A 42,839-nucleotide genomic window follows, 5' to 3' on the forward strand; every position below is an offset into this window, starting at 1 on the left:
GAATCGCCAGAAATATCCTTCAGGCCGCAGATGCCGACAAAGTTCCAATCAGCCACCGCATCAAAAAATGCGCCTGGAATGACGCCTATCTCATCCAGGCGATAACTCATATGCGATAGCCCTGCCCACGAGGGGGAGATTGGCAGCTTCACCCCTTTGCCCCGAACCGCAGCCCGTCCATCAACAGCTTCACCAGCCGCCCCGACCGCTCGCGCCAGTCGGACGTGTTGGGCGCCGAGTAGATGCCGCCCAGCGCGTGCATGACATCGGAGGCGTCGACATCGGCGCGGATCTTTCCCGAGGCGGCGGCAGCCTCGACCAGGCTTCGCATGGCGCCCGAGACGCGGCCGGAGGTGTCGGAGAACAGCGTCGAGTTGGTGGTGAGCAACAAGCGCAGGCTGGTCGCCAGGCCGCGCTTGGTGGCGATGTAGTCGACGAAGCGCTGCATCCAGAGTTCGAGCGCGACATCGGCCGGATGCTCTTGGGCGAGCTCCCCGGCAGCGTGGCAGAGCCCCTCCACCTCGCGGCGGTAGACCACCTCGACCAGATGCTCGCGCGTCGGGAAATGCCGGTAGAGCGTGCCGATGCCGACCCCTGCCCGCTTGGCGATGTCCTCCAGCGAGGCGTCGACGCCGTCGGTGGCGAAAGCCTGCGCCGCGACCTCGACCAGCCTGTCGCGGTTGCGCTGCGCATCAGCACGCAGCGGCTTTGGCGCTGGCGCGTCGCGCATCGCTCCGGCGGTCGTCTCCTGGTCAGGCACTTTTTTCTCCACTGAACGTAATATGGGGGCTTGAACCATGGCTGGCCAGACCCCAGTTAAATAAACGGAGGCACCTCCGATTTAGTGGAGTGCTTTCATCATATAACCAGGGGAAGCAGTATGTCACGTGTCGAAGGACGGAAAGCTTTCCCTGCCCGCTGGAGCGGGGCGGCGGCGGTGACACTGCCAATCTCCCACCTTGCGGGGGAGATGTCCGGCAGGACAGAGGGGGGTGCTGTCCTGCCGACGTATCGGCAAGTGACGGGCGCTTCCTTCCGACAGTTTTCGCTCCGCGGACCTAGATCGCAAACCCCGCGTTCCTTCACACCCCCTCTGCCCTGCCGGGCATCTCCCCCGCAAGGGGGGAGATCAGGCTCTTTGCCGCCGTCACCTCACTTCCCCAGTTACCCTTGCCCCTCTCCTCCCAAGCCCCATTTCCATCCCCCTAGCGTCCAGCAACCGGAGCCCGACGCCCCATGAATGACCAAGTCACCATCAGTCCAACCACGCTTTCCATCCACCTCACCATCAACGGCCGCGACCACGCGCTCGACATCGAGCCGCGCGTGACGCTGCTCGATGCGCTGCGCGACCGGCTGCATCTCACCGGCACCAAGAAAGGCTGCGACCAGGGCCAGTGCGGCGCCTGCACCGTGCATGTCGACGGCGAGCGCGTGCTGGCCTGCCTGACGCTGGCCGCCCAGGTCGAAGGACGCTCGATCACCACCATCGAGGGACTGGCCGACGCGGACGGCACGCTCAACGCCGTGCAGGCAGCCTTCCTCGAACAGGACGCCTTCCAGTGCGGCTATTGCACGCCCGGACAGATCATGTCGGCGGTGGCCTGCATCCGCGAAGGCCATGCCGGCTCCGACGAGGAAATCCGCGAATACATGGCCGGCAATCTGTGCCGCTGCGGCGCCTATCCGCACATCGTCGCCGCCGTCCGCCAGGCAGCACAGGAGCTGCGCTCATGAGAGATTTTGCTTACCTCCGCGCCGACAATATCGAGGCCGCGCGCAATGCCTCGGCGCTGCCCGGCGCCATGCTGCTTGCCGGCGGCACGACGCTGGTCGACCTCGCCAAATGCGGTGTCGCCGAGCCATCGACCGTCATCGACATCAGCCATATCGAAGGGCTGAGCACCATCGACATAACCGCCGATCGCGCTCTGATCGGCGCGCTGGCCAGGATGAGCCATGTCGCTGACAACGCCGAGGTGAAGACCTTGTTTCCGGCCGTCTCGGAGGCGCTTTGGCAGGCGGCTTCGGCGCAGCTGCGCAACATGGCGACCATCGGCGGCAATCTGATGCAGCGCACGCGCTGCCCCTATTTCCGCGACCCGCAGAACTTCCCCGCCTGCAACAAACGCGCGCCGGGCAGCGGCTGCTCGGCGATCGACGGCGTGACGCGCGGCCATGCCGTGCTCGGCACCAGCGAGGCCTGCATCGCCACCTATCCGGGTGACCTGGCGGTGGCGCTCGTCGCCTTCGACGCCGAGGTCGATCTCGGCGAGCGCAAGCTGAACGTCGAGGACTTCTTCCTCGCGCCCGGCGCGACGGCCGAGCGCGAGCACGACATCCGCCCCGGCGAGGTGATCACGGCGATCGAGATTCCAGGCTCGGCCGCGGCGCGGCGCTCGACATACCTCAAGGTGCGCGACCGCCAGTCCTATGAGTTCGCGGCCGCAAGTGCGGCGGTGGGGCTGGAGCTCGAAGCCGACGGCCGCACCATCCACGACATCCGCGTCGCGCTCGGCGGCGTCGCGACGAAGCCGTGGCGGGCGCGCGCGGTCGAAGAGGCGCTGAAGGGCAAGCCGCTCGACGAAGCCACGGTCCGCAAGGCGAGCGAGCTCGCCATGGAGGGCGCCGTCGACCATGGCGCCAACCACTACAAGATTGCGCTGGCACCGCGCGTGATCACGCGCGCCATCCTCAAATTGGGAGAGACGGCATGACCGTTCATGACATGAAACACGCCGCGTCCGACAGCGCGCGCCTCGAAGCGGTTGGCGGCAGGCTGTCGCGCGTCGACGGGCCGGCCAAGATCACCGGCGCGGCAAAGTATGCCTTCGAACAACAGCTCGACGGGCTGACGCATGCGGTGCTGGTCGGCGCGACAATTCCCGCCGGCAAGGTGACCGCCATCGACACCCGCGCGGCCGAGACGGCACCCGGCGTGCTCGCCGTGCTGACGCCCGACACCATCATGGAATTGAAGGGCGCGTCGGACTGGCTCGGCAATCCGCCATCGCAGCCGACCTACTGTCCCCTCGCCCGCGAGATCACCTTTTCCGGCCAGCATGTGGCGGCGGTGGTGGCCGAGACCTTCGAGCAGGCGGTCGCGGCGGCCGCGCTGGTCAAGGTGACCTATGAGGAGACGCCGGCGATCGTCGACTTGAGCGACGGCAAGGCCGGCGACGGCATCCCGATCGACGCCATGACCAAGGAATGGGGCGACGCGCAGGCTGCCTTCGCCGCCGCCCCGGTGCGCGTCTGCGTGGCCTACAACACGCCGCGCGAATTCCAGGCGGCGATGGAGCCGCACGGGCTGATCGCGCGCTGGCAAGGCGACGAGCTCACCATCTGGGAGCCGAGCCAATGGCTGGACGGCATGGCGCGCACCTATGCCGAATGGTTTTCCGTGCCGTTCGAGAATGTGCGGCTGGTCTCGCCCTATATCGGCGGCGGCTTCGGCTCGAAGGCGCTGGCGCTGGCGCACAGCGCGGTGGCGGCCGCGGCGGCAAAGATGCTGGGACGTCCAGTGAAGCTGGTGCTCAACCGGCCGCAGAATTTTACGTCCTATGGCGGCCGCGCCGCGACCCGCCAGACGGTGGCGATCGGCGCCGACAGGCAAGGCAAGATCCAGTCGATCGTGCATCGCGGCGTCAATGAGACGGCGGTCGACGGCATGTGGGTCGAGCCGCTCGGCTCGGTCACCTCGATCATGTACGCCACGCCGAACTTCTCCTCGAAGCAGAATGTGGTGCGGGTGAATACGGTGGTGCCAGGAGCAAAGCGCGCGCCGGGCGAGAACCCGAGCGCGTTCGGCATCGAATGCGCCATAGACGAGCTCGCCTATGAACTCGGGATCGATCCGCTGGAGATGCGGCTGATCAACTATGCCGAACAGGATCCGCACGCGAAGAAGGCCTGGTCGACCAGGCAGTTGCGCGAAGCCTTCGCCGTCGGCGCCGAAACCTTCGGCTGGGCCAAGCGCTCACCCGCGCCGCGCTCGATGCGTGACGGCCACCAGCTTATCGGCTGGGGAGTGGCGGCCGGCACCTATCCGGTGCGGCGCGCCTATGGCGAGGCGGTGGTGAAGATTATGGCCGACGGTTCGGTCGAGGTCGAAAGCTCCTCCATCGACATGGGCCAGGGCACCTACACGATCCTGGCACAGACCGCCGCCGAAACGCTTGGCGTGCCGGTCGAGCATGTGTCGGTGAAGCTGGGGGATTCCCACTTCGCCCGCGCGGGCGTCACCGGCGGCTCGCGGCTGGCCGGCGTCATGACCGGCGCTGTCCACAAGGCGGCCGGCCAGGCGCTGGACGAGATGATCGGGCTGGCGCTCTCCGACCCGCGCTCGCCTTTCCAGAAGCTGCAGGCGAACACGCTGCAAGTGCGAGACGGCCGCATTGCCTCGCCGCGCGGCGAAGGGCCGGAGCTGTCGATCGCCGAGCTGATGGCTGCTGTCGGCCGCGATCTTATCGAGGCCAAGGGCGACACCTTACCGGCAAATACGACGCCGGAAGATCGCTACAAGAACTACACCACCATCGCCATGGCGCTGCCGCATACCGAGGGCGACTATTCGCGCTATTCCTGGTGCGCGCATTTCGTCGAAGTCAGGGTCGACGAGGATTTCGGCACGGTGCGCGTGTCGCGCGTGGTGTCGGCGATGGATTGCGGCCGGCTCTACAACCCGAAGCTGGCGGAGAGCCAGTGGAAAGGCGGCATCATCATGGGCATCGGCCAGGCGCTGCTCGAAGAAGGCATCGTCGACCGCCGCCACGGCCGCATCGTCAACGGCAATTTCGCCGACTACATGCTGCCGACCAACGCCGACATTCCCGACATCCAGACGATCTCGGTCGGTATCCCCGACCCGCACTCCTCCGCCCTCGGCGGCAAGGGCGTGGGCGAAGTCGGCATCGTCGGCGTGGCGCCGGCGATCGCCAATGCGGTGTTCCACGCGACGGGGAAGCGCGTGCGGGATCTGCCGATCACGCTGGAGAAGCTGATCTGAGTTGAGCGAGGCACCCCCCTCTGCCCTGCCGGGCATCTCCCCCTCGAGGGTCCCTCATGGGGGGAGATCGGCAGCTTTGGCGCTCTGCCTACCACTCCAACCCGAACACCAATTTGCCGAAGTGCAGGCCGCCGGCGGCCATCTGGGTGTAAGCTTCGGTCGCCTCGTTCTGTGAAAACACCTTGTCGACAACCGGCTCCGTCCTGGCTGCGCCGATGGCGCGGGCGGCGTCGCGAAGGTCGGATACCGATCCGGTGTTGTTGCCGATCACCTTCAGCGCCTTGATGATGATCGGCAGCAGATTGACCGTGGCCTCGGCGCCGGTGACGAAGCCGATGGTGAACAGCGTGCCACCGGGCGCGGTGGCGTTGACGGCGCGGGCGAAGGTGGCGGTGCCGCCGGTCTCGACGACGAGGTCGGCGCCGAGGCCGTCGGTCAGGTCCAGCACCTTGCCGTCCCAGTCGGGCGTTGCGCGGTAGTTGATGAGATGATCGGCGCCGAGTGCCTTCGCCCGCTCCAGCTTCTCGTCCGAGGACGAGGTGATGATGACGGTGGCGCCGGCGGCTTTGGCAAGCTGCAGGGTGAAGATCGAGACGCCGCCGGTGCCAAGCAGCACCACGACCGAGCCCGGCCCGACATCGGCGGCGCGGATGGCGTTCCAGGCGGTGGTGCCGGCGATCGGAAGCGTCGACGCCGCCTCGAAGGAGAGATGCGCCGGGATCGGCACGACGGAATTCGCCGGCAGCGCGACATATTCCGCCAGCGACCCCGGAAGCGAGATGCCGCGCATCTGGGTCATCTCGTAAGGCCGCGGCCGGCCGCCGATCCAGCGCGGCTTGGCATGGGCGACGACGCGGTCGCCCGCGCTGAACCTCGTCACGCCCTCGCCCAGCGCAACGATCTCGCCGGCGCCGTCGGCGACCGGGATGAGCGGAAAGCTCGGTCCGGGGTAATTGCCGCTCGCCACCGCGACATCGACGAAATTCAGGCTCGCCGCACGCTGGCGGATCAGCACTTCGCCGCGCTGCGGTTCGGGAGTTGCAACGGTGGCGGCGCGGAAGGCGTCCAGCCTGGGTTGGCTCAGTTCGATGGCTTTCATGGTTCACTCCTGGGTTGCCGTTTGGCGGGTTGAGTAAACCTATCTGCTGCGCTATTCCTCGATAATCCTCGGTCTTTGCATTTGAGTATTGCGTAGCATGCAGCAATCCCATGAACCGGCGGCGCTTGCCGAAATGGCGGCCTTCGCGGCAGTCGCCGAGGCGCGCTCCTTCACCAGGGCGGCAGCGCATGTCGGACGCGACGCCACCGTCCTGTCGCGCCGCCTGCAGTCGCTGGAGGCGCGGCTGGGCGTCAGGCTGCTCCATCGCACGACGCGCAGCGTGTCGCTGACCGAAGCCGGTGCCGAATTCCTGGTGCGCGTGCGCGCCATCCTCGCCTCCGTCGACGAAGCCGAGGCCGCCGCCTCCGCGCATGCTGCCGGAGGCCCGCGCGGCCTGCTCAGGCTGGCGCTACCCGGCACATTCGGGCGCATGTGGATTGGCCCGCTGCTGCCTCAATTCCTTGCCGAATTTCCCGATATCCGCATCGAGGCCGAGTTCTCCAATCGCTTCGCCGATCTCGTCGCCGAGAATTTCGACGTTGCCGTGCGATTGGGCAGCTTGGAGGATTCGCGCCTGGTGGCGCGCAAGGTGGCGACGCGGCGCCGGCTGCTCTGCGCCGCGCCCTGCTACCTTGCCCGAAAGGGCAGGCCGGAAACGCCGGAGGCGCTGCTTCAACATTCCTGCCTCGGCTTCACCGGCTTCCAGACCTTTCCGGCCTGGGAGATGACCGACCGCGAGGGCCGGCGCGCGCGCGTCGAGGTTTCGGGGCCGCTGGTCAGCGACGATGCCGAGGTGCTGGTCGAGGCAGCAGTGCAGGGCGTCGGCCTGATGATGAGCACAGACTGGCTGGTCGGACGCGAGCTCGCCGACGGGCGGCTGGTGCCGATCCTGGAGGACTGGACGCTGGCCGACGAGGGCGCGGTCTATGTCGTCATGCCATCGGCCAAGGGCCAGGCCGCCAAGACCCGCGCCTTCGCCGACTGGATCGGCAAGCGCTTCGCGCCGGAGCCGCCGTGGCGGCGGTGAGGACGAAGACGGATGGTCTCCTCCCTCCAACGGGAGGTCACCTCGCCGCGCAAGCAAACCCCGGCGGGAGCGCCGGGGCTTGCTCGGTCCGCCGTATCAGAACTTGTAGTTCAGGCCGGCCCGTACATCGTGCGTCTTGAGATCGACGTTCGCGACCGTGCCAGGGCCAAAAAGCGGTATCGAGATATCCTTCCTGCCGAAGTCGGAATAGCGATATTCGACGCGAGCGATCCACTTGTCGGTGAAGGCGTGCTCAACGCCAGCCCCAACCGTCCAGCCGAGATGGGTTTCGTCGTGGATTGGTATTGTGCCGCTGGTGCCAATCACGCTCACCTCATACTTGGCCGCGGCCACGCCTGCCGTGAGGTAAGGCAAGGTCCGATCGAAAGCATAGCCAGCCCGCAACCGCGCCGATCCCGACCACTTGAGCTCGCCCTTGAGCAGCGCGCCGGCACCGGTGAACGTGCCCAACCCATCCGCATTGCTGTACGCAAGGTCAGCCTCGGCACCGAGCACGAAGCGGTTCGCCAATTCCTGGTCGACGCCGATATGGACGCCGCCAATAAAACCGCTCGGATCGAGGGGAACGTTGACATCGGTGCCCCCGGCGCCGGCGCCGGCGATGAAGAAATTGGATTTTCCGGCTACGTAACCGAAATGAACGCCGGCATAGAGGCCGGACCAGTCGTAAGCGGTGGCACCGGGCGAGGTTTCATTGATGTCCGCCGCGGACGCCATGCCGACAGGCGCGAGAATGAAGGCTGTGGCGAGAAGAACCGTTTTCACTGTTTGCTACCCCAAAGATGTTGCATCCCCCGGCCGCGGAAATGCTCAGTGGCGATCCGGGTGTCGCCGAGGTGTCGCATTGTTCGTCGGCGGGGTCTTGGGCTGGGCCGCACTGGAATTGGCGTGGAAAGCGCTTCGGCCGCTTGCGTGATAAGTGTGGCCGATCGGCATCAGCCGATTGCGAGCCTGCATGGTGCAGGACCAGTTGGGGTGTGGGTCTCCCTGGCGCCGCGCCGCGCTGTCGACGAGGATTTCGGCATGGTCACCTCGGGGCGAGCGGCAGCTTCAGCCCAATTGAGCCGCCAGCGGCGTGCCGATGTCCGAAACGAGTTTGACGAGATCGGCCTGGCGCCTCGTGCCGGTCTTGGCGAAGATACGGTTGAGGTGTGTCTTCAGGGTGTTTTCGCCGATGCCGAGCGACAACGCGCTCTTCGACGTGGACAATCCGCTGCCTATGCGCAGCAGGACCCGCGCCTCCGCGGGCGTAAGGTCGAACAAAGTGGTGAGAACGGCTTCCGGCAGCGGGGAAGCAGATGTCGTGGTCGAGACGAAGACGGCGGCACATGCGGGCCGGAAAACCGCTCGAGCGGTTCCTTCGGTCAACGGCAGTACATAGGCGACGGCGGGCGGTAGGCCCGGGGCCGAAATGGGCAGGCCTATGCCGCGGGCGCCAAGCGAGGCGTCCGCGCTCGCGGCAGTGGCGATCGTGTCCAGCAGGGCGCGGGCGACCGCCGGGTTTTGCACCTGGAGCAGGCCTTTCCTGGAAAGAATGGGACCTTGCGCCGAAAACATCCGCTCGGCAGCCCCGTTCGCGTGGAGGATCGCGCCATTGGCACCGGTCAGAACAACAGGCACCGCCAGATGGTCGAGCGCCTGGCGATAGAGATTGGCGGTAACGCGGGTCTGATCGAGCAGATCTCCAATCAGCGACGCACGGCGCAGATGCGGCGACAGCAATGCCAGGAAACGCTGATCCTCGGCGGATATGACCGCCCTCGTGGCCCGTGTGGTGCAACCCATGAGTCCGATCCGGTCCGATGTATGAACGAATTTGGTGATGCAGCCTTCACGCAGCCCCTGCGGTTTGGCCCAATTCTGAAAAAATGGCGTCTGCTGGAGTTCGGCCTCGTTCATCTGCGACAGCGTGGCGACAGGGGTGTCGACGTCGCCGACGACCGCGGCCTTCAGCCCCGGAATTGTGTCGAAGTCATAATCGTCCTGGAGCGCGCGCATCCGCTCCGGATCCCAGGGCGATTGGGCCGCGAAGCGGCCATGATTGCCGTCGGTGCTGGCAAGCGCGATGGTGGTATAGGCCGCGTCGACGGCCTCTGTGATCCGAGTCATCACGCCGGCCCAACCGTCGGGGTTCAAAACGCAATCATAGATATCGCCGATTATCGAACTAAGGACTTCGGTGCTTGATCTTTCCATCACGCCTCCAGGCATGCCCCGATCCCGCCGCTGGCGGATCTCGCGGCGTCATACTTTCGGGTGACGCCAGGCGCGGTAGCTTTCGATTAAAGGTTCAATCGGATCAATTGAACGCCACGCAGCCACTGTTGCCGGTTATTCTCACAATGGAAAGCATCGCGTTCGATTTTTTTGAAACAGGGCACTCTGTCGGGGTTTTGCATTGTCGCGAAAGACGGTGTTTTCATCGGTTCAATTGCCATCACATCTTGACGAACGCGAACGATTTTCCCTCTGGCAGGACATTCATGTCGCGGAAATATGGTCGGTCGAGTACGGCATATCGCAAGACCTGCCGTTCGAAGCCGCGATCGAAGCCACGGCCGTCGGGCCGCTCGTTCTTGGCCAGATGTCTGGAACCATCAAGCATGCTACGAGGAAGGCGAGCAACATCGCCGAGGACGACAATGACGGCTATCTGCTGCTGATCAACAAGGCCGACACCGTGTTGTCCGGAGCCCAGGTCGGCCGCGAATATGGCATCGGTCGGGGCGAAGCCGTGCTGGTCACAGCGTCTGAAGCGCTGAAGATGGGCGGTGCGGACAGGAATGTATGGGCGAATGTGGTGGTCCCGCGCGCCATCCTCGCCCAGGCCTTCCCGCAGATCGATGACAGGCTGGCGTTGAAGATCGGCGCTGAAAACGAAGCTCTCGATCTTCTGAAGCGATATTGCCTGCTTCTTGAAACCGGCCGCCCGCTCGCCTCACCCGATCTCATAGCCCACGCGACGGAGACGATCGTCGATTTGATCGGCCTGGTGACCGGCGCGAAAGGCGAGGCAGTCGAACTGGCCGGCCTTCGCGGCCTGCGAGCGGCCAGGCTGCAGGCGATCCTGGCGAAGATCGCCGACAATTTCGCCGACCCCGCCATCTCCGCCCAAGGTGTCGCACAAGAACTCGGCCTGTCGGCGCGCTACGTCCACGATCTCCTTCAGGAGACGGGCATCAGCTTCACCGAGCACGTTCTCGAACTGCGCTTGCAGCGAGCCCGCAAGATGCTCTCGCAGAGACACAACGACGACATGCGGGTCAGCGACATCGCCATGATAAGCGGGTTCAGCGATGTGTCGTACTTCAACCGCTGCTTCCGTCGCCGGTTCGGCCATACGCCGTCGCGCGCCAGATAGAACCGGGACACTTCCTGAAACCCGGCCACGGCGACGCGATTTCCGTTTTGTCGTTGACGAGATGCCTCGCGCCCGCAAGTAGAGCGGGACGGGATGGGGCATGCCGCACCAGCTTTTGTTTAGCCGCATTTCTGCGACGCCGCTTGGCTGCAAAAGCTCGGCGGTGCCAAATCGTCACAGCGCGCAGAAAAGGCGCCGCACCTCTCTCCAGTCCAATTCCAGTGCGGCGCTGCCCAAGACAAGGCCGGGCTCCAATGCCATGCCAGCCTCAGGGTGAAGCGACTGTCATTTCAGGGGTTTAAATGCCGCAGAATAGATTTGGAGGCCGCAAGGCTACGGGGTTGAAGTATCTGTTGCTGACTTCGACCGCGCTGGTCGGTCTTGGCCAACCAATCGCCGCCACGGCAGCCGAGACCTGGACCGGCGCTGTCTCCACGGACTGGTTTGCCGCCGGAAACTGGAACCCCGGATCGCTGCCGACCGCGGCCGATAATGTCACTATCAACACAGTCGTTATAAACCCGACCGTCATCAACGCCGGAAATGCTTTTGCCGCCGGTCTCACCATAGCCGATGGCTTTTCTTCAACCGGCAATCTGACCATTTCGAATGCCGGCACTCTCACCAGCCAAGACGGTACCCTGGCGTATTCAGCAACAGCCAATGCATCGGCAACGGTCACGGGTGCCGGCTCCTCATGGAGTACTTTCGCCAATCTCATAGTTGGATATGGCGGCACCGGTACGCTGAACGTTGCCAGCGGCGGCGTTGTGAATGATCTCAATAGTTATGTCGGCTACGTTTCCGGCTCCTCGGGTACGGCCACGGTTGATGGCGCCGGGTCGCAATGGAGCAGCACGGGCAATCTCTATGTCGGTCTGGGCGGCACCGGCTCGGTGACGGTTTCAAATGGCGGCCTGTTGTCGGACGATCTTGCCAATATCGGCGGGGGTTTCTCAGCATCCGGCACCGTTGTGGTGACAGGTGCGGGATCGACGTGGACGAACAGTTCCCAGGTGACCGTCGGCGATCAGGGCACCGGCTTTCTCGACATATTCGCCGGTGCCAAAGTGACGGATGTGACGGGGCTCGTCGCCGCGAATGCCGGCTCCCATGGCACGGTAAATGTCTCCGGCACGGGATCGACATGGACGAATAGCGGCGATTTGACGCTCGGACTGAGCGGCACGGGCGCGATGTTCGTTTCCGCTGGCGGCAAGGTGACCGACAGCCTGGGCACAATTGCCAAAAATTCAGCCTCCACTGGTACAGTGACGGTCGATGGCGCGGGTTCGGCCTGGACGAATTCTTCCCACCTGTTCGTCGGCGATCAGGGCGCCGGTGCGCTGAATATCTCGAACGGCGGCAAGGTCAGCAATCTGAGCGGCATTGTGGGCAACCTGGCGGGCTCCACCGGTATAGTAACGGTAGATGGTGCAAGCTCGACCTGGGCCAACGCAGCCCTCGCCGTCGGGAATGCGGGCTTCGGCGCGCTGACGATCACGAATGGCGGTAAGGTCACCAGTTCCGTGGGTTATGCGGCCTACGACGTAGGTTCCGCCGGCACGGTGATAGTCGACGGTGCGGGCTCGAGCTGGACAAACAGTTCCGATCTGTTCGTCGGCGATCGGGGCAACGGTACGCTGGCGGTCTCGAATGGCGGCGCAGTCAAAAATGCCTTGGGCTACGTTGGCGACAATGCGGGCTCGACCGGCTTCGTGTTCGTCGACGGCGCCGGCTCGACCTGGACGAACGCAGACCTGTTCGTCGGCAATGCCGGCACGGGCACAGTGGCGATCTCGCATGGCGGCACGGTCAGCAGCGGCACCGGCGTTATTGGCTCGCAGGCGGGCTCGACCGGCACGGTGATTGTCGACAACGCCGGCTCGACCTGGACCAACAGCGCGGACCTGTTTGTCGGCGATTACGGCACCGGCACGCTGGCGATCTCGCATGGCGCGGTCAGCAACGGCTCTGCGATCATAGGCGCGAAGGCGGGCTCGACGGGCATGGCGTTCGTTGATGGCGTCGGCGCGACCTGGACAAACAGTTCCAACCTCTATGTCGGCGCAGACGGCGCCGGCACGCTGGCAATCTCGAACGGCGGTACGGTCACCAGCAACGCCGGCTATCTGGCCTTTGATGCCGGGTCCATGGGTACGGCAATGGTCGCCGGCGCGGGCTCAAGCTGGAACAGCAGCAGCCTCCTTTTTGTCGGTCAGCGTGGTTGGGGCTCATTGATCGTCTCGAACGGCGGCAACGTGGCCAACACCGATGGCTATCTGGGCGGTAATGCCGGGTCCGTCGGTCTGGCCAATGTCAGCGGCCCCGGCTCGACGTGGACCAGCAGCGGAAATCTCAATATCGGCATTGGCGGCACTGGCACACTGACGATCGCCAATGGCGGCGCGGTGTCGGCCGGCGGCGCGGTCGACATCGCCGTCCTGGCGGGTTCCGTCGGCACGCTGAACATCGGAGCGGCGAGCGGATCGCCGGCGGCCGCCGCTGGCTCGCTCAATGCGGCGAGCATCCAGTTCGGCGCCGGCGCGGGTGCGATCAACTTCAACCACACCGACACGAACTACGCCTTCGCGTCGGCGATCGGCGGTGTCGGCATAATTAACCAGATCGCCGGCACGACGAACCTGACCGCCGATTCGAGCGGCTTCACCGGTGCGACCAATGTGAGCGGCGGACTGCTGGCCGTGAACGGTTCGCTGGCCAACTCGCTGGTGACGATCTCGGGCGGCACATTGGGCGGCAACGGCACGGTCGGCGGCATCGTCGCACAGTCGGGCGGCATCATCGCACCCGGCAATTCGATCGGCACGCTCAATGTCGCGGGCGATGTCGACCAGGCGGCAGGCTCGGTCTACCAGGCCGAACTGACCTCGACCGGCCAATCCGATCTCATTCACGCGACCGGCACGGCGACGATCGCCGTCGGCGCGGTCCTCGAGGTGGTCAAGACGGATGCCGCGCCTTACGTCGTGGGCACGCACTATACGGTGCTGCAAGCCGACGGTGGCGTCGCCGGAAACTACACGCTCACAGGCGATATCGGCACGGCTTTCCTCGGCCTCGCCGACAGCTATGACGCCAATCATGTCTATCTCGATGTGATCCAAAAAACCTTCGCCCAGGTTGGCCTGACTCCGAACCAGATCGCCACCGGCGGCGGCGCCGAAAGCCTGGGGGCCGGCAATCCGCTCTACGACGCAATCGTGGTGCTGCCGACGGCGGCAGCCGCCCAGGACGCCTTCGACCAGCTCTCAGGCGAGATCCATGCCTCGGCCAAGGGGATGCTGCTGGAAGACAGCCGCTTCGTCCGCGACGCCGCCACGAACCGCATCGCCGCCGCGTTCGGCGACGCAGGCGCGGCGCCGCTGCCGGTCATGGCGTATGGCGAAGGCGGACCGGAAATGGCGGCCGCCGACACCGACCGCTTCGCCGTCTGGGGTCAGGCCTTCGGCGCGTGGGGCAACACCGACAGCGACGGCAATGCCGCCGCCTTCGATCGCTCGACCGGCGGCCTGCTGGTCGGCGCCGACAGGCTGGTCGGCGACTGGCGCGTCGGCCTGATCGGCGGCTACAGCCATTCGTCCTTCCACGCCGATGCCCGCAATTCGAGCGGGAGCAGCGACAACTACCATCTCGGCCTCTATGGCGGCACCAACTGGGGAGCCATAGCCTTCCGCACCGGCGCCGCCTACAGCTGGAACGGCATCTCGACAAAACGCTCGGTCGCCTTCAACGGCTTCGCCGACCAACTGTCGGCCGACCATGACGCCGGCACGGCGCAGGTGTTCGGCGAACTCGCTTACAAGATGGATGCCAATCGGTTCCATTTCGAGCCCTTCGCCGACCTCGCCTATGTCAGCGTGCACACCGACGGCTTCACCGAGCAAGGTGGCGCCGCGGCGCTGGCCAGCGCCGGCTCAACCACCAATGCCACCTTCACCACGCTCGGGCTGCGCGCCTCGACCGACGTCGCGCTCGGCGGCATGAGCGCGACCGCGCGCGGCATGCTGGGCTGGCGCCACGCCTTCGGCGATGTCACGCCGACCTCGACCTTCGCCCTCGCCGGCGGCGATGCCTTCACCATCGCCGGCGTGCCTGTCGCCAGGGATAGCGCGGTGATCGAGGCCGGCTTCGACCTGCAAATGTCGGCCAATGCCACGCTCGGCCTATCCTATGTCGGCCAGTTCGGCGGCCACAGCACCGACAACGGCGCCAAGGCAAACCTCAACGTCAGGTTCTGACAGGATGGTTTGGCGACCCCGATAGCAAGCATTGCAAATGTGGTGGTTGCGGGGACCCGCAACCACCGATACCGACATTCGCCAACCGTCGACGTACGGCGATCAAATACGGATTCGGCAACCATTGCCGTATCCAGGCGGCAACCCCGTTGAATTTCGCCTTGAGCATAGCGGGCGGACGTGCACGAGCATATTGTCGTTAAGGCCTGGGCACATATCGCTGATGCGGGAAGGGCCTATCACGGAGCCCTATTTCGATGGCAACCAAAGGTGAAGTCAGCTCATCAAATGCGCCGGAACACGCTTCGCGTTTCGGCCCTCCGCCATTTGACCTCTGGAACAAATCGCTGGGGGATATAGCTGCCAACATCGGATCGCCGCAGTTTCCGCGGGCCTTGGCCGAAGCGCTCCGACTGCTCGCACCATTCGAAATGATGAATGCCTTCCAATACGCCCCCGATGGAACCGCGCACGACCTCTTCAACGAGGACATTCCCGTTGAACGCGTTGTCATCGTCGACCACTATTTGGCCGGTGCCTATCTGCTTGATCCTTTCTACGACGCCGTACGCCAATCCGGCGACCCGCGGCTCCTAGTGATGCGAAACCTTACGCCAGACGAGTTCCACCAGACCGAGTACTACCGACGCCACTACGCCTCGACCAAGATATCCGACGAGGTGGGATTTGTTCTGCCTCTCGACCGAGGAGTCATCGGCGTATTGTCGCTTAGCCGAATTGGTGGCGGACTTTTCGCCGACGGAAAAATCGAGACAATGGCGCAGGCAGCACCAGTTGTGTGTGCACTGGCAGCTCGCCACTGGCGCGCAGCGTCTGTTGCTTCCGTACCTGCTAGCGGTAGCCGGGCGATCCCAAGAATTGAGCACCAACGCCTGACCAGGCGTGAGAACGAAATCGTCAACCTTCTATTGAAGGGCCACTCTAGCCTGTCGACTGCGCTACAGCTCTCGCTCTCGCCGAACACCATCAAGGTGCATCGCCGACGCATTTACGAGAAACTCAACCTGTCAAGCCAGGCAGAGCTTTTTCTGCTCTTTCTGGCGTGATGGAGGCCGCCGCAGGCTTGGCGTGCGATCACGCAGAGCCGCGTCCAAAGTGATTTTGACGCGATAATCCGGAAGGGTTATTTGCGCCAGCGTATTGCCGTAGCATAGTCTCCGCGAAGCGCATTGGAGGATTGCCATGAGCCGGGTTACAGTGGCACATGTGCGGACATCCGTGATCGCCAATTCGACTCAAGCCGTTAGACAAGGACCACGGCATGCTGCTACCGTTCGCCAGGTTCACTTCAGCGGTGTGAGCGTGGGCTGGCCGGCGTCCGACGCCCGAAATAGAGGCGTGACATTCGGGGCATTCCATCTCCTGCCTGAGCAGAAATTGCTGCTTGAGGCGGGTCGTGAGGTGCGGCTTGGAAGCCGATCGCTAGAGGTGCTGATCGCCCTGATCGAGCACGCCGGCCAAATACTCTCCAAAGCTGAGCTGACCGCTATTGTCTGGCCAAATACCTTCGTGGACGAGGCCAATCTCCGGGTCCATATCGGGGCACTCCGCAAAGCGCTTCGCGATGGGCAAGAGGGCAAGCGGTTCATCGTCAACGTTCCGAGCCGCGGTTACACCTTCGTTGCACCTGTTACCGCGGCTGACGATACAGACCAACGCGCGGCGCTAACGGGCGCACGGAGCCGTTCACGCAACGATTTGCCGTCGCTGCTCACGCGCATAGTCGGCCGGGACGATGCGATCGACACGATCGCGACCCAGATTTCCCGTCATCGCTTCGTGACGATAGTCGGTGTTGGAGGCATGGGAAAAACAACCGTCGCACTGGCGGTCGCCGAACGGGTCGCCCATGAGTATACGGGCGGCGCCTACATTGTGGATCTGTCGGCGCTCGAGGATCGGAACCTTGTCGTCAGCGTAACAGCCTCTGCCATCGGCGTACCGGTCCAGTCCCAGAATCCGCTACCGGGCTTGATCGCGTTCCTGCGTGAACAGAATGCGCTGCTCGTCCTCGACACGTGCGAGCATCTTATCGAGGATTGCGCAGCGCTCGCCGAAGACTTGCTGAAGGGCGCACCCCGCCTGCACGTCCTGGCGACCAGCCGCGAACCATTGCGCGCAGAGGGAGAGCGGGTCTTTCGCCTCCCATCACTGGGCGTGCCGCCGCAGCAGGAGGACATGTCCGCGGAACAAGCACTGCAGTTTTCGTCGGTGGAGTTGTTTGCCGAGCGGGCCACCGCGAACTTCGATGCTTTCGAACTCGATGACGCCATCGCGCCAATCGTTGCCGGGATATGCCGTAGGCTCGACGGTATTCCTTTGGCGATAGAGATGGCCGCAGGCCAGGTCAACATCCTCGGCGTGCGCGGTCTGGCGAAGCACCTGGGCGATGCATTGCTTCTGCTTACGCAAGGGCGGAGAACCGCCCTGCCCCGTCACCAGACACTCGGAGCCACCCTCGACTGGAGCCACGAACTGCTGCCCGATAGCGAGCGCATCGTCTTTCGGAGGTTTGCAGTGTTCGTCGGCGACTTTGCTGCCGAGGCAGCGGTTGTGGTCGCATCGGTGAACGAGATCGCAGAAGCGGATGTGCTCAGCATGATCGCGAGTTTGGTCGCGAAGTCGCTGCTCGTAGCGAGAATCGAAGATGACATCGTGCGTTACCGATTGCTCGACACCACAAGGGCTTACGCGCATCGCAAGCTCGTCGATAGCGGCGAGCTCGGCGCTTGCGCGAGACGACACGCCGAGTTCTATCGCGACTTGTTCGAAAGCGCCGAGATGGAGGTCGAGACGCGCTCGAAGAATGAGTGGCTGGCGCTTTACGGCTGGCTCATTGACAATGTTCGAGCCGCCTTGGACTGGGCCTTTCTGCCTGGGGGCGATCCCCAACTCGGCGTCGCACTGACCGCCGCGTCGATTCCACTCTGGACCTTGCACGGGCTCACCGTGGAGTGTCGCTGGCGTATCCAGCGGGCGATTGCTGCGATCGAAACAGAAACCGATATGAATCCGCGCGACCAGATGAGACTAAATGCAGCGCTCGGCTGGTGCCTCGACCCGACCAAGGGACCTATACCAGAAGCCGCTGCGGCATGGAGGCGCGCTCTCGATGCGGCCGAGCGGCTCGACGATGGCGATTACCAGTTAAGGGTGCTCTGGGGCCTCTGGGTTTACAGCATGGATGTCGGTGAGGCGTTGGAGGCGTATCGGCTCGCCCGGCGCTTTATCGAAGTGGCGACGAGAACGGGCGACGGCGCCGATGTCGCGGTGGGCGATCGCCTCATGAGCATTTCGCTTCATTATGGTGGCGATCAGCCGGCCGCGAGGGAGCATATTGATCGAATGCTGCTCAACTACGTCAAACCCCGCAGCGCGTTGCACAACGTCCGTTTTCACCATGATCAGATGGCCCTGGCGCGCGTCACGCTCGCGCGCATCCTTTGGCTGCAGGGATTCTCCGAGCAGGCCACAAAGGCAATGCGAATTGCCTTGACGGAGGTTCGCAGCCCGGAGCTAGGGCCTTCGCTTTTGCATGTGATTGCGGAGGCGGCTCTATTCATCGGCGATCTGGAAACGGCGGAAGAGTGCGTCCCGACGCTGCTCGATGTTTCGTCGCGCACCGGGCTTCACCGATGGCATGCCCTTGGATGCTGCCTGCAAGCCATATTACACATCAAGCGCGGCGATCCAACGACCGGGGTACCCCTGCTCCGTAGCGCACTCGATACCGTTGTTTCGAGCGGCTTCACGCGGGACTATTCGACGTTTCTGGGCGTGATGGCCGAAGGCCTGGGAAGGATCGATGAAGTCGCGCCGGCGCGCGCGGCGGTTGAGGAAGCGATCCGGCGCTGCGAACAGACCGAGCAACTTTTGTGCTTGCCCGAGTTGCTGCGGATCAGAGGGGAACTCGAGTTGTACGAGGGAACGCCGGAAGCGCTGACCGCAGCGGAAGATTCTTTTCTTCGAGCACTGGATCAGGCGCGGGCGCAGAGCGCCCTGGCTTGGGAACTTCGCGCCGCGACAAGCCTTGCCCGCCTGCGCCACAATCATGGTCGGAACCACGAGGCCTTAGCAGCCTTGGCGCCGGTCTACGCCCGTTTCCGCGAAGGGTTTGACACTGCCGACCTGATACAGGCACACACGTTGCTGACAGCGCTGAAGGCCTCATAGTTGCGGAGATCGAGGCCGTCTCGAATTCGGTAAGGTATGGATCGAAATGGCCGCCCTCAAGCAGGCTTCGTCGTTCATCTTGCCGCCTTGGTGCACGACAAAGAAAAAGAGGACGTCAGTCTCAGGCGCTGATCCGGACGAAGGACGAGAAGCCTACGGGCAGATTCCATGTTGGGAAGTTCTGGATTGAGATCCATTGAAAGCGTTGCGCCCAAACGACGCGGTAATCGACAGCCGACGCCGTTAAGATCATAAAGGACCGCTTGAACCGACAACCTGCAGGAAATTCGCGGAAGCGCCAGCCGGCACGCTGCCACGGAAAAGAATGCCAAATCTGGCAAATGAGCCGGCACCTTCGGAATTGAGCCAAATTGGCTCAATCCAAACCTCGGCGGCAAGCAACGGAGGAAGAGCGATGGCCGAAAGCGTTTACAAAATCATCGAGATCGTGGGAACCAGCACGGAGTCTTGGGAGAGGGCCGCAGCGGCGGCCGTTGAGCGGGCCGGCCAGTCGCTGAGGGATCTCCGAGTTGCAGAAGTTGGACAACTGGATTTGCAAATCAGAGACGGCAAAGTCGAGGCCTACAGGGCGAAACTGAAGGTCTCGTTCAAGTACGAAGCTGACTAGTACCGTCGGAATCACAGCTCCGAAGAAGAGATGGCGTTGGCGCTCTATTTCGCCAACACGCGTGCGTTCGTGCTTGGCGGAACCGGGCATCAAAATTCGGCACCGCCGAAACTTCCCCAGGCACGGCGCCCGCGTTTGGGCCGTCAGTTGAATGCAGGAGCAAGTCGGCGGCATCTGCTGCCCGCCGGCCTCCGTCCACGCCGAGGCAGCTGAGTGCTGGACCGTTAGGTCGAGGCGACAGGGTTGTGTGACCTCTGCCTTGGGAGGGCAATGTACGGCCTACTATGCCGAACTTCGCCGATAGGAAAATAGAACTCTTTCGATAGTGGATCTAGCGATATAGCGATCTACCGACTCGAACCCCCAGAATGAGAACTTCGATCAAGTTTGCACCACTGCGGATCGAGGCACCCAGCGTCCTCATGTGCACGCGCATTTCGACCGGAGGCGCAATGCCAGAAGGTACGAAAACTTCCAAGAACCCCAGTCGGTCTCTGAGGGTGGAACGGTTCGGTGACGGCTTTGGGGCCGACAACAGTCTGACAGCTTCGGTGTCCTAAAGCGCGTCGCGCTGAACCGGATTCAGGCGACGCGCTTTAAGTCTTTGTTTTGATGCATGTCGTTGTCCCAGAACCGCTGCACACTTCCGGGCGACATGCATTAATCTTCAAGAGCAGACATCAGGTTGGGCGGAGGCATGGTCGTAACATGACCACCCCCGGTTTGGGCGGCAACGAATCCGGTCGAGTGCGACAGGCTGGACTTGCCGTCGCAGCCATACGATCTTCGGTGCGGGGTCACTTTCGACGCGACAGCTCGTGGCGGGGACACAAATGCTCGATGCCATCCTTACCTTCGTCGCCACGTTGTTAGTCGCGGTATTCGCGATGATAATGCTGCTGGCCGGCGTCGAGACATGGAACGGTTCGATGATCGAGCCGCTTCTCCTGCGCCGAACGCTCCTGCTTCTCATCCCGATAGTAGGGATCGGCCTGGCGTTTCTTCGGGCTCGCCGCAGCCTGCGTAAGGCTCGAGCGAAACGCCAGGCGGCGGATTCCCGCGAGAATGTCCGCGCGGCCGGGCAGGCTCGCCCTGCCGCGGACCTCACTCGCCAGCGCACCAACGCTGCCGGCGGGGACGTCGCCGCAAAGATGGCGGCGGAGTCCCAGGCACAGGCCAAACGCACCGACGATGCCCACAAGGCGAAGATCCGCGCGCACGTCAAGCGCAAGGCACCGCCCACCAGCGATGCCGACCGCGCGGCGATCGCGCTCGCCTCGCGGGCCTGCCTTGCCATCCGCCACGTCTTCCCGCCGCGCCACCCGCAACGTTCGATGAGCTTTTTCGGCGGCGTGCCGCTGGCGCCTGACGATCTGGACTGGCCGATGATCCACAACCGCAAGGGGCTGCTCGAGCCGCTCACCTTCATGGGCCAAGTCGACCTCGGCGGGCTCCCCGACGGGCCGGCACGCTCGCTGCTCCCTGCGCACGGCTATCTTTATTTCTTCGCGCCGATGTCGGGCAATTTCGACGGCGATGCGAGCCACTTCGTCGTCCGCTACGTCGAAGGCAAGGCCCGCAAGGACTGGGGTCCTCAGCACAATCCCGGATTTCTGGAGCCGATCGACGGCGCCGAGAACGCCCGCTACCGATATCCCTGGCTGACCTGGCACGACAAGCCGGAGAAGGTCTATCCACGCTTCTATCCGCGCATCGAGATCGAGCTCGGCTGGTTGGAGGACGTCGCCGAGGTGGAGGAAAGCGATTCGGATGCCGACGACGGCTTCCCATGGGAGGTCGCCAAGCAGCGCCGCCGCCAGCAGCTCGTCGCGTTTCACGGCGCGCCGGTCTCCTGGAACAACGCGCTCTCCGCGCACGACAAGCCCACGGACCGGCTCTGGATCCCGTTCGAGGGTTTTCCGACCAACCGTCGGACGGCGGAGGTCCTGCTGGGTTACCTGAAGTCATACATCAAGGAGGAGACCATCGGGATCAAGGCTCGGCTCGACACCCTGCCGGTAAGGTTCGAGGACCCGGAGCGGTCGCGGCTCTCCGCCCTGCTCGACCGCTACGCGCAATTCGAAAAGGACCGCTGGCGGATTTTTCAGCTGGCAACGACCGGAGAAGCCCAGCGTGGCAAGGCGCTCGACGAGAACCAGCGGACCGACCTCCTTGCGCTACTCGAGGAATTGCGCGCCGGCGCGCTGCCGGAAGGTGTGCTCGAGCGCCACTATATACACAAGCGCCTGCCCATGGTGCTGAACGACTGGATCGCGAGAGCGGCGGTCGAAGGCGCCGAAAGCGCGCTCGCCGATCCGGACGGGATCGCGCAGGTGCCCGACGCTGTCGTCGAGGCGCTCCGCTACCGGCACAGCGCGCTGCGCGATCCAGACTTCAGCAAGAACGGCTCATACGCACAGCACCAGATGCTGGGCCGCGGCGTCGCCATCCAGGACGCGGCCGAGTTGATGGCGCCCGAGCACATCCTTCTGCTCCAGCTTCGCTGGGACAATGCGCTCGACTGGCACATGGGCGACGCCGGCGCGGCGCAATACTGGATCCGTCCGGCCGACCTAGCGGCGCGGCGCTTCGAGAACACCGTGCTCACCTTCGAGAGCCACTGAAGCGAGGGTGTCTCCCGCGGGCGCTGGTCGGCCTGCTGGACAGCCGGCGATAACGGGTGGGGTTAGATGGCATTCAGCGTAGAATGGATCAGCAAGGGCCTGCGCTTCAGTTCACCGAAGGAAGAGCCGGGTTGGATCGTCGTACCGACCGGTGGATTCATCTACGCAGCCGCCCTGATCGGCGAACCGGCGCGCGGCTGCGATTGCGTGCGAGTCAAACAATAAAGCCGTCTCGATCAGATCGAGACGGCCAGAGATTTATGATGAAATTGGTTGCGGGGACCCGCAACCACCGATACCGACATTCGCTAACCGTCGCGGTTTGAGTAACGTGCGCTCATATACGGATCAGATGAACCGTCGAATGTTACCCGCCGATTCGCTTACTTCGCGGCAGTCTCGATCACGCTGGCGACCGTTGCCGGCTGAGAGATGAAGACAGCGTGGCTTGCGGCCACTTCAGTCACCTTCGCGCCGGAGCGTTGATACATCCAACGCTGCAGCTCCGGGCTCACAACATGATCCTGGGTGGTCAGGATGGCGAAGCTGGGCTTGGTTCGCCATGCGGCCACGGAGACGGGCGTTCCCAGAGCTTTCTCAGCAAGCTGCTGCTGGGAGTCCGCCAGGAACTGAGCGTCCGATGCCGGGACATCCTGGGCATAGGTCGCAGCGAACAGGGCGGGCTGGATGAAGAAATATTTGCCGGTGGAGGCCTTAGGCGCCGGCGTGGCCCGCATGGCATCGTTGGGAGCGGCGAATTTCGTCAGAAGCTGCCCGCTGGCTTCTCCTGCGTCGGGTTGGAGTGCGGCCACATAGACCAGCGCAGTGACTTTTGAATCGGTACCTGCCTCCGTGATCACGGAACCGCCATAGCTATGACCGACCAGCACCACAGGCCCCGTCTGCTGATCGAGAACGCGCTTGGTCGCCTCGACGTCCGCTGCGAGACCGGTGAGCGGCTCCTGCACGACAGTCACATGGAACCCGTCCTTGGACAGGATGTCGTAGACGGCCCTCCAGCCTGAGCCATCCACCAGGGCACCATGGACAATGACGATATCTTTCGCGGCCGGCTTTGATTCAGCATGCGCCATGGTGCCACTCATGGCTATCATGAGGGCAATGGCAAAGTTCTTCCGTAATTTGGACATGTGAGTCTCCTGTGGTGTTCAAGTTGCCCGCCATTTCGCACAGCCATCGTAGTGGCGGGTATGTATCGATCGGTGATGGCCAACCGGGGTCGCTGTTGTTCGACTTCGTCGTGGTGTTTCGAGCCGCCGCCTGGGAAAAGATTGCGGGCTTTGTTCAGGTTGGAGCCTTGCGGTCCGTGCCAAGGAAATCGCCCGCATAGGCATAGAGGCCGGGAATCCCGCCTGTCATGATGAAGAGGACAGCGTCGCCGGCCGCATATCGTCCGGCCGAGATGTCCGCCAACAAGCCGGCGAACGCTTTCCCACCATAGACAGGGTCAAGCAGCAGGCCTTCCCGGCTCGCCATCAACCGAACCGCCTCGACCATGGCGGGTGTTGGAACGCCATAGCCTTGACCCAGCTGGTCTCCCGAAAGGTTGACGTCATTCGAGCTGAGCGACGCCTCAGAGCCCAGCAAGGTCAACGCTGCATTGGCTATCTCCACCGTTGTCGAGACGGCACTGGTGGTGGGGGCAAGCACCGAGTGAGATCTCACCCGCGTGGTATCAAGTCCCAACGCCCGATATCCGGCGACCAATCCAGCCTGCGTTCCTGAACTTCCGTTCGGGACGACGACCTCCGCGAAATCAACGTCGAGATCATTGGACTGCGTCTGGATTTCGAGCACGCAGGCCACGTAGCCCAGGCTTCCGACCGGCGAGGAGCCGCCGAACGTCGCCATGTAAGCGATGTGGCCAGCCAGACGCAGCTCCTCAAACCGCTCCTCCGCAAACCGTGTCGAGTTGACGCCGGCGGGTAGATGATGGATGCGAGCGCCGAAGAGATCGTCGAGCAGAACATTGCCATTTCGATCGTATTCGTCCCCTTCACGTGGCACAAAAGGTGCGAGAACCAGCTCGCAGGCCAGGCCCAGCTTGGCGGCCGCGGCGGCCGTCAGGCGCGTGAAGTTCGATTGCCGGCCGCCTGTGGCGATGATTGTGTCGGCGCCTGCCGCAGTGGCGTCGCCGAGCAGGAACTCAAGCTTCCGCAGCTTGTTGCCGCCACCGCCCAGCGACATGAGATCGTCGCGCTTGGCATAGATTCGAACGCCATTCAATGACGAGCCCAAAGCGTCCTCGATACGGCAGAGGCGCTGAATAGGAGTCGGCCCTTCCAGCAAGGCGCGACGCGGCATGAGACTAAGGGCTTGGGAAAGAGACATGATTACACCTCGGCAATGGGCAACGACACGCTCACCTTGCAAAGCATTGCCTTCGCCTAGGCCGCGATTTCAAAGACGAGCTCGACTTCGACGGGCATGCCGAGGGGCAGGCTGGCGACGCCAAGAACGACGCGGCCCGAGAGCATTTCGGTGCCGAACACCTTGACGAGGAGCTCGGACGCTCCGTCGGCTATTTTCGGGTGACCCCGGAAGTCGCCTTCTGTAGCGATATAGACGCCGAGCTTCGCCACGCCGGTTATCTTGTCGAGCGAGCCGAGATGCTCCTTGGCCGCCGATAAGGCGTTGAGACAAGCAATCTCCGCCGCCTTTCGCCCCTCCTCCGCCGACAGCGCGCCACCGACGCGCCCCACATATTGCGGCTCGCGCCCGATGACTGGCAGCATGCCGCTGAGAAAGAGCAGATTGCCGATCTTCACAGTCTCGACATAGGCGCCGAACGGGGTTGGCGGCGGGGGGAGCGCGATGCTGAGATCGCTCAGCCGCTGTTCGGCGCTGGCTTGAATGCTCATACCGGTCACCATCTTCCCAGATGTGCGCCGCCATCGACGTGCAGCACCTCCCCGGTTATGCGCGGCGCCTCTGTGAGGAAGAGAACCGCATCGGCAATTTCCTGTACGCCGGAGATACTGTGCATCGGCGAGAGCGTCTTCAGAAACTCCTTCGGGTTATCCTTGTGCAGCGGCGTGTCGACAACGCCGGGTGCGACCGTGTTGGCGCGGATCTGCTCCTTGGCATATTCCATCGCAATGTTCTTCGACATGGCTTCGATGCCTCCCTTGGTCAGCATGGCGACCGATGCATTCACACCGGCGATCGGGCGACCAACCAACGGTGTGGTAATGCTGACAATGCTGCCACCGCAGTTCTGCGCCAGCATCTGCCGCACGACGCGCTGCGTGAGATGCAGAAACCCTTCGAGATTCGTGGCCGCGAGGCGCCGGTAATCTTCGATCGAGTAGTCGATAAAGGGCTTGGTGAAGAAAATCCCGGCATTGTTGACCAAGGCGTCGATCGAGCCGAACCGCGCAAGCGCGGTTTCGACGACGGCCTTGGCCGTCTCCGGGTCCGCTATGTCGCCATCGACGCGGGCCAGGTGGTCGGATGGGTTGAGCTCCGTCGACCGACTGACCTGCCGTGAGGTCGCGACGACATTATAGCCTCTTTCGAGAAAGCTGTTGGTGAGGCCGGCACCGATGCCCTGAGAGGCGCCGGTGATTACGGCAGTTTTCCGCGTCTGCATGTTCATCTCCAATGGAAGGGCGGCGTCAGTCCTGTTGGATTGCCCTAGTGACATTGCATATGGTGCAGACACGATTTCTCAATTAGGTGGAAATATCTGGAATGTCTTTTGCACCCATGCAAAAATCCGCACATGGCCGATCTGAATGACATCGTCGTCTTCGTAAGGGTTGCGCAGTTCGAGAGCTTCAGCCGCGCCGCGCATGCTCTCGGCATGCCCGTCTCCACCGTCAGCCGCAAGGTGACGGCGCTGGAGGAACGGCTCGGTGTGACCCTGCTGCAGCGGACGACGCGCAAGCTCAGCCTGACGGAGCAGGGCCGCGCCTACTACAATCAATGCAGCGAGCCATTGGGTCAGATCTTCGACGCGGAACGGGTGCTCACGCATACCCAGAAGGAGCCGGAAGGTCTTCTGCGGATCTCCGCGCCGGCTATCCTTGGCCAGGAGCCGTTCTACGCGTTCCTATCCTCATTTCTGAAGACCTATCCGCGTATCCAGGCCGACCTGTTCACCACCAACCTGTTCCTGGACCTGATAGCCGAAAATATCGACGTCGCCATCCGTTTTGGCGAGTTGCGGGATTCGAGCCTGATCGCGCAGCGCATCGGAAAGAGCGTCCGCTATGTCGTCGCCACGCCGGAATATCTGCACGGTCGGATTCCCCCGTCACGGCCCGAGGACCTGCGCCAGCATCGATGCGTCCTCCTGCAGGCGCGAAACAATGAGGTGGAATGGCATCTGGTCAGCGGCAAGAAATCCATCAAGCTCCACGTCTCGGGGCCGGTGGCGGCGAGAGATTTCCAGGCGGTGAGCGCTTTCACCTACCGGGGCCACGGTATTGGCCTGCTGCCATCAACCTATTGCGATGCTCAGATCGCGAGTGGGGAACTCGTCCGGCTTCTGCCTGATTGGTCGTCGCCGGAAATCTTCGTGCATGCCGTCTATCCGACGCGCCGATTTCTGCCGGCGAAGCTGCAGGTGTTTCTCGACGAACTGAAGGCCTGGAAGAGTCCCCTCTGGATTCCGCTGCGATCAGCGGGGACACTGCGCGACAGCTGACTTCGACGTCCCATATCGATCTTAGCGGCCGCACGCGCGTCCAGTCGGACTGGCTTCCAGTCAAGGCCGTTGAAACCTGCGTAGAGCGTTTCGAGCGCTTACAGATGGAGGGGATTCGAGTCCTCATTGTGGGCCTCGGGCAATGGCGCCTACCCCTGCGTGGCCAGCAGATTCGCATCCCTTGCCAGCCGCCAGCGCCCATCGCTTTCCTTGCGCAGCAGTGTCAGCGTGTAGCCCGACCGCCGCGCCGGCTCGCCGCCGGGGGGCGTCGCGGTCATGTCGATGCGGTTGCGGATGTAGGCCCAGTCACCGAGCAGCTTGAGCTCCACGATCTCGCTCACGCCGTCGATCTTCGTCTCGCCCATGCCCCTGGAGGCGGCGGCGAAGGCTTCCTTGCCGAACGGCTCCTTGCCGGGGACCATGAAGACAACGTCGTCCGTCATCAGGCCGAGCACTGTCTCCAGATCGCCCTTCCGGCTCGCCGCCATCCAGGTCTCGACCACCTGACGGATGGCGGTCTCGTCTTCGGTCATTGGTTTGCCTCCCTTATTATCGTCCGACAGGCGGGTTGGCATCAATAGCTGGTGCAATTGCCGCCGCCGGCAATGCCCGCCGACGGAACCCACTCGCAACTGCCCGCGTTTGAACAGAGCACTCCATGAAATGGAGATGGACAATGGCAAGCGCAGCCGACCGCGATCCGCGGCACCACACCCAGAAAATGCAAAAGGCGTTTCAGGAGATTCAAGACCACCTCCGCGAAGATATAACGAAGGTCGACGAACCCCAGCTCAAGGCGATGTTCGAAACGTCGGCGGAGGTCCTGGGCGGCCTGATCAAGGCATTCCGCGACTACGAGCAGAAGAATGAGGCAGCCTGGCGGTAACCCGGGTAGAGTGGTTCACCGTTTCATGGAAGCGGCGAAGCGCCCTACCTTTTTGCTTGACGCAATTGCGAACGGAAAACAGCCACTCACTTTTCCTGGAATTGCTCCAGATCGTGAAAGAGATCAGCGAGGCAAGACAATGGCGGCATCCGCGACTGTAAATGTCCGATATATGGTCACCGACGTCGACGACGCCGTGGCTTGGTATACGCAACATTTGGGCTTCAAACCGCTGTCGAACCATGCGCCGGCCTTCGCTGACGTGACACGCGGAGCCCTCCGACTGCTCCTTAGCGGTCCCACCAGTTCGGCCGGCAGGCCAATGCCCGACGGCGAGCGGCCGGGCCCAGGAGGCTGGAATCGCATTCATCTGATCGTCGAGGATCTGGAGGCCGAGGTCGCGCGGCTGCAGGCGGCGGGCCTGTCCTTCCGCAATGAAATCGTGACGGGGCCAGGCGGTTCGCAGATCCTGCTGGTCGATCCTTCCGGAAATCTGGTGGAACTGTTCCAGCCGACCCAGGGCCGGTGATCGCAATCCCGCGCTAGAGAAACTCTGAGAAGCCGGCACGAGGCACCCCCCTTTGCCCTGCCGGGCATCTCCCACTCAAGGGAGGCGCCTCGTGCCGGCGTCTCACGATTTTCCGCCATCAAGCGCCAATTTCGGTATGATCGAGCCACCAACGAGAGGCGATCATGAAAAGCGCATTGGCACTGGCGGCACTCACATTTCTCACCACTCTGCCCGCCCATGCCGCATCCTGCTCCTGGTCGGCCAAGATGGAGGAGGACGAGGGCGGCAGCGTGATGACGGCTTCGGTCTGCGGCGGGCCGAAGGGGGATGCGCATCTGATGCTGGCCTGCTTCGGCAAGCCGGTGCTGAGCTATGACCTCGGCGACGCGGGCGGTCAGCTCGAGCCGGGTATCAGCGGCTCCTTCACCTTCAAGGCCGGCGACAAGAGCCTGACGAAAAAGCTCGAGCTCGAGGCGATGTACAATTACTTCACCGCCGAGCTCTCCGGCCCCACCGACCCGTTGCTGGCGCTGCTGCGCGGCAAGGGCGACTTGACTGTTTCCGCGGACAAATATGGCGAGGCGAGCTTTCCGCTGAAAGGCTCTGGTGCTGCGATCGGCAAGGTGCTGGCCGCGTGCGGCAAGGGTTCGGGTGGCGAGGCGGATTGAGAGCTGGCTAATTTCCCCCTTGGTGGGGGAGATCGGCCGCCACTACCGCTTTCACCAATCTGCCAACGTTCGGAAACTCACCTGCCCTCACCGCCTCCGCCCTCCGGCCTCAGGAACTGCCGCAGCAAATCCACCGGCAGCGGGAACACCACCGTGGAGGAGCGCTCGCCGGCGATGTCGTGCAGGGCCTCGAAATAGCGCAGTTGCATGGCCTGGGGCTCCTCGGCCAGCATCTTGCCGGCTTCGACCAGCTTTGCGGCGGCCTGCTGCTCGCCATCGGCGTTGATGACCTTGGCGCGCCGCAGCCGCTCCGCCTCGGCCTGCTTGGCGATGGCGCGGACCATGCTCTCGTTCAGGTCGACATGCTTGATCTCGACATTGGAGACCTTGATGCCCCAGGCATCGGTGCGCTGGTCGAGAATCTCCTGGATGTCGCTGTTGAGCTTGTCGCGCTCGGCCAGCATCTCGTCGAGCTCGTGCTTGCCGAGCACCGAGCGCAGCGTGGTCTGCGCCAGCTGGTTGGTGGCCGCGAGGAAATCCTCGACCTGGATGATCGCCCGCTCGGCGTCGACGATGCGGAAATAGAGCACGGCGTTGACCTTCACCGACACGTTGTCGCGCGAGATGACGTCCTGCGGCGGCACGTCCTGCACCACCACGCGCAGGTCCACCCGCACCATCTGCTGGATGAAAGGAACGAGCAGGATGAGGCCAGGCCCCTTGACCCCGGTGAAGCGGCCGAGCGTGAAAACCACGCCGCGCTGATATTCCCTCAGGACGCGGATTGCCGCCGACAGGAACATGATCACCAGCAGCGCGAGCATCAGATAGGCGACATAACCGATTGTCATCGTCTTGCTCCGTCGTTTCCCGAGTTGCGCCGTCGCAGCGTCAGCACGAGGTCGCTGACGGCGGCCACCTCGACGCTGTCTCCGGGCGCCATCGGTCCGTCGGCCTTCGCCCGCCAGCGTTCGCCGAGCGCCAGCACATGGCCCTCGCCGCCTTCCCAGTCGAGAATCTGCACGGGGAGGCCGCGCATGGCATCGCTGCCGACGCGCGGCGGATTGCGCCGCGCCGCCCACAGGTAGCTGCCGGCCAGCAGCGCAAGCCCCAGCGTCAGCGCGACGGCGGGTCCGATGATCGCCCAGGATATGGCGAAGCCCGGCCCCTCGACCTCGAGCAGCATGGCTGCGCCAAGCAGGAAGGCGGCCGCGCCGCCGAGCCCCAGCAGGACCGTCGGATTGAAGGCCTCGACGATGAGGAAGGCGATGCCGAGCAGCATCAGGGCGAGCCCGGTATAGTTGATCGGCAGCAAATCGAGCGCATAGAGGGCGAGCACCAGGCACAGGGCGCCGATAACGCCCGGCGCCACCGCGCCGGGGCTCGTGACCTCGAACACGATGCCGTAGAAGCCGATCAACATCAGGAGGACGGCGACGTTCGGATCGGTGATGACGGAGAGAAGCCGGATGAACCAGCCGGGATCCAGCATCTCGACGGCCAGGCCTTTCGTCGCAAGCATCTGCTTCTTGCCGGCCACATCGACGGTGCGGCCGTCGGCCAGTTGCAGGAGCTCGGTCGTGTCGCGGGCGACGAAGTCGATGACATGTTGCTGCAGCGCGGCACTCGCCGAGAGGCTCGCCGCCTCGCGCACGGCCTTCTCGCCCCAGTCGCCATTGCGTCCGCGCAGCTCGGCGAGCGAGCGGATGAGCGCCACTGCGTCATTGGTCACCTTAGCCATCATCGGGTCCGCGGATGGCTGCTCGTTGCCCTTGTTGTCCTTCTCGCCGCCGGGAAGCGAGGGCAGCCCGCCTATCTCGACCGGCGTCGCAGCCCCCAAATTGGTCCCGGGCGCCATCGCCGCGACATGGGTGGCGTAGAGGATATAGGTTCCGGCGCTTGCCGCGTGGCCGCCGGCCGGCGCGACATAGCCGATGACGGGAACTGGCGAGGCCAGGATGTCGGCGATCATCTCGCGCATCGATGTGACCAGGCCGCCTGGCGTGTCGAGTTGGAGGATGAGGACCTCGGCGTTCCGCTCGGCCGCGGCCTTGAGCGCCTCCTTCAGTTGGCGCGCGCTTGCCGGTCCGATGGCGCCGTCGATCGCGATGCTGAAAGCAACCCTCTCCGCCGTCGTTCCGGCCGAGGAGAAGGGGAAAAAGGTCGCGGCCACGAAGGCCGCTGCCAGAAGGGCCACCCGCGCGAGTCTCACGCTCAAAAGCTCCTTGGATTCAATATGGGGTTGTGTTGGAGCGAAGTCCAATGAGGGCGGCCGAGGCGCTCCACCTGCTACGTTTGGCGATTGGCGAAAGCCGGACAGCCTCAACCCGGCCGCGGCGCCGGTTCAAACCGGCGTGCTCAAAAGCGCGGCGAAAGCAAGCCAGTCAGTGCAGGGAAATAGATCTGGGAGAACGCGCCCGGCTCGTGCTTCATCACACACGAGCCGGGCAGAAGAACATCAATAGTCGGAGCCGCCCTCGACGACGACCGGGCGATGGTGCCGGTGGATCGAACTCGTGATGACCACGGTGTCCGGGCGCCGGTGATGGCGATGGCGCCAGCCGCGCTCGCCATTGTCATAGAAGGCGACCGTGCCGTGATGGCGGTGGTGGAGACGGTGGCCCTCGTCATTGATGATGACCGCCGGGCGGTGGTGATAATGATGCCGATGATGCGTGCTGATGACGATATCGGCCTCGGCCGCGGAAGCGATGGCGGGTGCGGCGACACAGAGCGCCAGGGCAGCAAAAAGCACTGTTTTCATTGCTCTATTCCTAATTCCTGAATCATCCCTTCGCCGGGATAAACCGCTGTTCGCCGCTTTGGTTCCGGCCGGGTTGCGCGCCGGCACGGAGCCAGGCGGATCGCGACAAGCGGATGCGTTCAGCCGATAGCGAGGCTCAGCTTCCCCGCTGGCTCCGAAGCGCGACATATCTGAGGTAGGTCCTGGCCGCGGCGTCGCAGGCGCGCCGCCCCGGGCCGTTGGCCTCGATCATCGTCTTGGCAAGCCGTTGCGGCAGGCCGTATTTGCTGGCGAAGAACGCCGTGTCGTATGGCTGGTCTTCGAGGTCGTCCACGGATCTATCAAGGCTCATGTCGGCTCCCTATCGGCGCGCGCGAAAATTGGCGTGCTTGCCAATGCGAAGCCGCGGGTTTGGTTGCCGCGCTCGGCCCTCTTCGCAGGCCAGTCCGACTTCAGTCCGACAAGGCTTTCAGACCGACGCCCGACGGGTGGAACGAAGGCCTCCCGCCCTCGTTTGCCGGCATGGAATTCGCAAAATGAAATCCGGCAACAGGAGCAACGGACATGGACGACCACCGCAACAGTGTTTTGGAGGCACGCTGGCTGCTTGCCGTGCCGGCCTCGATGCTGCTCACCGTGCTGATAGCCGGCCTGCTGCTTGGGTAGCCGGCCAATGAACCGCTTCCTTTTTCTTGCAGCCGATTTCCTGTCACGTCCGCCAGGCTTCTACGCACTGCTTGCAGCCATGGCCGCCTGCACGCTGCTGGTACCGTTCGGCCTTACCAACGCGGTGACCTATGCCTTGTCGGTAGCGGCCATCATCATCACCGGGGTGGTCCTCATCCAGGGCTACCGGGACACGGCTGCCATCCACGCAAAGCTAGACGAGATCGTCATTGCCCTGCGCCAGACGCGCAACGACGTGGTCGGGCTCGAGCATGCTGAACCGCACGAGATCAGGTCGAAACTGACGGAACTGGAAATGGAGGCCGAGCGCCTGGCGGCCGGGGAAACCTTGAAGGGCGCAATGAGTGAGGCCGGTGCCGCAGTGGGTGGGGGTTCGCTGGGGTAGCTGAGGCACCGGCCGAAGGCGGAATGGGTAACCGCCGCCAGACAAGAGTAAGCTTTGCAGGCGGCGGCGAAATTACGCGATCGCGGAAGTGCTACGCGGCGCGCTTTGCCGACAGGCTGGGGATGGCCAACAGAACTGCCAGCCCCACCAATCCCGCGGCCACCGCGAAGGTCAATCCCATGCCGCCGGCAACCGCTGCCGGCGCTGCGGCCGCGACATCCTTCGTGCCCACGGCGAAGGCGAACACCGCGCCCATCACCGCCGTGCCGGTGACGAGGCCGAGATTGCGCGAGAGGCTGAGCATGCCCGACACCACGCCGCGCTCGTTACTGTCGACATCGGCCATGACGGCGGTGTTGTTGGCCGCCTGGAAGAGCTGGTAGCCCGGTGTCAGCACGATGACCGCCGCCGCGTAGCCGGCGACGCCGAAGAGGCCCGGCAACACAGCGAGCGCCGCGCAGCCGGCGACCATCAGCACAAGGCCGGTGATGACCATCGCCGCCGCGCCGAGGCGGTCGACGACGCGCCCGGCAATGACGCCGCAAAACGCCGAGACGACCGGCCCGATCGACAGCACCGCCCCCGTCGCCGCTTCGCTTAAGCCCAGCGCCCGCGACAGGAAGAACGGGCCGGCGACCAGGGTCGCCATCATCACCGTCGAGACCAGCGCGTTCATGGCGAGGCTCGGCGCCAGCACCGGGTCGCGCAACAGCGCGAGCTTGACCAGGGGCGATGCCACCCTGGCCTCGGCGGCAACGAACAGCGCCGCGCCGGCCAGGGCCATGCCGAGCAGCGCCACGTTCAGGCCGCCGAAATGGCCGCGCCCCATGGTCATGGCCAGCGCATAGGCGGCAAGCGTGGCGGCAAGCAGCAGCGTGCCCAGCGTGTCGAAGCGGGTCTTTGCGCTCGCCGTCCGACGGACGATGCCCGCCGCTTCGACGGCGGGCATCGCTCGACGGACGATGCCCGCCGCTTCGCTGGCGGGCATCGCCGTTGGAAGGAAGCGCCAGGCGGCAAGCACCGCGACGACGCCGAGCGCGGCGCTGGCGAGGAAGATCGAGCGCCAGCCGAAGGCGGCGATCAGCAGGCCGCCGAGCGAGGGTCCGAGCGCCGTGCCGATCGCCGACATGGTGCCGAGCAGGCCCATGGCGCTGCCGGTGCGCTCTTTCGGCACCGTCTCGCCGACGAAGGCTATCGTCAGCGCCATCATCACCGCGGCGCCCAGGCCTTGCACGGCCCGCGCGGCGATCAGCAGCGCCAGCGACGGCGCGAGCGCGGCGGCAAACGAGGCAGCGCTGAACAGCGCGAGGCCGGCGATCAGCAGCAGCCGGCGGCCGACGAGATCGCCGAGACGGCCGACGCTGACGATCAGCGCCGTGATGGCGAGCAGATAGGCGAGCACCACCCATTGCACCGCCGGAAAGGACGCGGCGAAGGCCAGGCTCAGCGTCGGCAGCGCGACATTGGCAATGCTGGTGCTGAGCGAGGAGATGAGCATGGCTAAAGACAGGCTGGCCAGCGCGCCCGTTGTCGAATGGCGCGCGGGCACAGCGCGGGTTTCGGCAATGTCGGCCATGATTTCTTCTCCGTCGGTTGAATTTTGCGGGGAAGATAGACGCGCGAATGACATGGCGGAACACGCAGCATTTGCACTTGAACAGTGCATGAAACGCCATATCGCTTCGACGTATCCGTGCTATGGTCGCGCCATGTCGCGACCCGATCTCAACCTGCTCGTCACGCTGGACGTGCTGCTTGCCGAAGGCAGCGTCGCCAGGGCCGCGCGGCGGCTGAAGCTCAGCCCCTCGGCGATGAGCCGGGCGCTGGCAAGGCTTCGCGAGACGACCGGCGATCCGCTTCTGGTGCGCGCCGGGCGCGGCCTGGTGCCAACCCCACGCGCCGTAGAACTCGGCGCGCAGGTCGGCCGGCTGGTGAAAGAGGCGGAAGCGGTGCTGCGGCCCGCCGTGCGGCTCGACCTCACGCGGCTTAACCGCAGCTTCACCTTGCGCAACAGTGACGGTTTCGTCGAGAATTTCGGCCCGGCGCTGCTGGCCCGCGTTTCGCGGGAAGCGCCGGGCGTGCAACTGCGCTTCGTGCCCAAGCCCGACAAGGACAGCGGCCCGATGCGCGAGGGCACGGTCGATCTGGAGACCGGAGTGGTCGGCGGCTCGACCGGCCCGGAGGTGCGCGCGCAGGCGCTGTTCCGCGACCGCTTCGTCGGCGTCGTGCGCGCCGGCCATCCTTTGAGCGAAGGTAAGATCACCGCCGCCCGCTTCGCCGCCGGCCGCCATATATTGATCTCGCGCCGTGGCCTCGACCGCGGCCCGGTGGACGACGCGCTGGAGCTCGCCGGGCTGACGCGGACAATTACGACCGTGGTCGGCGGCTTTGCCGAGGCGCTGGCGCTGGCGCGCGGCTCAGACCTCATCGCCACCGTGCCGGAGCGCTATACCGGCACGCTGCGCGAAGGCCTGTTCAGCTTCGCGCTGCCGGTGAAGCTTGCGGCGCTGACGATCTCGCTTTTGTGGCATCCGAGGCTCGATGCCGATCCGGCGCATCGCTGGCTGCGCGCGTTGGTGAAAGAGGTATGTGGCCGTTCCACGCTCCCATGATGCAGGGCTGTCCGGGAGAGGAAACCAAGCGCTGACATCCATCACGCCGCTTGCAACCAAGCGCGCGTTGCAGCCGATATCTCTAGAACATTAGCCATCACTAACATATAACATCACGCACGGGACAAAACCGCGTCCGTTACGGAACCCGCAGCATGGTCAGCGCATTGGCGGGCGCCTGTGAAAACAGCCGGAGGCTCGCTTGAGCGAATTCAGGAAGTTCGCCTGCCCCCGGTGCCTGGGCGCCGGCAAGGTGTTCGAATGCGAAAAGCAGGTGGCGTCGAACGGCACATGCTGTCCCCCGGGCGCGCTGCGCGACAATTGCCCGGGCCAACGGGTTTCCTGCCGTGCCTGCAACGGAACCGGCTTGCGCGGCTACAGCGCACCCTCCGTCTTGCAGGACTGAGCCGCCGCCCGGCTTCTCCCGATCATTAATGCATGTCGCCCAGAAGTGTGCAGCGGTTCTGGGACAACGACATGCATCAAAAAAAGACTTAAAAGCGCGTCGCCTGAATCCGGTTCGGCGCGACGCGCTTTAGTATCTGCGCCTGGCAAGCTTGCTATACATTCGTATTTTCTAATATAAATATATCGGCGAGAAGCGAAACGGCGAAGCGCCCCGGAGGCGCGCATGAAGACCTATCGCGTCGAGGAAATAAACGGCGAAGCAATCGTCGCGGTCCATTCGGCCGAAGCAAAGACGCCTTTCGAGGCGGCTGAGAAGGCGCTTGGCCTGAAAGTGACTTTGCGCGCCGGCGCCGACAGGTGGGTCCGCGTCGTCGACCTGACCGAGCGGCCGAGGCCGGTCAGGCTGCGGCCGGTGACGTTCGAATTCAAGGCGATCGGGCAAAGGAAATAGGGCGATCCGTTTTGCTTTGAACGCCGCGCACTTTTCCTGGAATTGCTTTAGGTGCTGGCGCCGCCCATCAGCGCGGCGACCAGGGTCGCCAGGAAGACAAGCAGCCCCAATGCGACCCGATCCAGCCACGACCGCCGTCTGGCAAGAACCTCGAACAACCCATTGGTCATCGCAACTTCCCCCGTTGGCTATAGGCAGTGTACCACGTCTTTCATGAGCACATCATGAAACGTCTCACAGAAGCATCCGATGCCCCTGAAGACCGCAGCCGGGCGTCAATGCTGCACTGCCGAATTGCACCCAAAAAAAGTCGGGGTTGAGGCGAGGTGTCGGCCGGCGAAAAATCAGCTTATTCAAGCGGATAGGCATATAGGCCCGGTGAAGCCTCAGGGTTACCGGAAAAGCCCGGAATTCCGCCATTTCGCAGCGCTTCGCAGCAGCGCCGGCATGGCTGCAAAGGCTGCTTCGGGCACGAAAAGGCGGCTATAAAAGCGCTTCCGGACTGACCGCCGGCGGCGTTGACAGGGCACCGCGGCAATGGCACTTCGCAACCACTGGTCACGCCATGACCGTTGCTGTTGGGGACGGACGGGGTTTCAGCAGCTTGGCGGCGGCGCCGGACGGGCGGGCACCTGCGCGGTGTACCGCCCGCTCCTGGCCGGTCCGCCTTCCAGCTTTGAAACAGTTCTTCAAAACCGATCGAGCCGACGGCGCGTTCCTGAAAATCTCAGAACGTGAAGCCAGAGGATGGCGCGGCGGCGGTCGCCGCCGAAAGCCTGTCACGCCTGGCAAGGGTTGGTTTGCAATATGGCTTCTTCATCGGCTGTCTCGGCCCGGTCGACGATGAAATCAGGGCAGCTAGATATGGCCGGCGCCCGCCGCGTCAAGCGCGCAGACAAACTTGGCGAGGAGGCAAATTGGCGGCCAAGAAACTGGCCACGAAAGGACGGGCCGGCGCTCCGATGGGCGCCAGCCAATTTTGTCCGAATGCCGGTGTTACCTCGGGATCGAGCCGTTCGCGACGACGCTCGACAGCTTCTGCCGCTTCGACAGCACCGGCTTCTCGTAAGTTTTCTTCATAGGGAACACCTTTGCCCAGTTTTCGCGCCCGCAACACGCAACGCGAAACGGATTCCCGTCAAAGAACATTTGCGTGATCGACGCGCAATGCGGGCTGACCGCAACCGAAAGCACGTCGGCTGTAGCTGCTCGGCAACATCCGGCGCCGCCCCCCGAGACAACTCACGATCGTCTCGGGTTATCCAGCGTGCTGCAGCCAATGTCGGTCGAACACGTCGAGGATGGCGCGGAATTCCGACGGCGGAATCTGGATAGCGCCGTCGTGGCTGTGGGCGGCGAGGAATTGGTCGAGCTGACGGTCGACCGCTTCCGGATGTTCCAGGCCGATGCCGAGGCCCGCCAGGTCGGCGGCGATCGAACTGCCGGCCGGCAGGTATCCGCCCCATGTCCCGACGCCGGAAGCCGCATCGCGCAGCCGCACCAGCAGGATCCGGGCCAGCGAGGGCTGCGCTTCGGGGCCGATGACGGCGGAGCCGCACATAAAACCGCCGAGCACGCTGACCGGCTGCGTCTGCGGAAACAGGCAAAGGAAGAACTGCGTGTCGCCGCCGACATCCTTCAGGTGCAAATAGAGACCGCGCTTTGCCGGCATCACCGGACCGACGAGCTGCAAGTGCCCGGTCGGCAAGGTCTCGCTATAGGTAGCCGTCAGCCCATAGACGCCCGGCCCCGCCTCGATCGACAGGCGGCCCTTGATCAGCTGGCCGCGATAATAGGGCGACCAGGCGCGCGAATAGCATGCATAGGTCCCGGCAAGCCCGGAGCCGGCGCCGCGCTCGTCATGCGCGGCGGCGTCGAACTGCACGCCGGCGCGGCGCTCCAGCTCGGCACTGTCGATGCCGTGGCGGGCCGCGATCGCTGCGGTGAAGGCCGGCAGCTCGCTCTCGGCGATCCAGGCTGCGGGCTGTTCCAGATCGAGCAACCTCGCCCAGTCGTCATAGACGCTCATCTGGCGCGGCCGCGCGCGGCCCTGCAGCCATTTGTCGGCGCGGCCGAGATCGAACGCGGTGTTTGGATTGACGGCGCGGAACGCCGCCGCCAGGTCCTTGCGGGTCACCGTTCCCAGCAAGGCCGAAGTCAGCCTTAGTTTCTGCGCGATGTGCTGCGCCATGCCGCAGGTCCCTCGATGCTTTCACCGGCAGGGCATTTTGGCGTTCCCGCGGGAATCGCCGAGCTGCCCTGACGATTTCGTTTAGCACGCCTCCGTGGCGATCACGTTTATCTTCCACCCCCTAATATTCCAGGAAATCCAAAGAATTCCATAGCGTTCCGCGCACGCCGTCTTTGCGGCCGAACTGCCAGCGTTAGGGTCGCCTCGGGGTGAGTTCAGGGGAGCTGTCATGAAAGTCGTTCTATCCGCGCTTGTCGTGGCGCTTGCGCTGTCGCAAGCCGCCGAAGCCAAAACGAAAATCCTGGTTGGCGAAACAAAGGCCAGCGCCGAGAAAACCCGGCCGCCGCTCGATCAGACGGCCACCGGCGGCATTGTGCCTTCGGCCGGCCAGATGGCGACGGGCGCCGCACCGGGCCAGGTCTATCCGCCGCCGCTGGACCTGCATTTCTAGGCAAGTCCGGGTCTAGGCAAGTCCGTTCTAGGCAAGTCCGGGAAAAGCGCTCGGCGACTTCGCCTTAGCCTTTCGTCCGCGGAAACAAGGCAAGCCGTTTCCGGAAGACCGCGTGGCGATCTCCTGTTCGGGAGCGGCGAGGGAAAAACAATCGGCCGATCAAAGGCCGAACCAGATAGCCACCCGGCCAGCCTGAGGGCTGGGGGCTTGGCGTCGCCGGCGGGGGCCGGCGCCCACCCGCGCGGATCGCAAAGCCGCGGCCCGCGCGGGTCAGGTTTTTGGCCATTTTGGCCAACCCATACTTCTTCAGGTTCAAGTTTCTTCGGGCCTCAAGTCATCCTTGACGAGTGGACGGCGAACCGGAAAGCTCGGCCACGGCGCTGCAATGGCGCTTCAAGACGAACTCCGAAGGAGGCCATGCCATGCCGGGTGCCGACGAAAAGCTTGCCGCGCTCGGCATCATGCTGCCGCCGCCCTTGAAACTGCCGCCGGGCATGGTGCTGCCCTTTCCCTGGGTCAACATACGCGGCGACCGCGCCTATATCTCGGGCCACGGGCCGCAGGAGCCGGGCGGCTCGCTTGCCGGTCCGTTCGGCGCGGTCGGCGAGAGCGTGTCGCTGGACGAGGCGCGGGCGTCGGCCCGCAAGGTCGGGCTGTCGATGCTCGGCAGCCTGAAACGCGAGCTCGGCAGCCTCGACCGGATCACCGGCTGGTGCCGCGTGCACGGCATGGTCAATTCGGCATTGCGCTTCACCGAAACGCCGGCGGTGATGAACGGTTTTTCGGAGCTCATCCTCGAGGTCTTCGGGCCGGAGATCGGACGCCACGCCCGCACGGCAATCGGCGTCGCCGCGTTGCCGCTGAATTTCCCGGTCGAGATCGAGGCCGAGGTGACGATTGCGGGCTGAGCGCCAATTTCTCCCACTTTGTGGGAGATAGGGCAGCGGTGCCGCCAAGGGCGCGAATAGCTTGACCAACTTATCATCGGCGCGATAGGCGGGCGCAGGCTCCACCAGATGAAAGACCCGTCATGACCGACGTAAGAGACAGCAACGGCACGCCGCTGAAGGATGGCGACTCCGTGACCCTGATCAAGGACCTCAAGGTCAAGGGCACGTCCGAGACGATCAAGCGCGGCACGCTGGTCAAGAACATCCGCCTCAACGGCAATCCCGGCCAGATCGAATGCAACACCAAGCAGGTCAAGGGCCTGGTGCTGAAGACGGAGTTTCTGAAGAAGGCGTGATTGCGGGCCGGGCCTTCTCACCTTCCGCCTCCGCGAAAGAGCTCAAACCATTCCGGGTGGTCTTCTCGATCAGATCGGTCTTCCATTGGCGTGGCCAGCGCTTCAGTGATTTCTCGCGGTGGACGTCGCCGGCAACGTTGCGATCTTAGCTGGCGATATCGTCAGCGGCTATTCTGGACCGTTGCATTCTTGGCCGAGGTTACGGCATGGATTCCAGGGTCTGCGCGCGTCGCTTCGCTCCTTGCTCCGCCCTGGAATGACGAAGCATTGTTCGGGCGTGGTCCCTGATCCACCTCCCCTTATGTTGCACCGCGTTAGATTTGTTGCATTGCGATATCGGCGCATAGGGACGAGGCTTTGCAACAGGCGGGATACGAACGACCATTCACGAGGTTCGTATTCGTGTCAGCATCGACGCAGGATTTCCGGCCCGACATCGAAGGGTTGCGAGCACTGGCCGTGGCGGGCGTCGTGGCCTACCACTTCGGCCTGGCGGCGCTGCCGGGCGGCTTTGCCGGGGTCGACATCTTCTTCGTCATCTCGGGCTATCTGATCACCCGCCATCTCGTCGCCGAGATCTCCGAGACCGGCAGGCTCGACCTCCTGCGTTTCTATGCCCGGCGCGCGCGGCGCCTGCTGCCGGCGGCACTTTTCGTCATCGCCGCAACGCTTGCCGCCGGCGCGGTCATCCTGTCGCCGGAAGAGCAGGCGCTCTATTCCAAGGGCGCCATGTTCGCCTCGGCCTATATGATTAATCTGTGGCTGATCCGCTGGTCGTTCGACTATTTCGCCAATGATGCCGCCAGCAACCCGTTCATCCATTACTGGTCGCTGTCGGTGGAGGAGCAGTTCTATCTCGCCTGGCCGGCGCTCTTGATGCTGGCCGCCTGGTTGAAACCCGGCAAGCGCGTCATCTTGGTTGCGATCGCTGCTGCCGGCCTTGTCTCTTTCGTCCTCTGCGCCTGGCTGACGAGCGTGTCGCAGCCCTGGGCTTTCTACTTTTCGCCGCTGCGCGCATGGGAATTTGCCGCTGGCGGCCTTGCATCGATGGTGCCGGCACGGCTGTTGCAGGAGCGCCCGCTGCTGGGGCGGGCGCTAAGCCTGGCCGGCCTGACCATGATCGGGGTCGCTTATCTCACCTTCAGCGAGGACGCTCCCTTCCCCGGCTTTCTGGCGCTTCTGCCGGTGGCCGGCACGGTCCTTTTGCTCAAGGCGGGAGCGGCCGGCGCCAGGGACGGCACTCCTTGTTTGCGCAATTCCGAACGGAATTACGTGAACGCCGCCCTGGCGCTGCCGCCTTTGCAGTGGATCGGCAAGCTCTCCTATTCGCTCTATCTCTGGCATTGGCCGGTCATCGTCTATGCCGGCATGCTGGCGCCGGAGCTGACGCCGGCGGAGCGGCTGCTTTGCCTTGTGCTCACGCTGGCGCTGTCGACCCTCAGCTACCACCTCATCGAGAACCCGATCCGTCGCAACGGCTGGCTGATGGCCAACGCGGCGCGGGCGCTGGTGCCGGCCCTCCTCCTGACCGGCACCGGCGTCGCAGCCGCCTATGGCAATGCCAGGCTTGCCGTGCGCGACCTCGATCCGGAGCAGCGCATCATCGCCGCGAGCGCGGCCGAACCTTCCACGGCGCGCGCCAAAGCGGGCTGCGTGCTGGACTATGAGACGGTGACGCCGAAACCATGCGTGTTCGGCGATGGCCAACGCGTCATCGCCTTGTTCGGCGACTCCCACGCCGACCACTGGTCAACGCCGCTGATCGAGGCAGGCAGGAAAAACGGCTACCGGGTGGTGACCTGGCTGAAGAACTCCTGCCGCGCCTCGCGCATCAGCGTCTGGTCGTCCGACCTCAAGCGCGCCTATGCGGAATGCGACCGCTGGCGCGAGCAGGCGATCGACGAGATCATCGAGGCGAGGCCGGCGCTGGTGGTGATCTCGGAACTGGCGCTGACCAGCGGCCGCAAGATGGCGGGCCGCGGCGGCGACACGGCAAACCAGGACGCGGATTGGCGTGCCGGTTTGCGCTCCACGCTCACCAGCCTCAGCAAGGCAGGGCTCAAGATCGCCTTCATCCGCGACGTGCCGTTCAACAACGCGAATGTCGACACCTGCGTGGCGCGGGCGCTTTGGCGGGACGAAACGCCCTCGCGCTGCGACCAGACGCGCGCCTATGCCGCCAACGACCGGATGGCGGCGGTGGAGCGCGAGATCGTCAACAGCGTCCCCAATGCGAGCTATGTCGATCTCACCGACCGCTTCTGCAGCGCCACCACTTGCCACGTCTTCATCGACGGCAAGCTCGCCTTCCGCGACCAGCACCATATGGCCACGCCCTTCGCGGAATCGCTGGAGCCGGAGGTGGAGAAAAGGGTGATTTCGAAGGTGGGAAGGTAAATAGGGCGTGATGGAGCGCGTAATCTCCCCCCTTGCGGGGGAGATGGCCGGCAGGCCAGAGGGGGGTGCTGTCCCGCCCCGCATGTCAACCGGAGAGGTTGCGACTCCGATGGTTGAGCCGATATCGGAAGCGTCAGCGTTCCTTCACACCCCCCTCTGCCCTGCCGGGCATCTCCCCCGCAAGGGCAGGGGAATCGCAGATAAGTCGATTGTGTATTGCCATGCAGCAAAAGAAGGATTCTTGAGTGGCTTTCTCGAAGCAGAGGAGGCCGCAATGCCATTGGTTTTGTCGATCTTGCGAGAAGTA

40 protein-coding genes are annotated in these 42,839 nt (G+C 64.0%); 24 read left to right on the forward strand and 16 right to left on the reverse strand.

Annotated features, from left to right (window positions below):
* Window positions 1–148: 148 nt before the first annotated feature.
* Window positions 149–730 carry a TetR/AcrR family transcriptional regulator gene (locus RFM98_RS30125; protein WP_320312173.1) on the reverse strand — a complete coding sequence of 194 codons (582 nt, stop codon included), beginning with the start codon at window positions 728–730 and terminating at the stop codon, window positions 149–151.
* A gap of 506 nt (window positions 731–1,236) precedes the next feature.
* Between RFM98_RS30125 and RFM98_RS30130 the strand changes: the two genes are divergently transcribed.
* Genes RFM98_RS30130 through RFM98_RS30140 form a run of 3 tightly spaced genes read left to right on the forward strand, consistent with a single transcriptional unit; the run spans window position 1,237 to window position 5,008 of the window.
* Window positions 1,237–1,737 (forward strand): (2Fe-2S)-binding protein, encoded by a 501-nt coding sequence (locus RFM98_RS30130; RefSeq protein ID WP_320312138.1) that lies wholly within the window; start codon window positions 1,237–1,239, stop codon window positions 1,735–1,737.
* Entirely contained in the window at window positions 1,734–2,717 is a 984-nt protein-coding gene (locus RFM98_RS30135; RefSeq protein ID WP_320312139.1) for an FAD binding domain-containing protein, read from the forward strand. The genes RFM98_RS30130 and RFM98_RS30135 overlap by 4 nt, the downstream gene beginning before the upstream one ends.
* Window positions 2,714–5,008: a xanthine dehydrogenase family protein molybdopterin-binding subunit gene (locus tag RFM98_RS30140; protein WP_320312140.1), complete on the forward strand. Its 2,295-nt coding sequence runs from the start codon at window positions 2,714–2,716 to the stop codon at window positions 5,006–5,008. Before RFM98_RS30135 ends, RFM98_RS30140 begins: the two co-directional genes overlap by 4 nt.
* 88 nt (window positions 5,009–5,096) lie before the next feature.
* Here RFM98_RS30140 and RFM98_RS30145 read toward each other — a convergent pair whose 3' ends face one another.
* Entirely contained in the window at window positions 5,097–6,107 is a 1,011-nt protein-coding gene (locus RFM98_RS30145; RefSeq protein WP_320312141.1) for a zinc-dependent alcohol dehydrogenase family protein, read from the reverse strand.
* A gap of 97 nt (window positions 6,108–6,204) precedes the next feature.
* Between RFM98_RS30145 and RFM98_RS30150 the strand changes: the two genes are divergently transcribed.
* The gene (locus RFM98_RS30150; RefSeq protein ID WP_320312142.1) at window positions 6,205–7,134 is read left to right on the forward strand and encodes a LysR family transcriptional regulator; all 930 of its coding nucleotides are present in this window, start codon (window positions 6,205–6,207) and stop codon (window positions 7,132–7,134) included.
* A gap of 96 nt (window positions 7,135–7,230) precedes the next feature.
* Here RFM98_RS30150 and RFM98_RS30155 read toward each other — a convergent pair whose 3' ends face one another.
* Window positions 7,231–7,920 carry an outer membrane protein gene (locus RFM98_RS30155; protein ID WP_320312143.1) on the reverse strand — a complete coding sequence of 230 codons (690 nt, stop codon included), beginning with the start codon at window positions 7,918–7,920 and terminating at the stop codon, window positions 7,231–7,233.
* Between the two features lie 285 nt (window positions 7,921–8,205).
* Window positions 8,206–9,366: a helix-turn-helix transcriptional regulator gene (locus RFM98_RS30160; RefSeq protein ID WP_320312144.1), complete on the reverse strand. Its 1,161-nt coding sequence runs from the start codon at window positions 9,364–9,366 to the stop codon at window positions 8,206–8,208.
* 220 nt (window positions 9,367–9,586) lie between these two features.
* Between RFM98_RS30160 and RFM98_RS30165 the strand changes: the two genes are divergently transcribed.
* The 7 genes from RFM98_RS30165 (at window position 9,587) to RFM98_RS30195 (ending at window position 22,449) form a co-directional block, all read left to right on the forward strand.
* On the forward strand, window positions 9,587–10,516 hold the full coding sequence (locus tag RFM98_RS30165) for an AraC family transcriptional regulator (RefSeq protein ID WP_320312145.1): 930 nt from the start codon (window positions 9,587–9,589) through the stop codon (window positions 10,514–10,516).
* A 302-nt stretch (window positions 10,517–10,818) separates the two neighbouring features.
* Window positions 10,819–14,778 carry an autotransporter outer membrane beta-barrel domain-containing protein gene (locus RFM98_RS30170; protein WP_320312146.1) on the forward strand — a complete coding sequence of 1,320 codons (3,960 nt, stop codon included), beginning with the start codon at window positions 10,819–10,821 and terminating at the stop codon, window positions 14,776–14,778.
* Between the two features lie 257 nt (window positions 14,779–15,035).
* Entirely contained in the window at window positions 15,036–15,845 is an 810-nt protein-coding gene (locus tag RFM98_RS30175) for a helix-turn-helix transcriptional regulator (RefSeq protein ID WP_320312147.1), read from the forward strand.
* Window positions 15,846–15,981: 136 nt separating this feature from the next.
* Window positions 15,982–18,972 carry an ATP-binding protein gene (locus RFM98_RS30180; RefSeq protein ID WP_320312148.1) on the forward strand — a complete coding sequence of 997 codons (2,991 nt, stop codon included), beginning with the start codon at window positions 15,982–15,984 and terminating at the stop codon, window positions 18,970–18,972.
* 415 nt (window positions 18,973–19,387) lie between these two features.
* A complete protein-coding gene (locus RFM98_RS30185) occupies window positions 19,388–19,600 on the forward strand; it encodes a dodecin family protein (RefSeq protein ID WP_320312149.1) in 213 nt (70 codons plus the stop codon).
* A gap of 893 nt (window positions 19,601–20,493) precedes the next feature.
* Entirely contained in the window at window positions 20,494–22,224 is a 1,731-nt protein-coding gene (locus tag RFM98_RS30190; protein WP_320312150.1) for a DUF1963 domain-containing protein, read from the forward strand.
* A gap of 66 nt (window positions 22,225–22,290) precedes the next feature.
* Window positions 22,291–22,449: a hypothetical protein gene (locus RFM98_RS30195; protein ID WP_320312151.1), complete on the forward strand. Its 159-nt coding sequence runs from the start codon at window positions 22,291–22,293 to the stop codon at window positions 22,447–22,449.
* Window positions 22,450–22,607: 158 nt separating this feature from the next.
* Here the strand turns inward: RFM98_RS30195 and RFM98_RS30200 are convergent, their stop codons facing one another.
* The 4 genes from RFM98_RS30200 to RFM98_RS30215 all read right to left on the reverse strand — a co-directional run bounded on the left by RFM98_RS30200 (window position 22,608) and on the right by RFM98_RS30215 (window position 25,837).
* Window positions 22,608–23,375 (reverse strand): alpha/beta fold hydrolase, encoded by a 768-nt coding sequence (locus tag RFM98_RS30200; RefSeq protein WP_320312152.1) that lies wholly within the window; start codon window positions 23,373–23,375, stop codon window positions 22,608–22,610.
* A gap of 154 nt (window positions 23,376–23,529) precedes the next feature.
* Window positions 23,530–24,576, reverse strand: coding sequence for a D-cysteine desulfhydrase family protein (locus RFM98_RS30205; RefSeq protein WP_320312153.1), 1,047 nt, complete (start codon window positions 24,574–24,576; stop codon window positions 23,530–23,532).
* 56 nt (window positions 24,577–24,632) lie between these two features.
* Window positions 24,633–25,118, reverse strand: coding sequence for a RidA family protein (locus RFM98_RS30210; protein ID WP_320312154.1), 486 nt, complete (start codon window positions 25,116–25,118; stop codon window positions 24,633–24,635).
* Entirely contained in the window at window positions 25,112–25,837 is a 726-nt protein-coding gene (locus RFM98_RS30215; protein ID WP_320312155.1) for an SDR family NAD(P)-dependent oxidoreductase, read from the reverse strand. The genes RFM98_RS30210 and RFM98_RS30215 overlap by 7 nt, the downstream gene beginning before the upstream one ends.
* Before the next feature lie 132 nt (window positions 25,838–25,969).
* Between RFM98_RS30215 and RFM98_RS30220 the strand changes: the two genes are divergently transcribed.
* Window positions 25,970–26,896, forward strand: coding sequence for a LysR family transcriptional regulator (locus RFM98_RS30220; protein WP_320312156.1), 927 nt, complete (start codon window positions 25,970–25,972; stop codon window positions 26,894–26,896).
* A 149-nt stretch (window positions 26,897–27,045) separates the two neighbouring features.
* Here RFM98_RS30220 and RFM98_RS30225 read toward each other — a convergent pair whose 3' ends face one another.
* Entirely contained in the window at window positions 27,046–27,429 is a 384-nt protein-coding gene (locus RFM98_RS30225) for an SgcJ/EcaC family oxidoreductase (protein ID WP_320312157.1), read from the reverse strand.
* 143 nt (window positions 27,430–27,572) lie between these two features.
* Between RFM98_RS30225 and RFM98_RS30230 the strand changes: the two genes are divergently transcribed.
* The 3 genes from RFM98_RS30230 (at window position 27,573) to RFM98_RS30240 (ending at window position 28,961) form a co-directional block, all read left to right on the forward strand.
* A complete protein-coding gene (locus RFM98_RS30230; protein ID WP_040980578.1) occupies window positions 27,573–27,782 on the forward strand; it encodes a hypothetical protein in 210 nt (69 codons plus the stop codon).
* A gap of 139 nt (window positions 27,783–27,921) precedes the next feature.
* A complete protein-coding gene (locus RFM98_RS30235) occupies window positions 27,922–28,311 on the forward strand; it encodes a VOC family protein (RefSeq protein WP_320312158.1) in 390 nt (129 codons plus the stop codon).
* 164 nt (window positions 28,312–28,475) lie between these two features.
* Window positions 28,476–28,961 (forward strand): hypothetical protein, encoded by a 486-nt coding sequence (locus tag RFM98_RS30240; RefSeq protein WP_320312159.1) that lies wholly within the window; start codon window positions 28,476–28,478, stop codon window positions 28,959–28,961.
* 77 nt (window positions 28,962–29,038) lie between these two features.
* Here the strand turns inward: RFM98_RS30240 and RFM98_RS30245 are convergent, their stop codons facing one another.
* The 4 genes from RFM98_RS30245 to RFM98_RS30260 all read right to left on the reverse strand — a co-directional run bounded on the left by RFM98_RS30245 (window position 29,039) and on the right by RFM98_RS30260 (window position 32,056).
* Window positions 29,039–29,812 (reverse strand): slipin family protein, encoded by a 774-nt coding sequence (locus tag RFM98_RS30245; protein WP_320312160.1) that lies wholly within the window; start codon window positions 29,810–29,812, stop codon window positions 29,039–29,041.
* Window positions 29,809–31,173, reverse strand: coding sequence for an NfeD family protein (locus RFM98_RS30250; RefSeq protein ID WP_320312161.1), 1,365 nt, complete (start codon window positions 31,171–31,173; stop codon window positions 29,809–29,811). Before RFM98_RS30250 ends, RFM98_RS30245 begins: the two co-directional genes overlap by 4 nt.
* 246 nt (window positions 31,174–31,419) lie before the next feature.
* Window positions 31,420–31,725 carry a hypothetical protein gene (locus RFM98_RS30255; protein ID WP_320312162.1) on the reverse strand — a complete coding sequence of 102 codons (306 nt, stop codon included), beginning with the start codon at window positions 31,723–31,725 and terminating at the stop codon, window positions 31,420–31,422.
* A gap of 136 nt (window positions 31,726–31,861) precedes the next feature.
* The gene (locus RFM98_RS30260) at window positions 31,862–32,056 is read right to left on the reverse strand and encodes a hypothetical protein (RefSeq protein ID WP_320312163.1); all 195 of its coding nucleotides are present in this window, start codon (window positions 32,054–32,056) and stop codon (window positions 31,862–31,864) included.
* A gap of 321 nt (window positions 32,057–32,377) precedes the next feature.
* Between RFM98_RS30260 and RFM98_RS30265 the strand changes: the two genes are divergently transcribed.
* The gene (locus tag RFM98_RS30265; RefSeq protein ID WP_320214484.1) at window positions 32,378–32,776 is read left to right on the forward strand and encodes a low affinity iron permease family protein; all 399 of its coding nucleotides are present in this window, start codon (window positions 32,378–32,380) and stop codon (window positions 32,774–32,776) included.
* A gap of 91 nt (window positions 32,777–32,867) precedes the next feature.
* Here RFM98_RS30265 and RFM98_RS30270 read toward each other — a convergent pair whose 3' ends face one another.
* Window positions 32,868–34,352 carry an MFS transporter gene (locus RFM98_RS30270; protein ID WP_320312164.1) on the reverse strand — a complete coding sequence of 495 codons (1,485 nt, stop codon included), beginning with the start codon at window positions 34,350–34,352 and terminating at the stop codon, window positions 32,868–32,870.
* Window positions 34,353–34,485: 133 nt separating this feature from the next.
* Here RFM98_RS30270 and RFM98_RS30275 point away from each other — a divergent pair, with 133 nt between their 5' ends.
* The 3 genes from RFM98_RS30275 (at window position 34,486) to RFM98_RS30285 (ending at window position 36,247) form a co-directional block, all read left to right on the forward strand.
* Complete coding sequence (locus RFM98_RS30275) at window positions 34,486–35,388, forward strand: LysR family transcriptional regulator (protein WP_320312174.1); 903 nt, start codon at window positions 34,486–34,488, stop codon at window positions 35,386–35,388.
* A gap of 202 nt (window positions 35,389–35,590) precedes the next feature.
* Entirely contained in the window at window positions 35,591–35,794 is a 204-nt protein-coding gene (locus RFM98_RS30280; RefSeq protein ID WP_320312165.1) for a hypothetical protein, read from the forward strand.
* 225 nt (window positions 35,795–36,019) lie between these two features.
* Window positions 36,020–36,247, forward strand: coding sequence for a hypothetical protein (locus RFM98_RS30285; RefSeq protein WP_320312166.1), 228 nt, complete (start codon window positions 36,020–36,022; stop codon window positions 36,245–36,247).
* A 47-nt stretch (window positions 36,248–36,294) separates the two neighbouring features.
* On the opposite strand, the gene RFM98_RS30290 is transcribed toward RFM98_RS30285, so the two are convergent.
* A complete protein-coding gene (locus RFM98_RS30290; protein ID WP_320214489.1) occupies window positions 36,295–36,417 on the reverse strand; it encodes a hypothetical protein in 123 nt (40 codons plus the stop codon).
* 1,088 nt (window positions 36,418–37,505) lie between these two features.
* Window positions 37,506–38,438 (reverse strand): hypothetical protein, encoded by a 933-nt coding sequence (locus RFM98_RS30295; RefSeq protein WP_320312167.1) that lies wholly within the window; start codon window positions 38,436–38,438, stop codon window positions 37,506–37,508.
* A 229-nt stretch (window positions 38,439–38,667) separates the two neighbouring features.
* On the opposite strand from RFM98_RS30295, the gene RFM98_RS30300 reads away from it, so the two are divergent.
* The 5 genes from RFM98_RS30300 to RFM98_RS30320 form a co-directional block, all read left to right on the forward strand.
* Window positions 38,668–38,889, forward strand: a complete 222-nt coding sequence (locus RFM98_RS30300; RefSeq protein WP_320312168.1) for a hypothetical protein — start codon at window positions 38,668–38,670, stop codon at window positions 38,887–38,889.
* A gap of 422 nt (window positions 38,890–39,311) precedes the next feature.
* A complete protein-coding gene (locus RFM98_RS30305) occupies window positions 39,312–39,797 on the forward strand; it encodes a RidA family protein (RefSeq protein ID WP_320312169.1) in 486 nt (161 codons plus the stop codon).
* Between the two features lie 122 nt (window positions 39,798–39,919).
* Window positions 39,920–40,135 (forward strand): alkylphosphonate utilization protein, encoded by a 216-nt coding sequence (locus RFM98_RS30310; protein WP_320312170.1) that lies wholly within the window; start codon window positions 39,920–39,922, stop codon window positions 40,133–40,135.
* Window positions 40,136–40,537: 402 nt separating this feature from the next.
* On the forward strand, window positions 40,538–42,532 hold the full coding sequence (locus tag RFM98_RS30315) for an acyltransferase family protein (protein WP_320312171.1): 1,995 nt from the start codon (window positions 40,538–40,540) through the stop codon (window positions 42,530–42,532).
* A 109-nt stretch (window positions 42,533–42,641) separates the two neighbouring features.
* Window positions 42,642–42,839, forward strand: a 198-nt coding sequence (locus RFM98_RS30320; protein ID WP_320312172.1) for a hypothetical protein, incomplete at its 3' end; no start/stop codon positions are given.

Origin of the sequence: Mesorhizobium australafricanum (genome assembly GCF_033977265.1) — a bacterium.
GTDB lineage: Bacteria > Pseudomonadota > Alphaproteobacteria > Rhizobiales > Rhizobiaceae > Mesorhizobium > Mesorhizobium australafricanum.

Bases quoted from the DNA above. Each gene is read 5' to 3' on its own strand.
- RFM98_RS30125 (WP_320312173.1), bottom strand. From the start codon at position 730: ATGCGCGACGCGCCAGCGCCAAAGCCGCTGCGTGCTGATGCGCAGCGC.
- RFM98_RS30130 (WP_320312138.1), top strand. From the start codon at position 1,237: ATGAATGACCAAGTCACCATCAGTCCAACCACGCTTTCCATCCACCTC.
- RFM98_RS30135 (WP_320312139.1), top strand. From the start codon at position 1,734: ATGAGAGATTTTGCTTACCTCCGCGCCGACAATATCGAGGCCGCGCGC.
- RFM98_RS30140 (WP_320312140.1), top strand. From the start codon at position 2,714: ATGACCGTTCATGACATGAAACACGCCGCGTCCGACAGCGCGCGCCTC.
- RFM98_RS30145 (WP_320312141.1), bottom strand. From the start codon at position 6,107: ATGAAAGCCATCGAACTGAGCCAACCCAGGCTGGACGCCTTCCGCGCC.
- RFM98_RS30150 (WP_320312142.1), top strand. From the start codon at position 6,205: ATGCAGCAATCCCATGAACCGGCGGCGCTTGCCGAAATGGCGGCCTTC.
- RFM98_RS30160 (WP_320312144.1), bottom strand. From the start codon at position 9,366: ATGCCTGGAGGCGTGATGGAAAGATCAAGCACCGAAGTCCTTAGTTCG.
- RFM98_RS30170 (WP_320312146.1), top strand. From the start codon at position 10,819: ATGCCGCAGAATAGATTTGGAGGCCGCAAGGCTACGGGGTTGAAGTAT.
- RFM98_RS30175 (WP_320312147.1), top strand. From the start codon at position 15,036: ATGGCAACCAAAGGTGAAGTCAGCTCATCAAATGCGCCGGAACACGCT.
- RFM98_RS30180 (WP_320312148.1), top strand. From the start codon at position 15,982: ATGAGCCGGGTTACAGTGGCACATGTGCGGACATCCGTGATCGCCAAT.
- RFM98_RS30185 (WP_320312149.1), top strand. From the start codon at position 19,388: ATGGCCGAAAGCGTTTACAAAATCATCGAGATCGTGGGAACCAGCACG.
- RFM98_RS30190 (WP_320312150.1), top strand. From the start codon at position 20,494: ATGCTGCTGGCCGGCGTCGAGACATGGAACGGTTCGATGATCGAGCCG.
- RFM98_RS30195 (WP_320312151.1), top strand. From the start codon at position 22,291: ATGGCATTCAGCGTAGAATGGATCAGCAAGGGCCTGCGCTTCAGTTCA.
- RFM98_RS30200 (WP_320312152.1), bottom strand. From the start codon at position 23,375: ATGTCCAAATTACGGAAGAACTTTGCCATTGCCCTCATGATAGCCATG.
- RFM98_RS30205 (WP_320312153.1), bottom strand. From the start codon at position 24,576: ATGTCTCTTTCCCAAGCCCTTAGTCTCATGCCGCGTCGCGCCTTGCTG.
- RFM98_RS30210 (WP_320312154.1), bottom strand. From the start codon at position 25,118: ATGGTGACCGGTATGAGCATTCAAGCCAGCGCCGAACAGCGGCTGAGC.
- RFM98_RS30215 (WP_320312155.1), bottom strand. From the start codon at position 25,837: ATGCAGACGCGGAAAACTGCCGTAATCACCGGCGCCTCTCAGGGCATC.
- RFM98_RS30220 (WP_320312156.1), top strand. From the start codon at position 25,970: ATGGCCGATCTGAATGACATCGTCGTCTTCGTAAGGGTTGCGCAGTTC.
- RFM98_RS30225 (WP_320312157.1), bottom strand. From the start codon at position 27,429: ATGACCGAAGACGAGACCGCCATCCGTCAGGTGGTCGAGACCTGGATG.
- RFM98_RS30230 (WP_040980578.1), top strand. From the start codon at position 27,573: ATGGCAAGCGCAGCCGACCGCGATCCGCGGCACCACACCCAGAAAATG.
- RFM98_RS30235 (WP_320312158.1), top strand. From the start codon at position 27,922: ATGGCGGCATCCGCGACTGTAAATGTCCGATATATGGTCACCGACGTC.
- RFM98_RS30240 (WP_320312159.1), top strand. From the start codon at position 28,476: ATGAAAAGCGCATTGGCACTGGCGGCACTCACATTTCTCACCACTCTG.
- RFM98_RS30245 (WP_320312160.1), bottom strand. From the start codon at position 29,812: ATGACAATCGGTTATGTCGCCTATCTGATGCTCGCGCTGCTGGTGATC.
- RFM98_RS30255 (WP_320312162.1), bottom strand. From the start codon at position 31,725: ATGAAAACAGTGCTTTTTGCTGCCCTGGCGCTCTGTGTCGCCGCACCC.
- RFM98_RS30260 (WP_320312163.1), bottom strand. From the start codon at position 32,056: ATGAGCCTTGATAGATCCGTGGACGACCTCGAAGACCAGCCATACGAC.
- RFM98_RS30265 (WP_320214484.1), top strand. From the start codon at position 32,378: ATGAACCGCTTCCTTTTTCTTGCAGCCGATTTCCTGTCACGTCCGCCA.
- RFM98_RS30270 (WP_320312164.1), bottom strand. From the start codon at position 34,352: ATGGCCGACATTGCCGAAACCCGCGCTGTGCCCGCGCGCCATTCGACA.
- RFM98_RS30275 (WP_320312174.1), top strand. From the start codon at position 34,486: ATGTCGCGACCCGATCTCAACCTGCTCGTCACGCTGGACGTGCTGCTT.
- RFM98_RS30285 (WP_320312166.1), top strand. From the start codon at position 36,020: ATGAAGACCTATCGCGTCGAGGAAATAAACGGCGAAGCAATCGTCGCG.
- RFM98_RS30290 (WP_320214489.1), bottom strand. From the start codon at position 36,417: ATGACCAATGGGTTGTTCGAGGTTCTTGCCAGACGGCGGTCGTGGCTG.
- RFM98_RS30295 (WP_320312167.1), bottom strand. From the start codon at position 38,438: ATGGCGCAGCACATCGCGCAGAAACTAAGGCTGACTTCGGCCTTGCTG.
- RFM98_RS30300 (WP_320312168.1), top strand. From the start codon at position 38,668: ATGAAAGTCGTTCTATCCGCGCTTGTCGTGGCGCTTGCGCTGTCGCAA.
- RFM98_RS30305 (WP_320312169.1), top strand. From the start codon at position 39,312: ATGCCGGGTGCCGACGAAAAGCTTGCCGCGCTCGGCATCATGCTGCCG.
- RFM98_RS30310 (WP_320312170.1), top strand. From the start codon at position 39,920: ATGACCGACGTAAGAGACAGCAACGGCACGCCGCTGAAGGATGGCGAC.